General features: G+C 37.8%; 48 protein-coding genes, 1 tRNA gene and 8 pseudogenes (1 of these 57 only partly in view). 13 read left to right on the forward strand and 44 right to left on the reverse strand.

Translation table 11 applies throughout. The features are described from left to right. The 8 genes and pseudogenes from OWR28_RS18780 to tssD all read right to left on the reverse strand — a co-directional run. Positions 1–826: the 5' end (the start) of a hypothetical protein gene (locus OWR28_RS18780; protein WP_332387999.1), read on the reverse strand. The gene continues 1,793 nt to the left of window position 1, outside the view; only the first 826 of its 2,619 coding nucleotides appear in the window; it begins with the start codon at positions 824–826; its stop codon lies beyond the left edge, outside the window. Between the two features lie 23 nt (positions 827–849). Continuing rightward, entirely contained in the window at positions 850–1,638 is a 789-nt protein-coding gene (locus OWR28_RS18785; protein ID WP_332388000.1) for a hypothetical protein, read from the reverse strand. Positions 1,639–1,660: 22 nt separating this feature from the next. Beyond that, positions 1,661–1,900, reverse strand: coding sequence for a hypothetical protein (locus OWR28_RS18790; protein WP_332388001.1), 240 nt, complete (start codon positions 1,898–1,900; stop codon positions 1,661–1,663). Between the two features lie 49 nt (positions 1,901–1,949). Then, a complete protein-coding gene (locus OWR28_RS18795; protein ID WP_332388002.1) occupies positions 1,950–2,492 on the reverse strand; it encodes a hypothetical protein in 543 nt (180 codons plus the stop codon). A 4-nt stretch (positions 2,493–2,496) separates the two neighbouring features. Then, positions 2,497–2,817, reverse strand: coding sequence for a hypothetical protein (locus tag OWR28_RS18800; RefSeq protein ID WP_332388003.1), 321 nt, complete (start codon positions 2,815–2,817; stop codon positions 2,497–2,499). 22 nt (positions 2,818–2,839) lie between these two features. Then, complete coding sequence (locus OWR28_RS18805) at positions 2,840–3,856, reverse strand: hypothetical protein (RefSeq protein ID WP_332388004.1); 1,017 nt, start codon at positions 3,854–3,856, stop codon at positions 2,840–2,842. Position 3,857: 1 nt separating this feature from the next. After that, positions 3,858–5,737: pseudogene (locus tag OWR28_RS27130) on the reverse strand (type VI secretion system Vgr family protein). Between the two features lie 124 nt (positions 5,738–5,861). After that, positions 5,862–6,266, reverse strand: a complete 405-nt coding sequence (gene tssD / locus OWR28_RS18820; RefSeq protein ID WP_047421063.1) for a type VI secretion system tube protein TssD — start codon at positions 6,264–6,266, stop codon at positions 5,862–5,864. 432 nt (positions 6,267–6,698) lie between these two features. Here tssD and OWR28_RS18825 point away from each other — a divergent pair. Further along, a tRNA-Phe gene (locus OWR28_RS18825) sits at positions 6,699–6,771 on the forward strand. A 114-nt stretch (positions 6,772–6,885) separates the two neighbouring features. Here OWR28_RS18825 and OWR28_RS18830 read toward each other — a convergent pair. The 6 genes and pseudogenes from OWR28_RS18830 to OWR28_RS18855 all read right to left on the reverse strand — a co-directional run bounded on the left by OWR28_RS18830 (position 6,886) and on the right by OWR28_RS18855 (position 16,677). Next, positions 6,886–7,647 (reverse strand): LytTR family DNA-binding domain-containing protein, encoded by a 762-nt coding sequence (locus OWR28_RS18830; RefSeq protein ID WP_332388008.1) that lies wholly within the window; start codon positions 7,645–7,647, stop codon positions 6,886–6,888. Positions 7,648–7,826: 179 nt separating this feature from the next. Further along, positions 7,827–9,044 (reverse strand): RagB/SusD family nutrient uptake outer membrane protein, encoded by a 1,218-nt coding sequence (locus OWR28_RS18835; RefSeq protein ID WP_332388010.1) that lies wholly within the window; start codon positions 9,042–9,044, stop codon positions 7,827–7,829. A gap of 12 nt (positions 9,045–9,056) precedes the next feature. Beyond that, positions 9,057–12,387 (reverse strand): annotated as a pseudogene (locus OWR28_RS18840) (SusC/RagA family TonB-linked outer membrane protein). Positions 12,388–12,393: 6 nt separating this feature from the next. Then, positions 12,394–14,965: pseudogene (locus tag OWR28_RS18845) on the reverse strand (zinc-dependent metalloprotease). Between the two features lie 129 nt (positions 14,966–15,094). Continuing rightward, a complete protein-coding gene (locus OWR28_RS18850) occupies positions 15,095–16,207 on the reverse strand; it encodes a histidine kinase (protein WP_332388011.1) in 1,113 nt (370 codons plus the stop codon). 80 nt (positions 16,208–16,287) lie between these two features. After that, positions 16,288–16,677, reverse strand: a complete 390-nt coding sequence (locus OWR28_RS18855; RefSeq protein ID WP_332388012.1) for a hypothetical protein — start codon at positions 16,675–16,677, stop codon at positions 16,288–16,290. 241 nt (positions 16,678–16,918) lie between these two features. Here OWR28_RS18855 and OWR28_RS18860 point away from each other — a divergent pair, with 241 nt between their 5' ends. The 5 genes from OWR28_RS18860 (at position 16,919) to OWR28_RS18880 (ending at position 18,942) form a co-directional block, all read left to right on the forward strand. Beyond that, positions 16,919–17,089, forward strand: coding sequence for a hypothetical protein (locus tag OWR28_RS18860; RefSeq protein ID WP_332388071.1), 171 nt, complete (start codon positions 16,919–16,921; stop codon positions 17,087–17,089). Beyond that, positions 17,050–17,802 (forward strand): thioredoxin fold domain-containing protein, encoded by a 753-nt coding sequence (locus OWR28_RS18865; protein WP_332388068.1) that lies wholly within the window; start codon positions 17,050–17,052, stop codon positions 17,800–17,802. The genes OWR28_RS18860 and OWR28_RS18865 overlap by 40 nt, the downstream gene beginning before the upstream one ends. 89 nt (positions 17,803–17,891) lie before the next feature. Next, complete coding sequence (locus OWR28_RS18870) at positions 17,892–18,092, forward strand: hypothetical protein (RefSeq protein WP_332388014.1); 201 nt, start codon at positions 17,892–17,894, stop codon at positions 18,090–18,092. 6 nt (positions 18,093–18,098) lie between these two features. Beyond that, positions 18,099–18,731, forward strand: coding sequence for a DUF3575 domain-containing protein (locus tag OWR28_RS18875; RefSeq protein WP_332388015.1), 633 nt, complete (start codon positions 18,099–18,101; stop codon positions 18,729–18,731). Between the two features lie 4 nt (positions 18,732–18,735). Beyond that, a complete protein-coding gene (locus OWR28_RS18880; protein WP_332388016.1) occupies positions 18,736–18,942 on the forward strand; it encodes a hypothetical protein in 207 nt (68 codons plus the stop codon). A gap of 59 nt (positions 18,943–19,001) precedes the next feature. On the opposite strand, the gene OWR28_RS27135 is transcribed toward OWR28_RS18880, so the two are convergent. Together OWR28_RS27135 and OWR28_RS27140 are read right to left on the reverse strand one after the other, a co-directional pair. After that, complete coding sequence (locus OWR28_RS27135) at positions 19,002–19,451, reverse strand: DUF1343 domain-containing protein (RefSeq protein ID WP_494168488.1); 450 nt, start codon at positions 19,449–19,451, stop codon at positions 19,002–19,004. Continuing rightward, positions 19,443–20,254 (reverse strand): annotated as a pseudogene (locus tag OWR28_RS27140) (exo-beta-N-acetylmuramidase NamZ family protein); the annotation flags it as partial. The pseudogene OWR28_RS27140 and the gene OWR28_RS27135, both read right to left, overlap by 9 nt. Here OWR28_RS27140 and OWR28_RS18890 point away from each other — a divergent pair. Both OWR28_RS18890 and OWR28_RS18895 read left to right on the forward strand, forming a co-directional pair. After that, positions 20,142–21,371, forward strand: coding sequence for an ABC transporter permease (locus OWR28_RS18890; RefSeq protein ID WP_002977515.1), 1,230 nt, complete (start codon positions 20,142–20,144; stop codon positions 21,369–21,371). The pseudogene OWR28_RS27140 and the gene OWR28_RS18890 overlap by 113 nt on opposite strands. 159 nt (positions 21,372–21,530) lie before the next feature. Next, positions 21,531–22,523 carry a PLP-dependent cysteine synthase family protein gene (locus OWR28_RS18895; protein WP_332388017.1) on the forward strand — a complete coding sequence of 331 codons (993 nt, stop codon included), beginning with the start codon at positions 21,531–21,533 and terminating at the stop codon, positions 22,521–22,523. 72 nt (positions 22,524–22,595) lie between these two features. On the opposite strand, the gene OWR28_RS18900 is transcribed toward OWR28_RS18895, so the two are convergent. From OWR28_RS18900 to OWR28_RS18910, 3 genes and pseudogenes are all read right to left on the reverse strand, one after another. Beyond that, the gene (locus tag OWR28_RS18900; RefSeq protein ID WP_332388018.1) at positions 22,596–23,126 is read right to left on the reverse strand and encodes a hypothetical protein; all 531 of its coding nucleotides are present in this window, start codon (positions 23,124–23,126) and stop codon (positions 22,596–22,598) included. Positions 23,127–23,163: 37 nt separating this feature from the next. Continuing rightward, positions 23,164–23,466, reverse strand: coding sequence for a chaperone modulator CbpM (locus tag OWR28_RS18905; RefSeq protein ID WP_332388019.1), 303 nt, complete (start codon positions 23,464–23,466; stop codon positions 23,164–23,166). Between the two features lie 3 nt (positions 23,467–23,469). Then, a pseudogene (locus OWR28_RS18910) lies at positions 23,470–24,383 on the reverse strand (DnaJ C-terminal domain-containing protein). A gap of 93 nt (positions 24,384–24,476) precedes the next feature. Here OWR28_RS18910 and OWR28_RS18915 point away from each other — a divergent pair. Together OWR28_RS18915 and OWR28_RS18920 are read left to right on the forward strand one after the other, a co-directional pair. Further along, positions 24,477–25,675: pseudogene (locus OWR28_RS18915) on the forward strand (dicarboxylate/amino acid:cation symporter). Positions 25,676–25,702: 27 nt separating this feature from the next. Then, entirely contained in the window at positions 25,703–26,215 is a 513-nt protein-coding gene (locus OWR28_RS18920) for a hypothetical protein (protein WP_332388020.1), read from the forward strand. Positions 26,216–26,224: 9 nt separating this feature from the next. Here the strand turns inward: OWR28_RS18920 and OWR28_RS18925 are convergent, their stop codons facing one another. The 3 genes and pseudogenes from OWR28_RS18925 to OWR28_RS18935 all read right to left on the reverse strand — a co-directional run bounded on the left by OWR28_RS18925 (position 26,225) and on the right by OWR28_RS18935 (position 29,513). After that, on the reverse strand, positions 26,225–26,608 hold the full coding sequence (locus OWR28_RS18925; protein WP_332388021.1) for a DUF779 domain-containing protein: 384 nt from the start codon (positions 26,606–26,608) through the stop codon (positions 26,225–26,227). Between the two features lie 90 nt (positions 26,609–26,698). Continuing rightward, positions 26,699–27,733 (reverse strand): alcohol dehydrogenase AdhP, encoded by a 1,035-nt coding sequence (gene adhP, locus OWR28_RS18930; protein ID WP_332388022.1) that lies wholly within the window; start codon positions 27,731–27,733, stop codon positions 26,699–26,701. A 251-nt stretch (positions 27,734–27,984) separates the two neighbouring features. Further along, positions 27,985–29,513 (reverse strand): annotated as a pseudogene (locus OWR28_RS18935) (aldehyde dehydrogenase family protein). 182 nt (positions 29,514–29,695) lie between these two features. On the opposite strand from OWR28_RS18935, the gene OWR28_RS18940 reads away from it, so the two are divergent. Beyond that, the gene (locus tag OWR28_RS18940) at positions 29,696–30,025 is read left to right on the forward strand and encodes a hypothetical protein (protein WP_332388023.1); all 330 of its coding nucleotides are present in this window, start codon (positions 29,696–29,698) and stop codon (positions 30,023–30,025) included. After that, positions 29,971–30,618, forward strand: coding sequence for a helix-turn-helix domain-containing protein (locus tag OWR28_RS18945; RefSeq protein ID WP_332388024.1), 648 nt, complete (start codon positions 29,971–29,973; stop codon positions 30,616–30,618). Before OWR28_RS18940 ends, OWR28_RS18945 begins: the two co-directional genes overlap by 55 nt. A gap of 138 nt (positions 30,619–30,756) precedes the next feature. On the opposite strand, the gene OWR28_RS18950 is transcribed toward OWR28_RS18945, so the two are convergent. The 6 genes from OWR28_RS18950 to OWR28_RS18975 all read right to left on the reverse strand — a co-directional run bounded on the left by OWR28_RS18950 (position 30,757) and on the right by OWR28_RS18975 (position 36,686). Then, entirely contained in the window at positions 30,757–31,992 is a 1,236-nt protein-coding gene (locus OWR28_RS18950; protein WP_332388025.1) for a M20/M25/M40 family metallo-hydrolase, read from the reverse strand. 466 nt (positions 31,993–32,458) lie between these two features. Further along, positions 32,459–32,932 (reverse strand): RagB/SusD family nutrient uptake outer membrane protein, encoded by a 474-nt coding sequence (locus OWR28_RS18955; RefSeq protein WP_332388026.1) that lies wholly within the window; start codon positions 32,930–32,932, stop codon positions 32,459–32,461. Next, positions 32,905–33,792 (reverse strand): RagB/SusD family nutrient uptake outer membrane protein, encoded by an 888-nt coding sequence (locus OWR28_RS18960; RefSeq protein ID WP_332388027.1) that lies wholly within the window; start codon positions 33,790–33,792, stop codon positions 32,905–32,907. Before OWR28_RS18960 ends, OWR28_RS18955 begins: the two co-directional genes overlap by 28 nt. Positions 33,793–33,799: 7 nt before the next feature. Continuing rightward, positions 33,800–33,970 (reverse strand): hypothetical protein, encoded by a 171-nt coding sequence (locus OWR28_RS18965; protein WP_332388028.1) that lies wholly within the window; start codon positions 33,968–33,970, stop codon positions 33,800–33,802. Between the two features lie 5 nt (positions 33,971–33,975). Continuing rightward, on the reverse strand, positions 33,976–35,109 hold the full coding sequence (locus OWR28_RS18970; RefSeq protein ID WP_332388029.1) for a hypothetical protein: 1,134 nt from the start codon (positions 35,107–35,109) through the stop codon (positions 33,976–33,978). Positions 35,110–35,129: 20 nt separating this feature from the next. Then, complete coding sequence (locus tag OWR28_RS18975; RefSeq protein WP_332388030.1) at positions 35,130–36,686, reverse strand: TonB-dependent receptor plug domain-containing protein; 1,557 nt, start codon at positions 36,684–36,686, stop codon at positions 35,130–35,132. Between the two features lie 393 nt (positions 36,687–37,079). Here OWR28_RS18975 and OWR28_RS18980 point away from each other — a divergent pair, with 393 nt between their 5' ends. Then, positions 37,080–37,283 carry an AraC family transcriptional regulator gene (locus tag OWR28_RS18980; protein ID WP_332388031.1) on the forward strand — a complete coding sequence of 68 codons (204 nt, stop codon included), beginning with the start codon at positions 37,080–37,082 and terminating at the stop codon, positions 37,281–37,283. Here OWR28_RS18980 and OWR28_RS18985 read toward each other — a convergent pair. The 16 genes and pseudogenes from OWR28_RS18985 to thyA form a co-directional block, all read right to left on the reverse strand. After that, on the reverse strand, positions 37,280–38,545 hold the full coding sequence (locus OWR28_RS18985) for a RagB/SusD family nutrient uptake outer membrane protein (protein ID WP_494168480.1): 1,266 nt from the start codon (positions 38,543–38,545) through the stop codon (positions 37,280–37,282). The two genes, OWR28_RS18980 and OWR28_RS18985, sit on opposite strands and share 4 nt — an antisense overlap. A 41-nt stretch (positions 38,546–38,586) precedes the next feature. Beyond that, positions 38,587–38,889 carry a hypothetical protein gene (locus OWR28_RS18990; protein WP_332388032.1) on the reverse strand — a complete coding sequence of 101 codons (303 nt, stop codon included), beginning with the start codon at positions 38,887–38,889 and terminating at the stop codon, positions 38,587–38,589. 12 nt (positions 38,890–38,901) lie between these two features. Beyond that, entirely contained in the window at positions 38,902–41,754 is a 2,853-nt protein-coding gene (locus OWR28_RS18995; protein ID WP_332388033.1) for a SusC/RagA family TonB-linked outer membrane protein, read from the reverse strand. Between the two features lie 549 nt (positions 41,755–42,303). Beyond that, positions 42,304–43,800, reverse strand: a complete 1,497-nt coding sequence (locus tag OWR28_RS19000) for a RagB/SusD family nutrient uptake outer membrane protein (protein WP_332388034.1) — start codon at positions 43,798–43,800, stop codon at positions 42,304–42,306. Between the two features lie 101 nt (positions 43,801–43,901). After that, a complete protein-coding gene (locus OWR28_RS19005; RefSeq protein WP_332388035.1) occupies positions 43,902–44,564 on the reverse strand; it encodes a hypothetical protein in 663 nt (220 codons plus the stop codon). Further along, positions 44,561–45,298 carry a TonB-dependent receptor domain-containing protein gene (locus OWR28_RS19010; protein ID WP_332388036.1) on the reverse strand — a complete coding sequence of 246 codons (738 nt, stop codon included), beginning with the start codon at positions 45,296–45,298 and terminating at the stop codon, positions 44,561–44,563. The genes OWR28_RS19005 and OWR28_RS19010 overlap by 4 nt, the downstream gene beginning before the upstream one ends. Positions 45,299–45,315: 17 nt before the next feature. Beyond that, a complete protein-coding gene (locus tag OWR28_RS19015; protein WP_332388037.1) occupies positions 45,316–46,383 on the reverse strand; it encodes a TonB-dependent receptor plug domain-containing protein in 1,068 nt (355 codons plus the stop codon). Further along, entirely contained in the window at positions 46,338–46,610 is a 273-nt protein-coding gene (locus OWR28_RS19020) for a TonB-dependent receptor plug domain-containing protein (protein ID WP_332388038.1), read from the reverse strand. Before OWR28_RS19020 ends, OWR28_RS19015 begins: the two co-directional genes overlap by 46 nt. Further along, positions 46,607–46,783 (reverse strand): hypothetical protein, encoded by a 177-nt coding sequence (locus OWR28_RS19025; protein ID WP_332388039.1) that lies wholly within the window; start codon positions 46,781–46,783, stop codon positions 46,607–46,609. The genes OWR28_RS19020 and OWR28_RS19025 overlap by 4 nt, the downstream gene beginning before the upstream one ends. Before the next feature lie 406 nt (positions 46,784–47,189). Continuing rightward, a complete protein-coding gene (locus OWR28_RS19030) occupies positions 47,190–48,935 on the reverse strand; it encodes a M43 family zinc metalloprotease (RefSeq protein ID WP_332388040.1) in 1,746 nt (581 codons plus the stop codon). Further along, positions 48,899–49,606, reverse strand: a complete 708-nt coding sequence (locus tag OWR28_RS19035) for a hypothetical protein (RefSeq protein ID WP_332388041.1) — start codon at positions 49,604–49,606, stop codon at positions 48,899–48,901. The genes OWR28_RS19030 and OWR28_RS19035 overlap by 37 nt, the downstream gene beginning before the upstream one ends. A 47-nt stretch (positions 49,607–49,653) precedes the next feature. Then, positions 49,654–50,409, reverse strand: coding sequence for a hypothetical protein (locus tag OWR28_RS19040; protein ID WP_332388042.1), 756 nt, complete (start codon positions 50,407–50,409; stop codon positions 49,654–49,656). Between the two features lie 744 nt (positions 50,410–51,153). Beyond that, positions 51,154–52,479: pseudogene (locus tag OWR28_RS19045) on the reverse strand (hydroxymethylglutaryl-CoA synthase family protein). A 164-nt stretch (positions 52,480–52,643) separates the two neighbouring features. Then, positions 52,644–55,154 carry a M1 family metallopeptidase gene (locus tag OWR28_RS19050; protein WP_332388043.1) on the reverse strand — a complete coding sequence of 837 codons (2,511 nt, stop codon included), beginning with the start codon at positions 55,152–55,154 and terminating at the stop codon, positions 52,644–52,646. Between the two features lie 58 nt (positions 55,155–55,212). Beyond that, positions 55,213–55,395 carry a hypothetical protein gene (locus OWR28_RS19055; protein ID WP_332388044.1) on the reverse strand — a complete coding sequence of 61 codons (183 nt, stop codon included), beginning with the start codon at positions 55,393–55,395 and terminating at the stop codon, positions 55,213–55,215. Between the two features lie 214 nt (positions 55,396–55,609). Continuing rightward, positions 55,610–55,926: thymidylate synthase (thyA, locus tag OWR28_RS19060; protein ID WP_332388045.1), on the reverse strand; the 317-nt coding region annotated here is incomplete at its 5' end.

Below are 55,926 nucleotides of genomic sequence, written 5' to 3' on the forward strand. Positions count from 1 at the left end.
TTGAGCATTTGGCGTCACCAGCCTTTTTACCATAAGCTTCCAGTCTGTACTTCCCTTCTGTGAGACCATCAAATATCTTACTCATAGATTGGCTGAAATTGCTGCCCAGCCCGATAAACGTTTTTATTTTATCTTTTGTTCCTTCTCCTTTGAACAGCGCCCAGATAATCTTCTTTTCATCTCCTTTGAACTGAGCTTTCAATTCCAGGTTATCATTATGATCAAAAGGGTTTGTAACAGGAAACAAAGGACCATTCATTCCTTTGATATAGTAATAATTTCCGGCAGGTTTGTCTGCCAATACAGGTTTTGCCATCGAAATGGAAGATACAGCAATACTTGTCTCCGCGGCAGAGGATGTTGGCCATTGCGGTGAAGCATTAGCTACAGAAAATTCGTCAGCTTCTTTCACTTCAATTTGTGAAACATTATTGGCCTGCCCGGTGGTTGCAAAAGCGATGGTTCCGGGAACTCCATATCCTGGACAATTTCCTGTGGAAGCATCCAACAGTATTTTCATACTCTTGTTGAATTCTACATTTTCGTAATAGTCTTTATATTTGATATTGCACTTGCCTTTACATGGGTAAGTTTTCCCATCTGAGCCTTTACAGTTTCCAAATCCGTTTCCCCCTCCGAAGCTGTCTGCTTTATCATCAAGGTAAGTGGCTACAGGCTTGTTTTGCGCAAAATATTTGTTTTTGCCCAGCTTCTTTTTCTGGCTTTTCACTTCCATCGGAACGGCTGTCCCACTGGAGTTATTGGTTACAGAACTGCTGCAGTATGCAGTGGCTCCTTCTATAATGATGTATCCTTTATCCGCCATGTCATTTGTTCATAAAGTTTAAGTCATTGTGATCGTTTCCCGGTATACTGTTTTTTCTCCATCTGACAATATAAAGTCAGCCTTCTTTTGGAATACTGTTTTTTTGAGGAACTGTATTCCATTTCTATATATAATTTCGCCTGATATTGTCCCACCAGATAAGGGTATTTTTTAGCTAATTCTTCTTTTACATGATCTTGAACATGGGACTCTGAAGTAAAAAAAGCTTCAAAACCATATTCTCTCTGCTCTGCATGAATAATTCCTATACATTCTACATTACCGATTCCTTTGATATTCCATATGATGGATTCATTATTTTTCCCTCCGTTATCTACATAGTAGGGTGCAAACAACAACAGGTTCCAGAATGGTTCTTTCAATTTATTTTTATAAAAAGCGGCTTCGTCTTCAAACGCAGCCAGATACTGATTTCTGAAAACATCAGCATTCTGATATTTTTCCTGAAGACCAGCTGTTTTCAATTTCCAGTTCTCTATATTTTTCTGATGATCTGCGGCCCCAAGAAAATTCCCTCTTTCATCTACTTTTATTTCTAAAGGATAAGAGCTTTGTTCCAGAATATGGAGAATTTCCATGAATTTATTTTCAGAAGGAAAAGAAGGATCATCAATCTTTCGTATCAGCCAGTTTTTTGTATGGTCTTCGTTTATTTTTTCCTCCAGCATGATTTTATAGGATGAATAAAAACCTTTTGCTTCTCCAAAATGTATTTCAAGGGCATTCTCTACCTGGTAATTGTGAATGCCTGATATATATTTCTGGAAAGGTTTTACTCTCGTTTCTACCATACTGTTTTGTTATTACCATTGTTTAAAAGTCATTCCATTCACGGTACAGCTCATTTATTTTATGAATCATTAAACTTATTATCCATCCTGAGACCCCACCAATCAACAGATATACGAATGTTTTCATACTAAAAACCGAATGGAAAATAAATCCGGCTAAATGATCCTCTGATAAAGCGGAATCTGCTTTATCAATCACTGAATCCCATATTGAGAATAATATTCCTATAAATCCTCCTGCAGTTACTATTCTTTTCTTCATATTTCCGGAATAAAAATTGTATTAATTGTATTACTACTGATCCAAAGCTTTATTTCTTTTCAGCTATTTCATCCGGGATATTAGTAATTTCATATGATGTTTGTAAATCATTGTATATCCTTTTTGAGTCAGACAAAAGCTTAACATCTGCTTCATTATATTGTTTTTTAAAAATCGGATAGTGAAGATCTGAAGTAAACTTGTTAATGGTCTTATTTTTATCATTTATGATATAAAACCTTAAACTTGCGTAATAAGGCTGATCATAGCCAACATTGACTGCTATATCCTGATGATAATCTCCAAAATAAATATTTTCATTTTCCAAAGTAATTAATATCCTGTTTCCTTTCAGGTCAATACCGTCTGAATGGTTTATTTTAAAGGTTATTTTTTTGCTCAGCTGATGTACATTTTTATTAAATGATCGGGGAATCTCTCCTACAAAATTTTTAAATGCGGTTGTATCAATAATGGCAGAACCACTTTCTAAACTATAATTTTCCCTGTATCCGCCCAAATCCTTACTTTTATTACAGCTTATTAAGATTAGGGCTGTAAAAATTAATGTGAGAAGAGTTTTTATTTTCATAATATTATTTTGGTAAAAATTTTTCATAAGTTGCCGGTACACCAACGGGCCAGGTACCTGCTTTTACATCCAAATATGCCCCATCCGGATTCCAGATTGCTTTATCTAATTTTATTTCTTTTTTTCTGTATTTATTATAAGTATCCATATCTTTTGGATCCGACTGATACGTGTCTTTTAAATCTGTTTTAAAGTTTTCCCAGGCTGATCCTCCTTCATCATGATCTGATGCATAAGTATCCCTATGGTTCTGTGTTCCCCATGCATCTTCATACAGTGATCTCCTCATATATCCATAGACTGTTAATTTACCATGATTAGCCATTTTTTGTGCCAAGCTTTTATCTTTAAAAGCATTTGTAGTGGTCTCCGAACTTGTTCCGATACCTGTTCTGCACGCATAAGAATAAAATACAGATGCATTTCCATCTAAAAACAGCCGGATTAACTTTTGAAAAGCTTTTGGCATCAAGTTCTTGTTTATCCGCATTTTTACCCTCATACCCAAATGCTATTACTCCCTCATTGGTTGCGTTTCTTACATAACCATGAGAGTATGCAAAAATTTCCTTTACTCTTCTTTTATTATCAAAAGCTGCACTATCCCTGTTTCCAGAATTAATAATATTAATAACATCATCTATCGTAGTAACTCTTATTACTGTTAAGCCATTATTATGCTTAATTAAATCATTGGTTATTGTTGATAACTGATTTTCAGAATATCCGTCGGTAAACAGGGCTACTTTTACAAAGGGGTAATTAGGATATTGGGTACGGACTTTTCTGACTGCTTCTCCTGGAAACATCAGTTTATTTGCAATATTTGTTGAGTGCTGCTCAGTACCTATAATGATTACTATCTCTTCTTTTATTAAATATACTTCTGCTTTTACATTCGGGCTATATTCTTTAAAAAAGGCATATACTCTCAGTTTGGTTATATTTCTTTCTTTCGGTACTGCATAAGAAATCTTTTCTTCACCGGTTACCTGTGGTGCATTGGCTATATTTGTATCATCATACTGTATAGCCCATTTAAGTCTTTTCAATTCTGATTTTGTTGGCGTTCTGTTGTATTGAATGGCTTTAAAAAAATAGCTTTTCCCTTTTTCTATAATTTTAATCTCTTTTGTACATGCAAAATCTTCATAGCATTTTACCGCTTTTACCTGTAGCGGTTTTGTTTGCTCTTTCGCCTGGTATTCATCAAATTTCTTCCCTCCTTTTTTTCCATAAAAGGTATTTTCCTGAGGGGATTTAAAATCCAGAGTTCCTTTGGAAGCATCTTTCATGATATGTTCTGCTTCTTTATAGGATTTCCCAAAAACATTCCTAACAATATTTCCGCCTTCGCCTGCCATATTACTGCATTTTTACCTGTTTACCACTATTGATAAGCACTTCCCTGGCACTTTCTACATTAATCGCATCTTTTGTACTGATGTAAGAGCCGGATTCCATATTTTCCGTAATATTTTTGGCTGTAGATTTTCTTCCCGCTTCTGCCGTTTCGATGATATTACTTGCCGTTAGACTGTAGTCATCATTGGCTGTTTCTGTGATATCTTCTCCGGCCATAATATTGACATTTCTCTGAGCAGAAGCAATGATATTTTTACCTGCATTGATCTGTACATTTTCTCCGGCAGTGAAGGTGATGTTTTTGGGAGCATTGACAACAATATTTCCTTTTCCGTCCATGAGATAAGTATTTCCGCTAGGGTCTTCAATGAAAATACTTCCTTCCTGATCGTTAAAGATCACCTTATTTCCACTTCTTGTCTGGATAGATTTAAGATGGTTGTTGATACTTCCTCCCAGTGCCACCTGCCCATGGAACATACCTCCCATGGCAAACGGAAAATCAGGATGATGATATTCAAACCCAACCATTACCTGGTCCCCCACTTCAGGAACCGCCACAAAACCTCTGTTCTGTGTAATAACATCTGTTCCTCCTGCATCGGGGCTCATCATTCTGATAAAATGAGTGGTATCAGGATGTTGCTGCCAGTCAAATCTTACCTGTATTCTCCCCTGATTAAGGGGATCAGTATTGGAAATAACGGTAGCAACCTGTGGTTCGGCTTTAGGCTGTATAAAATCCGGTTTGGGCATAAAACCTGTTCCGTCAGCAATAGCTTCAAAGCTTCCGCTGTAGTACCCTCTTGCATTAACTTCATGCAAGACTTCGGTAACCGTAAGTTTTGTAAAGTAAGACGTCTGGCTGGTATCGGGCTTACGCATTTCCATATCGGCAAGACATCCCGGGTACAAAAATGGAACAGTTGTATTTCCTGAAACCGTAAATACTTCTACGGCAGCACTTCCTGCAGCACTTTTCTGGGAATCACTTACATCCACAAACATATTGGCATTGATAGGTGCCGGAGAAAGTGAACGGGTTTTAAAGATCGTACTGCTCAGTTCATAAGCCTTGGACGGAATTTCCCCTAAGTGTCTGATATTATTTTCAGAACCCAGCATTTTTGTATGGCTGCTGCTGTTATATCCAAAAACTCAGGATGGGTATGTACAGCATTCAGTTCTACCTGAACATCCGTTGCATTGCTCCCATATACAAGCCTGATCGGTTTCTCAGAAGGCGGAAGCTTTCCGAAATGAAGAACTTCACCATCGTAATAAAATTGTTCTCCATATGCTTCTGCTGTTCTTGCAAGATAATTGTAATGGGTTTCATTATATTGTGAGCTGTAATTGATATAGCTTTTATTCTGGGTATCTACTCTGAAATCGAATTTCTCCGATCCCAGTGCTTCTTTAAGTATTTTGTTGGCAATAATTCCTGTATTAACAGCCTGATCTCCTCCAAAACTCTGAGTATGGGGAGCAGCGTCCATGAGAATGGTTGGGCTTTGCCCTCTCAGTACAATATTTCCCAGACTCATTTTTTCCTGGCTGAAAGCGGCTTTAGTAATAACTCCTACAAAAGTTCTTTCCGGGCTTTCACTTTCATAATCTTTGTATTTGAAAACAATGGTAATTCTTTTTCCAAGAAACTGGCGTGCCTGTTCCAGTGTATGGTTCTGGGCTTCTCCAAGAGAATCGTGAGCCAGGATGAGTTCAAAATTGTGATGCCGCCTTGCACTTTGCTGCAGACGGAAATGTTTGAAGTGTTTGATAATTTTCCCTTCAATCACAATATCCAGCTTCACCACACGGTTGATTCCGGGAATATGATTCTCAGAAATCTTATCGGAATTCGAGATATTTTTATTCATAGTGATTAGGTGTTTTTCAGAACTTTATCTAATAACCAAGAGTTCTATAAGGTTAGAAAAGGCAGAACAGTATCCCCTGAAACGGGTGTACTATTCTGCCCTGATATTTAAATTCTGAATATTTTTAGGAAGGCCACGCTCCGAAATAAGAAGAATTTCCAAGATCTATCTGTTCTGCACTTACCACAAAGCTGATATACATACTGTTGTCATCTACCGCATCAAAGTCTACTTCGTGCTGGATAACATAACCGTTGTTCCACTTTAATGTTGTTAAAGTTCCCTCTTCATGAGATTTGTTGAAAGTGATTTCTCCTACGGTAGGTTTGTATTTACCGTTCAGTAAGCTTTCAAGGATGTCTGATTTTTCAGTAGCTTCTACCGTGATTTTGATAAGTGCATTGGAAGGATCTGATGCTACACGCCCTGATACGTCTGTAGATCTTGATACGCTATAGTTAAGTTTTAACAGCTTTTGTCCTTCACCGTTGTTGAATTTTAAAATTCCTCTTGAATTTCTTTCTGCCATGATAGTAAATTTTAATGGTTAATATATTGTGATTGTTCGTTTTATATATCACCAAATATAGACGTATTTACAAAAAGCAAGTGATATTTATTATTAAATTTCAAAAACTGTAGTAATAGTACGACTAACACTTGTTAGGATTATTAGGTATTATAAATCAGTTGTTTGCCAGTTCTCTCTATTGAAAATCAACTTATTTTGTTCCCTGTTTAAAATACAGCGGGAAATTATTCCCATCTGAAAAAGTAAAGTGTAGGAAAAAACGAAAAAATAAGAATCTATCAAAACACTGATGAACAGCACATTGAAATCAAAAACAAGTTGCATCAGGATATTTCTTCAAAAAAATAAACAAAATATTTGCGCGGTATCATAAAATGTTATACTTTTGCATCACTTTAAAACAACGAAGTAATAAACAAAAACATAAATGGTTTCTTAGCTCAGTTGGTAGAGCAATGGATTGAAAATCCATGTGTCCCTAGTTCGATTCCTGGAGAAACCACTTCAAAACCTCTAATTTATTTTAGAGGTTTTTTTGTATATACTTTTCAACTGAATATTGATTAAAAGTAATAATTAATCCAAAAAGTTAATATTTTAAGTTAAATGACTACAATCAGCTGTTCAGCCAGCCAAGACATTCAGCAATCTGGGGTTTACTGATAAAAACGTCTGTGCTCACTTCAGGTTCGGGAGAAAGTTTCAATTCTACCTTCTGGCTTGAATGCTTGATGATTTCCGTAACTGCATTTTTATTAACAATAAATTTCCGGTTAATTTTAAAGAAAATTTCCGGATTCAGCTTCTGGATAATATCTTTAATGGTATCATCATAAATATAAGTCTGATGATCTTTTGTAGTCAGGAAAAGGTATTTCCCTGAGGCAAAAAAATAAGCTGTGTTATGTTCGTCTATTGATTTAAGCTTGTTCCCTTCTCTCACCATAAAACGTTTCATCACCCCACCTTCTGTCTGGCGTAATGAGGACATAGATTTAAGGACCGGTTCAGGATCAAAATTGTTTCTTATGGATATAAATTTCTGTAAAGCTTTATGCAGGTCTTCTTCTTCAAAAGGCTTGAGAAGGTAGTCAATCGTAAAATGCCTGAAGACCCTCATGGCATATTCATCAAATGCGGTAATGAAAACAACCGGGGTAAAAAGTTCCACCTGTTCGAAAATTTCAAGGCTCATTCCGTCACCAAGATGGATATCCATAAAGATAAGATCTGCTGAATCTTTCTCAAAAAAATCAATTGCCTGCTTTTTGGAACGAAGAATAACAGTCTCTGTAACAGGGACTATGCTCTGTATATCCAAAAGGTTTTTCAGATAATTAACAGCCAGCAGTTCATCTTCTATAATGGCAATTTTCATAACGGTGCAAAAGTACAAAAAACCGCTGAAACAATTAAGTTCAAGCGGTTTCCTCTGTATTGAATTTGATATGAAGTTCTATAGATTAGGATTATTCTTCTTCGCGCTCATTGGATATTCGATGGTATATCGCGGATCATTCTGCTGAAGAATATATTCTTTGCCACTGATGGTGTGGCTTATTTTTTCTGATTGGCTCTTCTTAAATCAAACCATCTTTGCCCTTCAAGAGCAAATTCTCTGAATCTCTCATCCAGGATAAACTTCATAAATGCTGTAGAATCCATTGAGTTCACCGCATTCTGTACTGAAGTAAATCCTTCCGGAGTGTATCTGTTTTTTACTACTTTAAGAACTGTTTCTTTTGCCTCATTAAGTTTATTCAATTTTAATAATGCTTCAGATTTTATAAAGTACTGTTCTGCTGTTCTGAAAGACACTTTGAATTCTAAGCTCCCTCCTTTAATTACCTTATACTTATTCCCATTTTTTTCAAAGTATATGCCAAACCTTTTATCTGCAGCATTATTGTATGAAGAAATCAGTTCTGGAGATGCAAAAGACAAATTCTTTATAGAATTGTCCCATGTATTGTCCAAAGCCATAATAGATTCCGGGGAAGCATAATGGTTGGGCGGAGTATTTACGGTATTTAAGTTCACTAAGTCTCCTTTTACCGCCAGCACCTGATCGGCGTAATTCAATGCTTTGTTCCAATCTCCTTCGTAAAGAGCTGTTCTGGCTTCAAAAGCCAGCAATGCTGTTTTTGAGAACCTGTAATTGACTCCCAGCACCTGTTTCTGCTCTACCATCAGATCTTCTGCTTTTTTCATATCTGCATGAATCTGATTGTACACTTCCTGTACTGACGATGGTTTCAATACCGCCTCAAGGTCAATTTCAAGGTTGATGGGAACTCCTTTGTCTGTAGAAGCCGTAGCACTGTTGTATGGTTTTCCGTATAAATTCACCATATCAAAATACAGGTAAGCACGAAGGGCATAAGCTTCTGCTAAAATCTGATTCTTCTCCGGAGAATCCTGCATGGTTTTGCTTCCTTCATTGATAATCTGGTTCAGGTAGAAGTTTACAGAATAAAACCTCAGCCATGGAAATTCCGTAGATGTAGGATCATTATTCGAATCCTTCCACATTGCCATTTCACGATAAGAAACAAAATCTACTCCATTGTCATCAATATTTACCTCATCGGTACGAAGTGCTACCAGAGACTTGTGAACGGGGTATTTTGAATAGGCTGATGTAAGTACCTGTCGATAATCTTCGGCAGTAACAGGAATTACTTTTCCTTCTGGCTGAATATCTAAAAACCTGTCACATCCTATATTGACAAAGCTAATTGCAGCAAATGCTATGATTGTTGTAATTTTTCTCATTTTTCTCAAGTTTTAAAAAGAAACATTAAATCCTACGGTTACCGACTTGGTGATAGGTTGTGCATAAATATTACCATATGTTTCCGGATCAAAATATCCTTTGTATCCGTTACTGAATACAAACAGGTTACGTCCTTCAACACTCAGTCTCAGGCTGGAAATTCCCATAGGATTTGTAAATTCTTTAGGCAGTGTATATCCTAAACGGATACTGCTGATTCTGATATAACTGATCTCTTTTGCCCACACATCCAATAAACTGTATGCATTGGAACTGTTTCCGGCAAACCATTTATTCGCCATCCATCCGTACGGATTAGCCTCCATATCAGGGCTTGTAATTCCCGGAAGTGCGCCTCCTGCCTCGTAAATATCCCTTGTATAGTTTCTTCCTCTATCCAGATCCATACCTCTGTAAGAAGGTGATCTCATTACGGTCTGCTTCAGGTTGAATGTCGCAGAAATTGTAAGATCAAAGTTATTTACTTTAAAGGTGTTGATAATCCCTCCGGTAAATTTCGGATCTCTGTCTCCCACATAGGTAAACAGGCTTCTCAACTCAGCATTTGAAAGTTTCGTATCTACGAGCTGCCCCGGAAGGAAATCTGCATACACATCATATAATTTAAAGAACTCAGCAGCTGAAATCTTTTGGTCTCCTTTCCAGAATAGCGGATTTCCGTACTGATCCATTCCTGCGGTTTTCAAAGCAAAAACAGCATTTACCGGAAGCCCCTCTCTTGAAGGAAGGAAAGCGTTGTCACGAGGCTGCTCGCTTAACACCCTGCTTTTATTGTGAGCAAAGTTGATGGTAGTAGTCCATTTGAAGTTATCATGGTTGATGTTTCTGGTTGATAATGCCAGTTCAAAACCTTTGTTGGTCAAACTTCCCCAGTTCATCATGGTATATTCGAACCCTGTTTCCAGAGGGGTTTCTTTCATGCTGATCATATCTGTCCCTTTTCTGCTGTAAACATCGGCAGTAAGACTAATACGGTTATTGAACAATCCTAAATCAAAACCAACGTTGGTATTGGTTGTTTTTTCCCATCTCAGTTTATCATTCGGTGGGCTTATTACAGTAATAATATCTTCTTTTACACCTGGAAGAATTGTTGCATCATTATATTCTCCGATAAAAAACGGTGATGTGTTTCTGTCTATATTTCCCTGAAGACCATAAGATGCTCTCAGCCTAAGGTTAGATATGGCAGAGATATTTTTCATGAAATCTTCCTTCGTTACCAGCCATGATCCTGAAACTGCCCAGATCGGAAGATATTTATACTTTTTATTCACACCAAAAAGATTGGTTCCGTCATATCTTACACTTCCGAAGAATGTATACTTCTGATCATAAGTATAAGATGCCGTAGCAAACATGGAAGCATAAGCATTCTCTATTGGTGGGTTTTCACGATAAGTTTCATATTTTTTATCTGATGCAAAATCTGAATTCGGGAAAACAATTGGTGTACCTCTTCTGGTCTTCGGATCATATCCGAAAGCCCTGGTGACCGTTGTATTATCTTCTGTTTTACGGATTTCTGTACCGGCCATCAAATCAATTTCATGTTTTGAACTGATCTTTGTGCTGTACGCAGCCTGCAATTTCCAGTTGTACTGGAAGAAATCATTATCCCAGTTTTGTTTTACAGCACCTGCGGGTAGAAAATAATTATACTTACCGTCTTTGTAGTAACGGGTACCCTGTCTCATTTTCCTTGTGGAATAGGTATTTTCTGCTGCAAATTTCTCTGCTTTGTTGGCGTCATACTGGATTCCTAACTGAGAGGTAAATCTTAAACTTTTTGAAGCTTTATATTCTAAATCTAAAATGGCTTTCAAAGAATTATTTTTAAGCGTATAGCTTGTATTTTCTCTCTCTCCAGAAAGTTAAAAGGCACATACAAGTCCTCAAAACCGTCTATATCTTTATCATAATTGTAGCTTCCGTCTGCGTTGAATGGCTTAAGATAAGGATTGGCATTTCTTGAATAGTTAACCGGGTTTATTGAAGCATCAGCATCCGTTACAAAAGATGTACGTTCACTTTGTGTTCCGAAAATAGAGATTCCTGCATTTAACTTATCACTTAATCTGTAATTGTTTTTTAAGGTCAGGTTATATCGTTTAAAACCTGTACCGATAGTTGTTCCTTCTTCATCATAATATCCAAGAGAGAAATAATAATCTGCACGGTCACTTCCTCCGGAAACACTTAATCCGTATTGTTTGTTGATGGCATTTCTATACAACAGTTTACCCCAATCTGTATTGTTGTTTCTTAAACCGTTAATTTGCTGGCGTGTGAATGAATTCAACGCGTCAAAACCTCCGTTCCTGAATGCATCAAGCTGGTTATTCTGAGTCAGAATTCTCATGACTTCTCCTTTATCTGCACGGTAAGTAAGATCTGCTCGTTTGGCAAGCATCAGTTCCAGATCTACTTTTTCAGAAGCATTTAAAAGATTCAGTTTATCAAAATCAGGACGTGCTGTAACGAAGGTATCTGCAGAGAAATTCAGTTTTAAACTTCCTTTTTTCCTTTTTTTGTTGTGATGGAAATTACTCCGTTTGCAGCTCTTGCTCCGTAAATTGCCGTTGCAGCCGCATCTTTAAGGATGGTAATATCTTCAATATCATTAGGGTTCAAACCTGCGATAGAGAAATTCTGAAGCTGGTCAATATTATCTTTATCCGTAAAATTAGGCACATCATTTCCTTCCAACGGAAGACCGTCGATTACCCATAGCGGATCCTGGGGACCGGAAAGAGAAGCTGTTCCCCTGATTCTGATCTTTGCAGGGCTACCAGGAGCACCGGTTTCGGGAGTTACTGCCACACCAGCAATCTGCCCTGCCAGCATCTGGTCTACACTGGCAACACCAGCCTGGCTGATGTTGTCCATTTTCACAGTAGAAACCGCTGAAGTCTGCTTACGCTTTTCAATTTTCTGGTAACCGGTGATGATTACTTCCTGGATTTTATTTTTATCTGAAACCTCAGAAGTCAGTCTGATAGTATAATTCGTTTGTCCTTCATTAAGCTGAATGACTCTGGATTCATAGCCTGGAAAACTTACCAGTACGGATTTTGTATCGGCAGGGATTTCCAGTATGAATTTTCCGTCCTTATCGGTTACAGTACCCACTGACACACTTTCGATAATTCCTTCCAGTTCTGTTTTTGTAGACACCGACTGGGTCTCGATTTTTATAGATGCACCGCTGATAGTCTGGGAAGTATTTCCATCTTCTATTTTTCCGGTGATGGTTTTCTTTTGCTGGGCCATTGCTATATTAGCAGCCAAAAGAGGTAAAAGTATTAGAGTTTTTTTCATTGCCGTTTATTTGTTTAAAGCCTCTTGTATACGAATGATTAAATCTGTGTAATGTGCTCTGGAAGCATCATCACCTCTGTATCTTGTCCTGTTCAGTAATTCCAGAACCTTCTGAAGTTCCGCTCGCTTATACGTAGTGACCTCAGATACTCTTTTCATGGATGAATAATTGATATTCCTCAAACCGTGATCATCTTCATGGAAGTTACAAATGGTCGGAATTTTCAGGGTATCCTCTGTTTTCAATCCTTTCACTGCCGTTTTCTCAAATAATTTGTTCACCGAGACAATTAAGGCATCCACATAATTTTTCTGAGTCATCTTTTCAAGCATTGTAAGGCTTCCTTTTTTACTGAAAATGGCTGTTCTCACCTGATCAAATAAATTCTCAACCGTATAGATCTCTTCTTTTGAGCCGGACATCTGATGTTTCAACTCATTTTCAAGCAGCCTAAGCAACCGGTCATCCATAAATAAAGAATAGATATTCGCATACTGCATTCCTCTTGCAAGGGTATACGGTGTCTGCTCGAATGGTCCCATTGGCGAATCTTTTACCGGATACGTTTTTTCTGTAATCGGATTAAAGAATAACCATTCCGGAAGATTGATGGCATTTTTAACAAGATAATCAACCGCTCTTCTCTGAATTTCTGCAGGAACCGCTTCGTAAGCTTTCTTTTTGTTTCCAAAAACTGTATTGTTCAGGTAAATCCCGCCTACATTGGCCATTACGTGACCTGTGTACAGATCCCACTGCCCGATTACTCCCAGATACAGTTTTCCGGCATCTGTATAATCCTTACCATCTTCATAAGTCCATTGTAAAAGATTATTGATAACCACTTTCAGGTTTTTCATCCCGTATTCGCTGGCTTTCATGGCATCATCTCCCAAATCTTCAGATTGTGAGCGAGGATCAATGGTTTCAAGGTAGCTTTGCTGCTCACCGTAGAAATACATAGGATCATCTTCATGTTTTTCAATCAGGTTTTTCAGCGCTTTTTTCTGTGAATTCATCCGGATACCAACGGTAGCCCCACTCAATGGCATATTTATCGTAAATCCCAATTTTCGGAGTGATGGCTGTAACGCCATCTTCCGGCTGAGCTACGTAATTGTAACGGGCATAATCCATAATGGAAGGTGCTGTACCACCCATTTTGTCTGTAAACGCTTTGGAACGAAGCGATTCTACAGGAAATGCAAAGGATGCTCCCATATTATGCTTCAATCCGAAAGTGTGACCCACCTCATGCGATGAAACAAAACGAATGGCTTCTCCCATATGTTCATCACTGAATTTATTTCCTCTTGCTTTAGGATCAATAGGTCCTGTCTGAATTCTCATCCAGTCATGAAGGGAAGTCATCACATTATGCCACCAGATAATATCTGCTTCAATAATTTCACCACTTCTCGGGTCTACTACTGATGGCCCCATGGCATTTGACTTTGGCGATGCGGCGTAAGTAATTACAGAATATCTTACATCATCAATATCAAAATCTTCATCTTTTTCATCCGGCATTTTCGCAATCACTGCATTTTTAAATCCTGCCTGCTCAAACGCCGCCTGCCAGTCATGTACTCCGGCAATGATCTTTTCACGCCATTGTTTTGGTGTCGCCGGATCGATATAATAAACAATCGGTTTCTTAGGCTCTACCAGCTCACCTCTTAAATATTTTTCTTTATCTTCATCTTTGGGTTCAAGATTCCATTTGGTAATGAAAAACTTTTCATCCATTTTCTGCTGGTTATCATTAAACGACCAGTGTTTTTCGGAGAAAAATCCTACTCTTGAATCGGCTACTCTTGGCTTCATCGGTATTTTAGAAAGCAGTACCAGATTGGTAGTAACGCCCAATGTTACCGGAAGATCTACCCCGCCTTCATTGACAGAAGTAGACAATTGAGACTTCACTACCAAGTTCTTTGGAAATGTCTTCACTCCTTCTATATAAGAAAGGCTTGATTTCACAGAACCTCCCAATCCTACATTGGCCAAAACGTCGTTAAAGCTTTTCTGATTTCCATCAAAAACTTTATTGACTTTAATCGCTACAGCAGTAGAGTCATTATTCTGTGCTTCAATGTCAAATACTTCAATAACAGATTCTGAAAAATTATCTTTTACAGATTTTGTAATGGCATCATTTTTTGGGGATGACACCTTAGGCACAACAGTTTTCACCCATACTTTTTTAGCTACAGGATCGCGGTAAAAGGAAATGACCTTATTTTCATAATTCATCCCTTTGTTCAAACCGGCTTCATTCACCTGCATGGGTACCTGAGAAAGTTTGTTGACCACCAAAAACTGGCGCCCCATTAAGCTGTCCGGAATTTCAAAATAAATATCCGTTTTTACCTGAATGGTATTAAAAAGCCCCTTTTTATAGGTTCCTTTTTTGATCAGGTCCTCAATTTTCTTGGTTTTCTTTGAGGAAGAGGTCTCTGTCTTATCCGTTTTTTCTTTGTTGACCTTTACCGTATCCTTATCTTTCTTCTGCGCTACAGCCATTGGTGAGGCCATAGCAAGACCGAGATACAGTGCGAGCCTGTAATTCTTCATTAAAATAGTCCGATTCATTCCAAATAGTAAATATCTTAGTTTCAGCCGCAAAGCTATAGGTATCATGAATCATATAAATAATATTAGGGAGTGAATGGTGATTTTTCGGGAGTGAATGGATTTTTATTTTCACTTCAATAAAGGCAAAAAACATATGAAATATTCACCATCTACAGAAATATGAAGAAGATTATTCTTAAAATACCCGTAAATCTGATTCAAATAATCAATTCCAAACTTCTCACCCTGTACCGGATCTGCTTTAGGCTGCCAGGTGTTCTTTACCGTAATCCCGTCTTCATCGACAATAATGATAATTTCCAGAGGCTGGTCTATCGTTGCTATATTATGTTTGGTTGCATTTTCTGTGGCGATCTGAAGGGATAAATACGGAATTCTTTTTTCCATACTTTCAGGAGCATTAATAATCAGTTCAAACTTCATCTCTTCATCAAACCTGCTTTTCAGAAGCTCCATATACTGCTGTATAAATTTGATTTCCTGCGAAACCGGAACAATATTTTCTTTAGGAGGCACTATCAGATACCGGTAAATCCTGGAAAGATTCATGGTAAATTTCTGTGCATTTTCCTTATTGATCCCAATCAGCATATAAAGGGAATTCAGTGAATTGAAAAGAAAATGTGGGTTGATATTATTTTTAAGCTGCTGAAGCTGATTGATCACTTCGGCTTTGTGCATTTTCTCATTCTCTATCAACAGTAAATTCTTCTCTGACTGTATTTTCTCTTTTTCCTGATAAGCCAGACCGGTTGCCCTCTGAAATAAAATAAAAACAGTTACAATAAGGAATAACGCTGCCAGGAAAATATAAACAGTATAGGTTTTTATCTTACTGATATTTTCATCAATGATAAAATTCACATGATTCACGACTGTGTATCCGTCAAAATTATCGGTCTTCAACGGTTTTATGAATCTTGTCACCTCCACACCAAGGTATTCAGAGACAGCTGTTCCTTTGGTGTACCCTGTTTCCGTTTTACTCACCAGTGTATCGTCAGGCTTAATATCTGTAAAATCAAAAATATTCTTCCCGATATATTTCTTCTCAGGATGGGTGATACAGATTCCTTCTTTGGTAAAAACGTAGGCATATGTATTGGAACTTTTGTCAACATTGATAAAATATTGATGAAGATCGTCAAGACTTACAGTAGAACCATAATATAATCTGCTTTTATCGGGTAGCACCAAAGAATCATAGCTTACCCAATACATACTGTCTTTTTGAGTCGTCAGAAGATCTTTGAAGTGTCCTGAACCATTATTTTTAAGAACAATGGGTTGTTCCTTATCCTTTATACCCTTAAAAATACCGGATAAAGGATTATTACTCTCTGTTTTTCCGGAAGCGGTATTTTCATAATAATACCAGCTGTAAGGGAGCAGATTTCTTTTTTGTTCAGGTCATTTAAAACCGAAGAGTACTCTTTATAATTCTTCAATCCGTCTTTCCGGATCAATGCACGAAGGAGATACTGATAATCTTCAATATTTCTGAATTCATGTTCTATAGATTCATACTTTCGGAAGAATGTTTTCTTGGCAAAATCATCGGTATTCTTACGGCTGTCTTCGGTAATCAGAAGACTCAAAACGGCAAATGCTGCCACTGCAATGAAGCAGGCAGATAAAGCGGTAATATAAATGGATTTTTTGGATAAAGCGTGCTTAAAATTAATAATCAAATTCTATAAATTACGGATTCCTCTACATATAAATTATTCGTTTGCAAAGATATAACAAAGATTCCAGGACTGTAAAGTGAATTATTTATATATCATACGTATCGTTTACTTTATAAGAAGGCATGAAATATCAGAAAATATCTGTAAGTCTTAAAATTAGTTAATATCATGGTTTAACCCGCAGATTCGGCCCGCTATATTTTGAAAATTAATTATCTTCGCCTACAAATCTTATTTGAAAATGAAGAAGATCATCTCCGGGATATCTATTTTTTGTGCCATCGCTGTCTCTGCTCAGGAATCTATCCAGTTTCAGGAACTGCCGTTCAAAGATATCATTGCAAAAGCCAAGAAAGAAAAAAACTGGTTTTTATTGATGCCTATGCTTCCTGGTGCGGACCGTGCAAAATGATGGAAAAAAATGTCTTCACCCAAAAGTCCGTGAGTGATTACTACAATACCAACTTCATTAATGCAAGATTTGACATGGAAAAAGGAGAAGGCAGGGATATTGCTTCTAAATTCGGAGTACGGTCCTATCCTACTTATCTTTTCCTGAACGGTGAAGGTGAGCTGGTTTCCAGAAATACAGGGTATATGGAAGAGAGCCTGTTTGTAGCAATGGCTCAGGATATCAATTCGCCAGGAAATAAAAAAGGATCTCTTAAAGACCGCTTTGCCGGTGGTGAAAAAGACCCTGAATTTCTTATCAATATCATGAAGCTTAATGCCAACTCAGATTATGAATTCGCCAAAAAAGCTTCGGAAAGATATTTCCAGAATAAAAAGAAAACAGAAGAACTCACAAAGGACGAGATTGGTTTTCTTCTTTATTTCGTAAAATCATCTGAAGATGTCAATTATCCTGTTTTTACATCCAGGAAAGCAGAGATTATTAAATTCCTTCCTGAAGAAACTTACAATGAATTTGATGCCCAGCTAAAATTGGGAAAAATAGTAGAGCAGTCCATTGATGATAAAAATAAAAAAATCAATGATGACTATTTCATGAAAGCTGCCGAACCATTGGTCGGAAAAGAAGCTGCTGTTAAAAAACTTAATCAGACCAAGCTGAGCTATTATGAGCAAAACAGCAATTTCCTGAGTACGAAAAAGCAGCTTTAGAGTATTATAAAAACTCAGATACTTTTGATCCGAATGAACTTCTGAGAGCAGCCTGGATATTTGCAGATCATGTGAAAACACCATCTTCATTGAAAAAAGCAACTGAATGGGCAGAAAAATCTGTTATGAGGGGAGAAACTTCCGAAAACACTTATATTCTTGCCAAACTCTATTACCTTACCGGAAATAAAGAAACAGCAAAAAACTATGCTGAGATGTCTAAAAATATGGCCGTTCAGGGGAATAAGGATTCTCAGCTGGCAGACGAATTATTAAAGCAAATAAAATAATACCGGATGAAATATAAATTATTAGCAGCAGGCATTTTAGCTTTCCTGTCAGTAAGTACATTCAGTGCTCAGGAACAGGAACAAGGAGGACAGGATAAAAGTTTATACATAAAAGGAAATGCTTTATTTGCTCCGATAGGTATTTTAAACCTTGGGCTGGAAAAACAGATTAGTCCCAGATATACCCTTCAGGGAGATGTTTTCATTTCGCCATGGAAATCTTTTGCGGGACATGAATTACAGATCTACTCTCTTTCTGTGGAAGGAAGGTATTATTTTAAAGAAGCTTTTAAAAACTGGTATTTAGGAGTAAATATTGGTGCCGCAGCTTATAATCTCCAAAAATGGAGTTATTGGAATGATAAAAGTTTTGAGAACTGGAACGGAGAAACCCTTATCAATTCTAATCTGTACCAAAGAGGTTTATCAATCATGCTGGGGGTAACAGCAGGGTATCAGTTCCAGTTATCCGAACGATGGAATCTTGATATTTATGGAACTGTTGGAACTTCACAGGGATTTTACAAAGGATATGACCGTACTACCGGGAAGCGCTATGATGCTGCAAAAGACTTTAATAAAAGTGGTGAAATTATTCCGTACAGAGGAGGCGTAATGATCTCTTATAAATTAAAATAAGACAATGAAGCTATTCGGAAAAAATCATATGATTATTTTAGTGATCACTTTTGTGATCCTTTTTTTAATGAATTATATCGGGAATGATCTGCCCGATAAATTAGAAAGGGCATTAATGACTGCTTTTGCAGGTGTTATCGGCTTGACTATTGGCTTGTTTATATTAAATAAGGGCAGAAATGATAAAAATCCGCCCCAGAATTTTGATTAATTAATCTTCATAGACCACATATCTGGTTCTGATCTTTTCGAAATTTTCCAGATCTTTTTTCATGAATTTCTGATTTCCGGAATTGATTTTCCAGCGATGATCTGTTTTCTCAATTCATCAGTTCCGGATAAGGTATCAAACCATAGGTTTTTCAGAAAGAAATCCTGCTGGGGATTTTTGTAATTCTTATATGCTTTGATCACCCATTCAAGATTAAGTTCCCTTAAATCTTTAGGATAATTAGACAGGTTTTCACCATAGCATAATTTCCCGTTCAGGAATGGATCTTTAGCACCATAGCTTGGTTTTGGTGTAAACTGATAAGGAAGATTCTCCGTCCATGGAGAACCATAAATCTGAAACGGAAGATCTGTCCCCCTTCCTACAGAAACTTGTGTTCCTTCAAAAAAGCAAAGGCTTGGGTATAAATTGATGGCTTTATCATTGGGTAAATTAGGAGAAGGCTTATCAAGCATCGGATAGCGCTGTTTTTTATGATAATTCTTCATCGGGATAAGCGTATATTTAGCCTGAACACCATTTTTCAGCCACTTTTCACCGTTGACCATTTTCCCATACTCTCCTATGGTAAGTCCGTATACTACAGGAACTTCATGCAGCCCAACAAAACTTGACCATTTTTCCTTAATACCGGCCCGTCAGTATATCCGTCATGGGGATTGGGACGATCCAGCACCATAATCTCAACATTATTTTCTGCACCGGCTTCCATCAGGTATGACAAGGTGGAAATATAAGTATAGAACCTCACTCCTACATCCTGTATATCAAAAACGACGATATCAATTCCGGCAAGTTGCTCCGGCTTTGGTTTTTTATTATTGCCATACAGAGAAACAATAGGAATGCCTGTTTTTACATCAACTCCGTTTTTCACTTTTGCCCCCGCATCAGCATCACCTCTGAACCCGTGTTCAGGAGCAAAAATAGACTTTATTTTAATTCCTTTTTTTACCAGAAAATCCACCAGATGAGTTCTGTCATTCATTAAGCCGGTCTGATTGGTTACGATCCCTATTGTTTTGTTTTTCAGCAATGGCAAATAAATTTCAGGCTGATCCGCACCGGTTTTAAAATCCGGTTGAACTTGAGTCTGAGAATAATATTGGTTGAATACTCCTAAAAAAATTAGGCAAATCAGAAGTAAATTTTTAATTTTGAAATCTAAATTCATAAGCTTGAAATTTCCTTTATATTTCTCTAGAAAAATAGCATTTTCCAAAGATAACAAAAATAACCTTTCAAGGGTTATCATCTTCATTGGCAGGCTTTCCGTAGCATTAGGAATCATCGTTTCCTTAATTACCGTGGCCACCGGTTTTGGGTCCAAAAAAGCTATCAAAGAGAGGCTGGCAGATTTCAGCGGACACATTACGGTAAGATCTACCCGGTCAAACTCTTCCTACAATACTTCTGTTCTCGATAATCAGGGACTGAACATTGCAAAAATAAAAGAGCTGCCGGATGTAGAAAGTATCCAGAAGTATGTAACAGTAACCGGAATTATGCGTAATGAGCACAATTTTGCCGGAATCATATTTAAAGGGATCGGAAAAGATTTTGACAGTTTAAGGTTCAAAAAATTCCTTATTGCCGGTACTACTCCAAAAGTGACGGAGAAAGGATTCAACAATGATGTTGCGATTTCACAGAAAGTAGCCAATGATCTTCATCTAAAAGTAAATGACAGTATTGTTACCGTATTTTTAAAAGCCGATCAAAAACCGCTTTACCGTAAATTCAGAGTGATCGGAATTTACAGAACTGATATCAAGCTCATTGACGAACAGTTTGTTATCGGCGGTATCAATCACGCAAGAAAAATTCAGGATATGAAGCCTGATGAAATCGGTGGTATAGATATCTTCCTGAAGAATGTTAATGATATCGACAAAGATTTTCCCGACATTGAGAAGCTGATCGGTTACAAAAATTATGCTGAAAAAGCGACTGAGAAATTCCCGCAGATTACAGACTGGATCAGTATTTTTGATACCAATATTGCTTTAATCATCATCATTATGCTGATTGTAGTGGTTATCAATATCATTATGGTTCTTCTGATCCTTATTATCGAAAGAACAAATTCTATTGGTCTTCTGAAAACATTAGGCGCAAGCAATTCACAGATAAGAGCAACTTTCATCAATTATACCCTGATTATTATGATTCCTGGGCTTTTGTATGGAAATGCTATCGGATTGGGACTGATTTTAATCCAGAAATTCTTTGGAATCATTAAGCTTAATCCGGAAAACTATTATGTAAGCACCGTTCCGGTAGACCTTAATCCAATTGCCATTATTTCTATTTCAGTCGGAATTCTTATTATCTCAGGACTGGCTTTGATTATTCCGAGCTACCTGATCAGTAAGATTTCTCCGGTGAAGGCGATTAAGTACAACTAACATTATAATTGATAATTGATAATTGATAATTGATAATTGATAATTGAAAGTTATTCATTGTCTTTCAGGTGATTTCAGCATTATCCACAACTTATCCACATGTTATCCACAGCGCAGATAATTTTAAAAGCCTTATCTTTGCGCCGCATATAAAACATTATGAAATACGCAAACAATATCCTTGAAACGATAGGTAATACGCCGCTGGTAAAGCTTAACAAAGTGTTAGGTGAAGATTTCCCGGCATTAGTATTGGCGAAAGTAGAGACCTTCAATCCCGGAAACTCCGTAAAGGACAGAATGGCTCTTAAAATGATAGAAGATGCCGAAAAAGACGGCAGATTAAAACCTGGAGGAACCATTATTGAAGGGACTTCAGGAAATACAGGAATGGGACTGGCTCTGGCAGCAATCATCAAAGGCTACAAATGTATTTTTGTAACCAATTCAAAACAGTCAAAAGAAAAATGTGATATTCTTCGTGCCGTAGGTGCTGAAGTAATCGTTTGTCCTACCGATGTAAAACCTACTGATCCGCGTTCCTATTATTCAGTTTCAAAAAGACTGGCTAAAGAAACGGAAAACGGATGGTATGTCAACCAATATGACAACCTTTCCAACAGAGCAGCTCATTATGAATCTACAGCACCGGAAATCTGGGAACAGACTGAAGGGAAACTTACACATTTTGTAGTGGGAGCCGGAACAGGAGGTACTATTACAGGATGCGGAACTTTCTTCAAAGAAAAAAATCCGGAGATTAAAGTAATCGGGGTTGACACTTACGGTTCTATTCTGAAAGAATTCCATGAAACGGGTGAACTGCATTACGATCATGCCTACACTTATATTACAGAAGGAATCGGAGAGGATATTATTCCTGAAAACTATGATATGTCTGTTATTGATCACTTTGAAAAAGTAACAGACAAAGACGGCGCTATCTATGCAAGAAAACTGGCTAAAGAAGAAGGTATTTTCTGTGGATATTCTGCCGGAAGTGCCATTGCTTCACTGGTCCAGATGAAAGATCAGTTCACTAAAGATGATGTAATTGTAGTTTTACTTCATGACCACGGTTCAAGATATGTAGGAAAAATCTACAATGATGAGTGGATGAAGGAAATGGGATGGCTGGAAGAAAATAAATAAGCAAGATTGCTAAAAGGCTAAAAGCTATTTATAAATAATAAACGGAGCAAAATTATTTGCTCCGTTTTTATTTTATGGATTCATATTTACTTTCTCGTTCAATGTATTTTTGAGAAGGCTGTATTCTCTTTCGCTCATTGCTTTTCTGGGAAACATATAACTGTATTTTCCTTCAAGGGAAATAAATTCATGAGTGCTGTCAAAGTACTCAAAATCTTTCCATTCACTTGTTTCTTTTTCTCCATCGATATTTACCGTAAAAAAGTTCTTATCAAACCGGATTTCATACACCTGGCATTTTTCCAGGTTATTCAAATAATGATTCACCTGTTTTTTCCATCTTGATACTTTATTAACACTTACCGACAGAAAAACAGCACAAAGCAATAATATAAAGCTTAAAAAGTATAAAATACCCGTACTTTCTTTAGTCAGATGATCTTTTAAAAGAAATACAATAAATACGATCACAGCTGCTGCAATAGTGGTAATGGTTTTTCCTTTCGTTGTCGGTGAAAAAAGCAAGCTTCCCTGATTACCGTTAAAATAAATAGCTTCAAAAATCTTTCTGTCCGGTTTTAGGGTAATGACCTTTTCATTCATAATGGTAGGATTTGCTTTAAAAAGCTACAAAACTACACTAAATATCTTCATATTGGTCACTTATTGCAGAAAGTTTATTCATCAGTTCCCTGTTTTTGCGGTTCAGAGCATCAAGTTTTTTCAGCATATGATGAATCACTTCAAGACCAGGAAGATTTATTTCAAGATCATAATGCCAGTTGGCGAATTTTTCCAGATCAGGAAGGTCTTCATACATCAGATAATGAATATTATTTTCAATCTGAATGTTCAACAGTCCATAATCTACAAGTTCATCAAAAAAAGTGACTTCTATATTATATATTTTTACGAGTTCTTCCCGTGATATTCTTTCACTCATAGCTTATGAATTTTTTAATTGTTCAAAAAGTTCTTTCTGCTTTTCAGTAAGGTTCGTTGGCAGTTTCACTTCATAGGTTACAAAAAGATCTCCGTGTTCACCTTCTTTTTTATAGACAGGAAAACCTTTTCCTTTCAATCTTACGGTAATTCCGTTTTGGGTTTCCGGCTTCACTTTAAGATTTACACTTCCTGTAAGGGTATGTACTTTTACATCACCACCTAAAACAGCGGTGTATAAATCAATCACAACTTTTGTTTTCAGATCATCTCCGATTCTTTCAAAATCCGGATCTGCCGGGATATTGAAGGTGATATACAGATCTCCGTCAGGGCCTCCGTTTACGCCGGGGCTTCCATGTCCTTTCAGTTTGATCTGCTGTCCGTCATACACTCCGGCCGGAATGGTGATTCTGACTTTTTTGCCATTGATATCAAAAGTCTGCTGATGGGTGACTGCAGCATCTCTTAAGCTTAAGTTCAGTTCAGCCTGTATATCCTGTCCTTTGAATTTTCCGGAGGCCCTTCCTCTTGAACTTCTGCCAAATCCTCCACCTGCTCCACCAAACATACTCTGGAAGAAATCTGAGAAATCTTCTCCTTCGCCAAAATCAGCACCGGAAAATCCTCCATTATAGTTTTGCTGCTGATACTGTCTTTGCTGTTGCTGCTGGGCTTTTTCATATTCCTCGCCATGTTTCCAGTGTTCCCCGTATTTATCATATTTAGCACGGTTTTCGGGATTACTGAGGACTTCATTGGCTTCGTTCAGCTCTTTGAATTTTTTTCCGCTTCTTTATCGCCGGGATTTAAATCAGGATGATGTTTTCTGGCCAGTTTCCGGTAGGCCTTTTTGATATCATCCTGTGTTGCGTTTTTATCTACGCCTAAAATTTTATAATAATCTATATAAGCCATAGAAATGAGGTTTACTCAAATTTATGAAATTTAGGTTTGAAAATTGTATAACAAAATGTTAAAAATAAACCTATCTTTGATAAAATGCTCTACATGAAAGATGTATTGAAAAACTACTCCGGAATCATATTTTTACTTTTAGGAATCATTGTTGGAAGCATCATTGGAATTGTTGCTCCCGGCTTTGTGCAATACATAAAGCCTTTAGGTGATATCTTTCTTAATCTTCTTTTTGTAAGTGTAGTTCCCTTGGTATTTTTTGCAGTATCCAATTCCATTGCTTCCTGGAGCAGCAATCCAAATTCGGAAAGATCATCCTTGTGATGGCGCTTACTTTCTTATTCTTTATTCTAACAGCAGCTATTTTCACAATATGTGCGGTCTATCTTTTCCCGGTTTCAGGGGTCTCCGGAAGTTCTGAGATTATTTCTGAAGCAGCTAATGAGGATACATGGGGCAACAGAATCGTAAGTTTCTTTACAGTAGGGGAATTCACAGAGCTTTTTTCAAGAAGAAATATGCTGGCTCTTTTGGTATTTGCTTTTCTGACAGGATTTGCAGCCAGGAAAACAGGAGAAAAGGGACAGCCTTTCAGGGTTTTTATCGCATCGGGATATGAAGTGATGAAAGAGCTTCTTCTTCTCGTTATGAAGCTTGCACCAGTAGGTTTGGGAGCTTACTTTGCTTATCAGGTAGCCACTTTGGGGCCGCAGCTTTTTGGATTTTATGGTAAACCTTTGGGACTATATTATATTGCGGGGGTTATTTATTTTCTTGTATTCTTCTCTATTTATGCTTTTATGGCAAATGGACAAAAAGGAGTGAAAAGCTTCTGGACGAATGCGATCTATCCTACCCTTACCGCTATCAGTACCTGCAGCAGCTTTGCAACGATGCCGGCCAATTTACAGGCCGCTTCAAAAATCGGGATTCCGAATTCTATTGCCAATCTGGTAATTCCCATTGGGACCACCCTGCATAAAAACGGTTCTTCCATGTCATCTATCATTAAGATCTATGTGGCTTTCCTGATCATCGGAAGAGATTTCTTTGACCCTGCCAACCTGCTTTTAGCTTTGGGAATAACTGTTTTTGTGAGTATTGTAGCGGGCGGAATTCCTAATGGTGGATATATCGGGGAAATGCTGATGATATCTGTGTATAAGCTGCCTCAGGAAGCCATTCCTGCTGTGATGATCATTGGAACTCTCGTAGATCCTTTGGCAACAGTACTGAATGCTGTGGGAGATATAGTCGCGGCTATGTTTGTCAGCAGGTTTGTAAAAGTCTGATTGCATTTAACTATTTTCTATTAACCCATGAATTCATTTTTCAAAAGCATCGGCTTATATAGCAGTCTCACTGTTGATCTCAATATCAACAGCACTGAACTCATACAGAGATTAATGAAAGTCACTTATAAAACCGATACTACTTTCATATCACTGGAAAAAGATACTACAATTCCCACACGGTTTGAATACCGGGGAATGATTGATGGCAACAGCTTTACAATCAAAAGAAGAGCAAGACTATTTGACATGAACAGGAGTAATCCTGTATTTCACGGAACTATTTCTGACAAGAACGGTAAATCATCCGTAGTTATAGAATTTTTCCCATCAGGATTTCAGATCTTTAACTGGATCGTTATCCTGTGTTTCTGCTTTGGACTGCTTTTTTCCAATATACAAGGAAGCAGGCAGGACCATATGTTTACATTAGTCGCTTTGATAATAGGAATTACCCAATATTTCATTTTAAAAAGAGGAATTTCAAGAGGCAAATATGAATTTGAAAGAGAGCTTATCTATATTGCTCAAAAGTCTTAAATCTTTATCTTATTCACTACGCTTTACGGGCTCCAGGTTTTCATATTCGTCCGGAGTGAAAAGTCTGTAATGAACCTTAAAGGTTTTTCCTAACGGAGTTTCCAGAGAGAATCCCCCGGGCCCGAAGCCATCTGTCACATCCAGGGTAAAATGTGAGTATTTCCAGTATTCAAAAAGATCACGGTCTATCCAGAACTCATGTCCATTGACAGTTCCAATCATTGCATCGTTCATTCTGGGAAAGAACCCTCCTTTTTCAAAACATTGCGGCTGAGTACCTTCACAGCATCCTCCTGCCTGATAAAACATAAGAGGTCCGTATTGATCTTCAAGTGTACGAATTACTTCAAGCGCCTGCTCGGTTGCTGAAAGTCTTGATATTTTTGTTTTCATTTTTATTTAATTTGATAAAGGCAAAAAAGCCTTGAAACTGTATAAAAAATCCCGGTAAAATATTTACCGGGATCCACAACACCTCATCATTTAATTTGAGCCGGCAATATCCAGAACGATTCTGCCATCTATCTGCCCTTTTTTCATTTTATCGAATACATCATTGATATCTTCCAGTTTTGCAGGAGTAACGGTAGCTTTTACCAATCCTTCATTGGCAAAATCCAAAGCTTCCTGTAAATCTTTCCTGGTTCCTACAATAGAACCTCTCACTGTGATCCTTTTTAAGACCGTTTCGAAAATCGGAAGTTCAAAAGAGCCGGGAGGCAGCCCATTCAGAGCAATGGTTCCTTTTCTTCTCAGCACATCTATTCCCTGCTTGAAAGCAATAGGTGAAACCGCTGTAATTAATGCGCCGTGCATTCCGCCGACTTCTTTATGCAAATATTCTCCGGGATCTGTGTTTTTTGCATTAACTACGAGGTCTGCGCCTAATTTTTTTGCCAGTTCCAGCTTATCATCTGCTACATCAATGGCAGCAACATGCATTCCCATTGCCTTTGCATACTGAACCGCCACATGCCCCAGTCCACCGATTCCTGAAATGGCTACCCATTCGCCGGGTTTCGTTTCTGTTTCTTTTAATCCTTTATAAACTGTTACTCCAGCGCATAAAATAGGAGCAATTTCCAGAAAGTTGGCATCCGGTTTCAGATGTCCCACATATCTTGAATCTGCAATAACGTATTCTGCAAACCCGCCATCTACACTGTATCCTCCGTTTTTCTGCGCTTCACAAAGGGTTTCCCATCCGGTGATACAGTAATCACAGCATCCGCATGCACTGTACAGCCACGGAACTCCTACCGCATCTCCTTCTTTTACAAAAGCTTCGGGTCCGCATGCCACTACAATACCTACTCCTTCATGTCCCGGGATAAGAGGCATCTTCGGTTTTGCAGGCCAGTCGCCATCTACAGCATGTAAGTCTGTATGGCAGACACCACAGGCAATCACTTTAACCAAAACTTCATATCTGCCGGGTTCTCTTACGGGTACTTCTTCTATTTTCAGGGGTTGACCGTAGCCTTGCACTACCGCCGCTTTCATTGTTTTTGGGATCATATTTTATTTTTTGGATTGAGTTTATTTTTTTAGTATTAGCTTTTATCTCTATAGCTGACGGTTTCAGTTGGTTTCTTATGAGAGTCAATATCATATCAAAGGCTAATGTTCCCTGCGTGAGGGATAGTAAGGGCGGCGAGGAACGAGCCGGTGCGGAATGAAACGGAGCACCGAAACGGAGTGCAGCCCTGCATAGCCCGACCGTTTCGCCCCGGGAAAAGCCAGGGCAATCGGGCACGTCCTAAATAATATTAAAAGAAACCTAACTTATTCTTGTTATAAGAAATCAGCATGTTTTTGGTTTGGCGGTAATGGTCGAGCATCATTTTATGATTTTCTCTTCCGATTCCTGACTGTTTATAGCCTCCGAAAGGCGCTCCTGCAGGGTAAGAATGATACTGGTTCACCCATACTCTTCCTGCTTCAATCTGACGCGGAATATTATACAGCTGATGAGCGTCTCTTGTCCAGACTCCTGCGCCCAGTCCGTAGATGGTATCATTGGCAATTTTCACAGCTTCTTCCTCATCTTTGAAAGTGGTAAATGCCAGTACCGGACCGAAAATTTCTTCCTGGAAGATTCTCATTCTGTTGTTTCCTTTGAAGATGGTAGGCTGAATATAGTATCCGTCTTCCAGATCTTCTCCGAGGTGATTAACATCTCCACCTACAAGCACTTCTGCCCCTTCTTCTTTTCCCAGCTGGATATAGGAAAGGATTTTATCTTTCTGAATCTGTGAAGCCTGTGCACCCATCATCACGGTTTTGTCCAATGGATTTCCTACTTTGATTGCTTTTACCCTTTCAATCACTCTTTCAATAAAGGCATCTGCAATACCTTCCTGGACCAGTAACCTTGAAGGACACGTACAGATTTCTCCCTGATTAAGGGCGAAAAGAACAGCTCCCTCTATAGCTTTATCTAAAAACTCATCATCTGCATCCATTACTGAATTGAAGAAAACATTAGGGGATTTTCCTCCCAATTCCAGGGTTACAGGAATGATGTTTTCTGTTGCGTACTGCATTACCAGACGTCCTGTCGCAGTAGATCCGGTAAACGCTGCTTTGGCTACTTTCGGATTGGTCACCAGGGCCCTTCCAAGTTCTGCTCCAAATCCGTTGACAATATTAACAACTCCTGACGGTAAAAGATCTCCGATGAGTTCCATTAAAACCATAATGGAAACAGGGGTACTTTCTGCCGGTTTTAAAACTACGCAGTTTCCTGCTGCCAATGCGGGAGCCAGCTTCCACACAGCCATTAGTATCGGGAAATTCCATGGGATGATCTGTGCGATTACTCCAAGAGGTTCATGAACAATCAAAGATACTGTATCTTTGTCCAGCTCGTTATGGGATCCCTCTTCGGCGCGGATCACAGAAGCGAAATATCTGAAATGGTCTATTGCCAGAGGTAAGTCTGCCGCCAGCGTTTCTCTTACAGCTTTACCGTTATCAATGGTTTCTACTGTTGCAAGGTATTCCAGGTTCTGTTCCATCCTGTCTGCAATTTTATTCAGGATGATACTTCTTTCTGTAGATGAAGTATTCTTCCATGTCTGAAATGCTTTTGAAGCCGCATCTACTGCCAATTCCAAATCTTCTCTGGAAGAATGGGCCACCTGAGTAAAATTTTTCCCGTCCACCGGAGAGACTACATCAAAGTACTGTCCTTTAACGGGGGCGTAAACTTTCCATCGATGTAGTTATCGTATCTGTTTTTAAACTGAGGACGCTGTAAAAGTGTCGTAGATCTTGGTTCTGTAATAGTGCTCATATTAGTTTGTTTTTATTTTTTCGTTAATGCCAAATTACACTGAGAAGCCTGAAAGAGTATAGCACAATCGTATAAAAAAAGTGTAAAATAGTGCAGAGGGTTTAATTTTAGTATTTTATTAACAGCAACGTACTGTCAAATTTTCTATATTTGAGTTACCTCCTTCAGAAAAAAATTTAGAAATGAATAACAATAGTAAGATTTTATTAAATACTCCTGAATTACGTAAGGAAAGCCAGCTATTGAGTCTTGTTGAACACCAGACAAAATTCAATCTAAACAATTGTGAATTCAGCATTTATGAGACCCATAAGGCTGCTTTTGATGTAAAACTGCATTTTGAAAATATTGCATTCACAGCAATGCTGAGAGGGAAAAAACATATGAAACTGGATAATAAGACCAGTTATTTTGATTATTATCCGGGAGAAAGCATTCTGGTAGCACCGGGGAAACCATGGTCATTGATTTTCCGGAGGCTGATGAGATACCTACACAATGTATTTCTTTAAGCCTTAATCCCGATTTTATTGAAGATTCTCTCAACTATCTGAATTATCATCTCCCCAAAGTGGATGAAGCCTCACAATGGAATATTCAGCTGGATGAATATTTTCTGTTTAATAATAAAGCTCTTGCTTCTGCTACCCACAATATTATGAGAATTGCAATGGATGATAATTCTCAAAAGGATATCATGGCCGATTTTGCACTGAAGGAGCTCCTGATCAGACTGATGCAGACCCAGGCAAGAAGCATGGTAGAAAAAAATATTGTTAAGAATAAATCCAGAATAGGTTTTGTAGTGGATTATATTAAAAGGAATCTGCACCAGAAATTGTCGATCGACAGTATCGCCAAGCTGGCTTATGTAAGCAAATCCAATTTCTTTAAAATGTTCAAAGATGAGTTGGGAACTTCTCCGAATGATTTTATTTTACAGGAAAGAATCAATAGGGCAAAAGAGCTGCTGGCCAGCCAGACCAGCATCAAGGAGACCGCATTTCAGACCGGATTTTCAGATACAAATTATTTTACAAGGGTATTTAAGCAGCTGGAAGGTGTAACTCCGAAAAGTTATCAAGACAGGATACTTGTGAGGTAACATCGAATGAAGAATGGAGGCCTGTCTCTTCAGGCAGATAAATTCTGATCTTATTTTATGATATATCGAGAAGATTCTTATCCTTAAAAACGAATCTTTCTTACCTTCATGAGCAGACCTCCAATCCAACAGCATCCATTACAAGGTGTCATAGTTTTTCATCACATACTCAAAGTAGTGTATCATTTTCAGATAATTTTCAATACTAAGGTATTCGTTGGTACTGTGGATACTTTGCTGCTCTGCGCTATTGGTTTTCACGGGTAAAAACCGGTAGATATTTTTACTTAGCCTTTCATATTTCACGGCATCTGTGCCAGCCATGGTAAGATAGGGTGTTATAACCACATCGGGGTATATTTCTTTTACCCCTGCTTCTATTATTCTGAAAGCCTTTGTGTCAACAGGAGATACTGCGGATGCCTCTCTTGCCGTATCAATATCCTCTATTTCTACATCAAAACCCCTTACCGCCTTTGTAATATGGTCTCTGACATCATGAATATTGTTTCCGGGAAGAAGTCTGAAATTAACTACAAATTCAACTTCCGGTGAAAGAATGTTGGACCGGCTGCTACCTTTCATCATGGTTAAAGCAGTGGTGGTTCTTACCAATGAATTGGTTATATTATTTTGAGAGAGCTTTGACATCAACATCGACTTTAGGAGCCACTGATTGGCGATAATGAATCTCTCAGCCCAAGGCATCTGACCTCCGGTATTTTTGAGAAACCCCTGTATCAAAGGGGTGATCACCGGCTTCATCTGTTGGTCTTCCAGACGCTTCATAATGACTGCAGCTTTTCCCATTGCACTTTCCGCAGGAGGCATAGAAGAATGTCCTCCAAGTCCTTTCACCTTTATTCTGACTGAAAGAAAACCCTTTTCAGCACATCCTACAACAGCAAGATCTGTATTGACCCCTGGAATGTTGCCTTTTCTCATTATCAGGCCTCCTTCATCATAAACAGCATCAAATTTCAGCTTTTGTTTCCCGAAGTACTCTGCAATCTGTGCGGCTCCATTTTTACCGCCCAATTCTTCATCAAACCCGAAAGCCAAATAAATATCCCGTTGAGGAATTTGCCTGTTTTTAATCAGATTGTTCACTGATTCCATTAAAGAAAAAAGCATCCCTTTCATATCTATTGCTCCCCTCCCATAGATTCTACCGTTGGCAACGGCTCCTGAAAAAGGAGCATAATCCCAATTTTCAGCAACCTTGGAAACGGGATTTAGTGGTTGATCATCCACTCTGAATATATTTTTTTCATTATTCTTTATACCTGCATCTCCGGGAGGTACTACATCCATATGAGAAAGGAATAAAATGGGTTGTAATCCCGGATTCGTTCCTTTAAGTATGAATACCAAACCGTACTGATTTACCTCTACATATTCGGTATTATGATAAACAAGAGGATACCTTACTTTTAAATACTGTTTAAACTGTTCAAATGCATTTTCCTGACCTCCCCGGAAATTGTTGGGATCTTTAAACCTCCTGAAAAACGCATGACTGCCGAATCATTTTTTAGGGGTTTCCACCCTTGTGCTACAGTTTGAATCTCATGACCCCTGAAATTGTAGGTATAGGTTTTGAATAACATGACGCTACCAAGCGCCACTACAAGAACTGGAATAATTAAAATATTTTTTTCATAATAGGGAATTTGTATCGTATAATGTGCTAAAAACATTCTGAAAGTGAAAATTTCTTAAACTGCATCGTGTTTTCTGTGATTATTTCCGGCCTATAACTTTTGCCGCAGGTCTTGACATCTAAACACCAAGCATTGTAAATAACATATCATAATTAAAGGTGAATAATGATTTTGTTTTAATATCCGGGGTTTTGTTTTACCTTTGGGTTATTGATTAACTGCCAGGCCGGAATTGGCCATAAATCCATTCTCTGACTAAAATAAGGACGTCCCTTGCTTTCAATCACCTGTTTTGCTTTTCCTGATCTTTTCACAGAGAACCATCTGTCTGCCTCACCATACAACTCTTTTCTGCGTTCCAGTAAAATATCTTCCAGTGTTACCGTTGTTAATGGTGCAATTCCAGCTCTTGCTCTAACCATATTAACCGGAGCTAAGGCATCACCGGAGGTTTTCAATCTGCATTCTGCCAAAGAAAGCAATACATCAGCATATCTTATAACCGGAACATTATCAGCTCCGCTTCCGGGATTACTATATTTTGTAAAATAGTTTCTTCCCTGGGCAGCTGCAAACATTCTTCGCTTGTCATCTGCGCTGAAAATAGTAATGAAAGTATCCCTCAAAGAGACTTCTCCAATTCCTCCCACAGCAGCGGGATAGAAAAAGAAGCCTGTTTTCCGCCGTCCGTATTGGTAAAATTAATTTTGAAAATATCTTCTTCCGGTGAACCTGAGACGGAAAATAATGTTGGATAGCTGGGAGCGAGTGAGTAGCCTTTAATGGATTCGAGTAATAATTTTGCTTCATCAAATAATTTCATTTCCATATACACTTTAGCCAGTAAGACCTGGGCGGCATCCAGATTTAAAAAAGTTTTAGACTTATGATCATTTTGTTTGAAAAATTCAACTGATTTTTTCAGATCTTTCACAATAGACTCATACACCAGATGCTGGGAATCTCTTGCAGGAGTTATCACTTCATCAGCTTTATAAACCGGAGTTGTAACATAAGCCACATCTCCAAACAAGCGTGTTAAATTAAAATGCATTAATGCTCTTCCTGCATACGCTTCTCCTAAAACCTGTTTTTTCACAGGTTCTGTAATTGCAGTTTCCGGAACAGGTCTGGTTTCTACCTGATCAATAATAATATTACATGTTCTTATTACTGCATAATGACCGCCAAATATGCGTCTCAGAGACAAATTGATATCCAGAAAATTACTGGCTCCTGCTTCAGCAAATTCGGGATAGGTACCTGTATGTATAAAATCATCAGCAAAAAGACCTTCAAAGAAGTGCATTTCGCCTCCATACACATACCGGCTTTGCATGGCATTATAGATTCCTACTGCAGCAGCTCTGGCGACTGCATCATTATGTATGAATGTTTCCCCTTCGAGCCTTCCGTTATCCAATGTTTCAACACCCACCATATCTCTTCCACAGCTTACCGTTGTAAACAAAACCGAAGACAGCCACATATATTTTACTATTTTTTTCATTTGTACGTTAAAAGTTTAAATTAATACCGAACTTGACAGTCCTGTTCATTCCTTGTGTAAAAAAGTCGGTTCCTGTTGCTACATTCGACTGTCCAAAAGCATTCACTTCGGGTTCCGGTCCGCTATAATTCGTCCAGGTCCATAGATTATCTGCTGAAATGAAGAATCTCAGGGTCATGTCACCTATATCCAGCGTTTTTTGGGTATTGTATATCCTAGCTGAATTTCCCGTAATCTGATATAAGAGGATCTTTCTACAAAGCGTGACGAAGGCTGATTATTCCAGGACTGCACAAATCCTCTAACGGGGCGAGGCAGCTCTGCATCAGGATTATCCGGAGTCCAATATCCTGCCTGGTCCGATAATTTTCCATAGAGAGGATTTCCGGAAATCCCGGCAAATCTTTTGGAAGCATTAAACATATCTTGTCCAAATACGAATATCACATTGGCGGAAAAGTCCAGGTTTCTGTATCTGAAAGAATTACGGAAATTACCAAAGAAGTCAGGTTGTGCTTTTCCTAAAAACACCCTGTCATTGGAATCAATCTTTCCATCCCCGTTTACGTCTTCATACGCTACGTCCCCGGCTCTGATTCCCTGATCGTATAAATACTGAGGAATCTCCTGATCCAATCTGTATATGCCTGTAGCTTTAAGCCCGAAAAAAGCACCTACCGGTTGTCCCACGTCAATTCTGGTAGAGAAGCCAAAATCAATGGGAACCGGTTGATTTCCCAAAAGTCTGGTCACCTCATTTTTATTGAAAGTAATATTGAACTGGGAATTCCAGTCAAGATCTGAAGTTTTAAGTACCACTGCATTAATACCAATTTCATGTCCTCTGTTGTACATCTCGGCAGCATTTGAGTTATAGAACTCAACCCCATTGTCTAGGGAGGTTGTAGCACCTACAAGGAGTTTCTTTGATCTTTTATCATAAAAATCATAGGTGATACTGATTCTATTGTTTAAAAAACCTATTTCAAGACCAGTATCTGTTTGTGAAGTTCTTTCCCAGACCAGGTTAGGGTTGGCAAGAAAGCCTGAATCGTAGAGGGGATTTACGTTGTAAGCAGGAAGCAGACCATACGCATACACTTGTGCTGACGGAGAGAAGTCAAAATCTCCCAATCCTGACTGATTTCCCAATTCTCCCCAGCCAGCCTTTACCTTAAGAAAATTAACTATTTTATTTTTAAACCATTTATTATCGGAAACAATATATCCTGCAGAAACTGAAGGAAAAAATTCAGTCCTGTTAGCGTAGGAAAGCTTTGAGGAAGAGTCTGCCCTGAAGGTACCATCTATAAACAATTTGTTGAATAATTCCAGACTCAGTCTTGAGAAATAGGAAAATGTCCTGTTTCCCAACGAGGGATAATAGGAAGCGATTGTCTTGACAGCACCGGCATCCGCTGAAGTCCCCCTAAAGGCAGACTTTGGGTTTGGATATCAGTAAAAGTTGTTTTTCTGTTAAAGTATTCCAGCCCTCCCATAAGGGTATATCTGAACTGAGCACTTACCTTTCCTTTATAGGTCAGCGTATTAAATACGGTAAAAGTATTGTATAAACGTGCATTGTAATCGGCCTTTCCATTTGCTCCTCTTCCCTGATAAGTATCCAATGGGAACAGGCGTGATTCGTCATAATTTATCCTTTCAAGGTTGAACCTTGTCTCCATACTAAATTTGGAAGAAAATCTTGATTCCAGGCCGAGTGAGGTATTTACTCCAAAAGTTTTGGTTAAACTTTTAATATCTGTTGCACTTTGTAAAGGATTGGAGAAGAGCCATGTTTTGGTATTATAACTTCCATCAGGGTTCCACAGGTTCTGTCCCGGTGCTTCAGCCGCAGCTGCAGTTAAAGGGGCATATCTGTCATTATCACCATTTATTCTTCTATTGGTTTCATTGGAGATTCTCACCGAAGAAACCACTTTAAAGATCTCGTGTAATTTTTGGCTGAGATTTAATGTAAACGTCTGCCTGTTATATTCCTGACCTATAATTGCTCCGGACTGATCAAAATTGGAAAAACCAAGATAAAAATTTCCGCGCTCATTTCCGCCGGAAGCACTGGCGCTTAATTCATAGACAGGCTGATTATTTCTATAAATTTTCTTCAGATAGTCATCTCCGAAATCTGATGTATAAAAATCTTCAATACGCTGTCCGGAACCGGGTTTCCATACTCCATTGGCAAGAGACCAGTAGTTTTTGCCATGAGAAGGATTTGTATTAAATTCTGCAATATCAAGCATTCGATAATATTCTCCTGCTTTCATTTTTTCAAATTTCTTAATGGGGTTTTGAAAACCTATTACCGAATTAAGATTAAAGTTTACTCTTCCTTTTTTCCCTTTTTTAGTGGTGATAAGGACTACTCCGTTTGCCGCTCTGGAACCATATATAGCAGCTGCAGCCGCATCCTTCAGGACCTCTATACTTTCTACATCGGCTAAATTCAGCTGAGACAACAGGTTGACTGTTTGTCCTCCATAGCCTGTAGTACCGGTGGGGGAATTTGAAGAAACAGGAATTCCATCTACTACATACAGAGGATCATTGCTTGAGCTGATACTTGAAACACCTCTTAGTCTTACATTGAAACCTGCACCGGGAGCTCCTGAGGTAGGAGAAACCTGCAAGCCTGTAGCAGCACCTTGTAGTAAGGCATCTGCCCCGGCAGCAGAAACCTTGGTTAGTTCTTCTGCCTTTATCCGGGACACGGAAGTGGTCACTTTTTTTACTGATTTTGTACCGTATCCTACGACGACAATTCCTTCAATATCTTTGGTGGAAGCTGTATCTTTTTTTAGTGTTTGTGCCGATACAGCCTGGCCGATAAAAAACACAGCCCCAATACTTAGCACGTTTAATTTCAGATTCATATTGTATGTTCTGCAAACAAAAATGCCAATAAAAAACACTTAAACAAAAGAATCAAAACCACTAATCAACAACCACTTAGAGTATAATTTCCGTTTATAATGGCTAATAATGATCTAAAAATAATGACATTTCAAAATAAATTAAAAAAATAAAACTCAATATCTTAATAAGAAGAATTCTATCTTACTAAAAAAACATCCGGCATGTCATTGTAATTACAGAAAAACAAAAAAAATAATAATAAAGAAAATTATTCTTGATTAAAAAAATCAAGAATAACAACACCGTAAAATTGCATTATTGTATTGAAATCCTAAGCTTTTTATCATAAAATATCAGTTCCAATCATGGATAAATACTTGTATTTCAGGAGAGCATAAACGAAAAAAAGGATGAGCCAGACCGGCATCAAAGAAATTGCTTTTCAGACCGGGGTTTCAGATACGAATTATTTCACTAGAATATTTAAGCAGCTGGAAGGAGTAACTCCGAAAAGTTATCAGGACAGAATGGTGATGAGATCGTTCAGTAATAATATAAAAAAGAGCCCCATTTTTGGGACTCTTCTTAAAAAATATATTAAAATTAAATCTTAATAATTGGCATTCTGCTTAATATTTGGGTTTGCAGAAATTTCTCTGATTGGAATAGGTAATGTATATCTGTAATCACCATTTGGAAGGTTTTTCACATCGATAATATCATCCGTAGGGTTTCTGTCCATACTTACATTAGCTAACACAGCAAGTCTCTTCAAGTCGATGAAACGGTGACCTTCAAGCGCCAATTCAATTCTACGCTCTTTCAAAATATCAGCATAAGCAAACTGTGCAGATGTGTAAGCAGGTGTTGTTGCTGTTCCAAGATAATTTCTTGCTGCTCTTACCTGTTGAATCAAATCATGAGCTACTGTAAGATTTCCTGCTGCTACCTCGGCTTCTGCCAAGATGAAATACATTTCCGATAACCTGAAGACTTTTACGTCGTTTCTTGTAGCTGTACTTGTTTTGCCAGGGTATTTGTCAATAACTAATGCATCATTTCTGGTATTTCCTGCCGTAGCACTTGCATAGTTAGGATTTTCTTTAGATGTAGGATCTACATAAGCATACCTTCTGATATCTCCTGGAGTACTCTTGAATAAATTATATAAGTTTCTTCCCCAGAACCACATTGGAGAACCTGTGATGTTTGACTGGTTGGTATTCCATCTTGAGCCAATTGCCCCTCCGGCACCTAGAGGAAGTCTGTTTAGAGAGAAGATTATTTCTCCTCTTGAAGAGTCATTCCAAAGGTTTCTATATGGATTGAAAGAACCTGCAACACCATAAAATGCGGCATTCCAATCATCAGATCCAACAGCAAAATCATTAACAGTAGATGGAGTCGCCTGAGTTAATGATAGAGTTGAATTTGTTATTACTTCCTGTGCGTATTGTTTCGCTAAAGTAGTATTTCCTCTATACAAATTGAAACGTGCAGAAACAGCGTTTACAAAAATTTTATCTGTCAAATATCTTCCTTCGGCAGGATAACCTGTTTGACCTGGATATAATAAAATATTTCTTGCGTAATCCAAATCAGCGTTGATGAAATCATACACCTCCTGATTCTTAGCTCTTGGTAACTGAGCATCTGTAGCAGGAACATCTTTTAGAAGAATCACTCCTAATGCATTAGGATCCTTCATATCAGAAGAAAAATAAGCTTCTAACTGTACATAACAATACGCTCTGATTGCTCTTGCCTGGGCAAGAATCGCATTGTATTGCGCTTGTTCCTTTGCATTAGAAGGCGTAATATTTTTTGCTCCTTCAAGAAGTCTGTTAACTCTGTTAATTACTTTATAATTATTCATCCAGATTCCGTCACTTGAAGCTGTACTTACAGTTCCTCCTGTTACAACAGCACTGGATGGATCAAGAAAAATCTGTGTAGAGAATATTCCTGTCCTCCACTACCAGATCCAGGTTTTACCTCATCTGTAAAAACAGCTGTGAAGTAAACCTCATCAATCGGATCTAACTGAGCATAAACGGATCCATTTAAAACTTCACCTAAATTAGCAACACTTGTATACAGATCCTGTTCCTGTAATTCTCCCGGCTGCTTTATATCTAATGCGTCCTGACAGCTGTTCAGCGTAAATGCAGCAGATGATAAGGTTGCTACAACTAATATTGTATTTATAATTCTTTTCATAATTCTTCTCTATTAAAAATCAACATTTAAACCTACAGATACGGTTTTTGGGTTAGGGTAAACATTTAGTGAATACGAAGTAATTGGCTCCGGATCAAATCCTTTCCAATCTGTCCAAGTATACAAGTTTTCTGCCTGAATAAATATCTTGATTCCTTTTACCGGCAGTTTACCTAACTGACTTTTGCTGAAATTATATCCTACAGAAATATTCTTAAGTCTGATAAAGTCTGATCGGTGTAAGAATCTGTCTGAAGAACCTAAGCTTAGGTTACTTGCTTTCAATCCAGGTACATCAGTATCTCTATTGTCAGGAGTCCAGGCGTTTAATAAGTCAGCTGAAAGGTTTCTGGTTGCCGCAGCACTTGGGTCCATAATCCATGATTGTAGGTTATCATAGATCCATCCTCCTTGTTGGAAAGAGAACAAAGTATCAAGGAACCAGCCTTTGTGTTGTAAATTGAATCCAAAACCTCCTGTAAACTTAGCATATCTTGATTTTCCAGTCAATACTCTGTCTGCAGACGTTGGAGCTTCAGTGATGTTTCCGTTTTTATCAAGGAACTGTAAGTTTCCGTTATCGCGGTTTACTCCTACATATGAATATAGCTGATACTGACCAGCTGGCCCACCAATAGCGTTTACTACGTCCCCTGCAAGATTTTCGCTATTCATAGAAACAATCTTGTTAGAGTTGTATGCTGCGTTTGCGAAAACGGATAATTTTGTATTTTCGTTTCTGATCACATTATATCTGATCGTTCCTTCAATACCTTTATTATCTAGAACACCGTCATTACCTCTGATTGAGTAGTAACCGGTAACAGATGATCTTTGAAGGTCATTGAACATTCTCGATGTTCTTTTCTGGTAGTAATCAACACTACCTTCGATCAATCCTTTAAAGTTAAAGTCTAATCCAATGTTACTTTGTTTTACCTGCTCCCATTCTAGGTAAGGGTTTGATAAATTAACAAAGTTATATCCTAATAAGTTCTGATATCCTGAGAAGCCATTATAAAGATCAAGGAAGTTATTCGGAAGAAGAGCCAACGGATTGGCATTATCAGTTGCAATTCCTAAGTTCTGGTTACCAGTAGTACCGATTGAAGCTCTTAATTTAAGCAATCTGAATCCTGCATCAGCCATGAATTCTTCTTTGTCGATATTCCATCTTGCTGCAACTGACCAAAAAGTCTCCCATCTGTTGGTAGGAAGGAAACGGTAAGAGCCATCTCTTCTCACAACTCCACTTACTCCATATTTATCTTTGTAATCGTAGTCAGCTGTTGCAAAATAAGCTAAAGTACCTGCAGTTACTTTTGTAGCACTGTTAGAAGGTCTGTAGATGTTTGGAGTATCCGGGTTAAAAGGAATATAACCGGTTCCGGCACCGAATTCCCATTGTAATGGGTTCAGACCATTCTGTCTTTGAGTGGTTGAGCTCACATGAGCTTTGATATAATCTAAGTAGGCGCCGGCACTAATCGTGTGATCTCCAAAAGATTTATTGAATGTAATATTCGTAATACTATTGAAAGTCAGATCTCTTGTGGTTGAGAAGTCTTCGAATCCACCATATTTTGATCCATCTCCTTTTGCTACACTGATTGAAAGATATCCCAGTGGTGATCTTGCAAAGTTTCTTTCGTACTGTTTGTACTCAATCCCAGTCCTGTTTCCAACGCTTAAATAATCTGTAATTTTATAATTTACGTTAGCATTAGCAGAGATGCTTAGTTCTGTAAATCTGTTTCTGATTCCTCCATTGATATTATCCTGAAGGATCCATTGTCTGTTATTTGATGCATCTGCTCCGATAGCATTATATAACTCTTGCCCGTTTGCATATGGAGAAGGTCCGATATACGGTCTTGAAAGAACACCTCCGAATAATGGATTCTGAAGAGTATTGTTTGCAATACCTGTATTTGTTTCATCATCAAGCTGGTTTCTTCTGGAATATCCTAACCCCATGATAGCCCCAAAAGATAATTTCCCGTCCTTGGATTTACCATTAAGATTGTTTCTCATTGTAAATCTCTTAAAATCTGTAGATTTTACAGTACCTTCGCTATCAAGGTATCCTAAAGATAAGAAATTATTGATATTTTCTCCACCACCTGTGATTGACAGGTTGTGCTGCTGGGAAATTCCAATACGGGTAAATTGCTTATTCCAGTCTGTATTAGTAGCCCAGTTGTCAATCTCTTGTTGTGATAAACTACCACCTTTACCAGTTTGTAAATTCTTTTGAATCTGTAAAAGTTGTCTACCATCTGACATGTTATAGTCAGAAGTAGGTAATTTACTGAACGAAGTCAATGCATCGTAAGAAACCTTCAAACCAGAGTTGAATTTTCCTCCTTTAGTAGTAATTACAACAACTCCATTAGCAGCTCTGTTACCATAGATCGCAGTTGCCTGAGCATCTTTCAGAATACTGAAGGTATCAATATCATAAGAGTTCAGGTTTCTGAACTGAGAACCGGAAGTAATTACTCCATCCACAACGTATAGAGGATCTGTAGAACCATTAAGGGAGCTAGCACCTCTGATCAAAATATTGAATTTTCCGGAACCTGGAGATCCTGATGCCGAATTTACTACAATCCCGGGAGCGGTACCCTGAATCGAGTTTAGTACCGAGATATTAGGTCTGTTTTCTAAGGTTTCAGAACCAACAGTTACTGATGATGTAGTAGTTTTAGCTTTAGTAGCAGTTTTACTATACCCTAAAACAACAACTTCCTCAAGTTTTGTCTCTTTGTCCTTACTGTTCTTAGAGTCCTTTTCCTGAGCTAGTACAGTCTGTCCTGTAAAAAACAGAACTCCGACTGTCAAAACGCTTAATTTCACATTCATATTAACAGATTTTAATATATTCAAGCGACAAATATGTCAATAAATATTTGTAACATCAATTCATTAAACTCTGAAAACAGGCTTCCACAAAGGAGAGATTCACATTGATACTTAAAAAATGATGGAGAATCATTTTAATTGTATTTAAAAAATTAACAAAAAATAAGTCAATTTATGTATTAACAGAATTTTAATAAATTTTAAAATTAAAATCAACTTTCATTCATTTGAAATAAATAATTAAAAAAATTAATACTAAAACTAATTTTAGTGAAAAATATAAATAAAAACAATTCTTAATTTTAGCGAAAACAGAGAAAAAATCAGCCTTTTTTCTTAAATTTATATTAAAAACACAATCTAAAAAGCAGAAAACCCTCTTGAAAGAGGGTCCTCCTTATATTAAAATTAAAAAAAACGTTAACGTACTATATCTCCTAATCTGTTTATACCTTTTAATTTTTTCATAAATATTATTAAATTTTTTCTACTGTTTCATTATTATTCATACAATAATATATCTGCTTTATCGGGTAGTTATATTGACTGCTACCAGCCTGGATTTTGTTGGGCTGCAAGCGTTGGGTTATTGATTACTTCTTCATTAGGAATCGGCCATAAAATCCTGAAATCTGTTTTGGGAATCAAAGGAACGCCCAATGGTCCTGTATAGGGGGATCCCAAGGTAAAAGCTGATCCTGCAGGGGTAGCATTGGCCATTTTTGCAGGAATCCCGGGAGTAGGTACCCAATCATCATACAGTAATCGGTGAATATCTCCCCATCTCATTCCTTCTCCCAGAAACTCAATCCGTCTTTCTGTTATAATAGCATCTAACAAAGATGCCACATTATTAAATGAAGCAGCAGTATATTGTTGTGAGGCAACATTGCTTAAAGATCTGTTTCTGACCTTGTTTAAATCATTAATCGAATTTGCAGTATGACCAAGCCTCGCATTAGCTTCTGCCATTGATAAAAGAATTTCTGCATATCTTATAATGGGCGTACCATCGGCCAGGTTTGTGACATCTTTATATTTATTGACATATTTAACCCCAGAACTGGAAGTTCTCACCATAGCCGGATTTCTTCTCTTATCATCCGGCAACCACTTAGGGTTTCTCCAGATAACAGGACTAATACATACTAATAATCTGTTATTGTACATAGCTGCTAATCCTGCATTGGTTCCGGGATTTGTATTCTTCGAATTTTCAATGGAAAAAATTGATTCAGGATTATTATAATTACTGGCTAATTCAAACGGTGTATCCGGAGATGAAGTAAGTGAATAAGCTGATTTGAGTTTTATGCCTTCGTCAAGTACTTTGGTCCAGTTTCTCATATTCAGATATGCTCTAACCTTCAAAGCTACGGCTGCTTCCTTAGATGCTCGTGTAATTTTGCTATTACCGCTTCTGACGGCCGCACTTTCACATAATTGCTCCGCCTTATCTAAATCCAAAAGAATTTTGGTATATGTTTCTGCTACTGTTCCTCTTCCTACTTTGAGCGCTTCCTCAATCTTGCCTGGACTATTAATAGCTGTTATACGGTAAGGAAGTCCCGCATGATTGGCATTGGCCGTAAAATTATAGGGTTGTGAAAAATGCTTTAGCAGCTCCAGATGTGCCAATCCACGTAAGAAAAACATTTCTCCTAAATATTGATCCCGCACAGCTGTACTAATTACGCCATTATTTCCTGCCTGGTTTAGTCCTTCAATAGCAATATTGGCTTTATTAATCAACCCGTATGCATTCATCCAGTAATAAACATTATTTGCTGTTCCCCCGTCATATGTTGCTGTATAGGTAAGCTGATAAAAAGTAGCTGTATTCACCATATCCTCACCCCTCAAGTCATTTTGTTCTACATAAGCTGCTCCAAACACATATCCTCTAGGAGTATTACCTGCAGAAGGTGAAGTATTGTAAAACCCATTTTGTGCTGCATTGTAAACCCCCATTATAGAGAGGTCAATATTCATAGCAGTAGAAAAAGCTAAATTTTCATCTATGCTGTTAAAAGGCCGTAAATCCAAGACCTCAGCTTCTGAACAGGAATAAACTATTGTCAATAATGACAGGGAGAGAATTGAAACTCCTCTTTGTATTATTTTATTTTTTTCATTGTTATATTATTTTATAATGAAACGTTAATGCCCATACTGAATACCCTCTGGCGTGGTGTGCCATTCAAGTCTACTCCGGAAGATTCCATCTCAGGGTCCAGTCCTCTATATCTGGTAATAATAAAAGCATTCTGAGCCTGACAATAAATTCTTGCACTTTTCACTCCAATTGAATTAAGAATATTCTTTGGAAAATTATACCCTAAACTTATGATATCGAACTTAATAAAACTTGCGTCTTCAAGGAATCTGGATGAAGCATTACTGGTTAAATTGCTAAGAGTATTATCTGCAAAAAACAGTTTAGGAGTATTCCCATCCCCTGGGTTAGAAGGACTTTGCCATCTTCCTAAAATTTCTGTTGAATTATTATTAAAGTTCAAAGTCATTAAATCTCTTCTCGTGGCATTAAATATTTTATTACCCCCGCTGAATCTTATAGTGGTGCCAAAATCAAAATCATAAAATCTAAATTTTACATTAAATGCTCCAAAATACTTTGGTAAAGAGTTTCCTAATATCTTTCGGTCTTTAAGGTTGTCTAAAACAGCTGCCTTTGATACATTTTCGGGATCAGAAGGATTAAACACCGCATACTTTCCGACTCCTACAAGCCCCTGGACCAGGCTGCCGTCTGCTTTATAATATACAGGATTACCATTGGCTCTATTCACCCCCAGTATTCGAATCCATAAATTGATCTTAAAGATTCGCCAACCCGTATTATCGTATTCGTTGAAAGCATATCTGCATTATTATTTGCCAGGGCAAGAACTTTATTTTTCATCAGCGTGAGATTGGCATTTATCTCTAAACCGAAATTTTTGGCATTAAAAAGTTCATAGTCAACAGAAAACTCCAGTCCCGTATTGTTCATATCTCCAATATTCCGGGAAATACTATTACCGGGAACTCCGAGTGAAGAGGCTAAAGGGGCGTCCAGAATCATATCTGAAATCTTATTTTCAAAATAATCAAAAGTAATTTTCAACTTATTTTTGAACAGGGCCATATCTGCTCCATAATCAGTCTTTGCACTTGTTTCCCAGATTAATTCATCATTCCCTATCTGTGAAAAGGTAATACCATTATAATCGGCATATTTTGAATTGCTATACAGTCCCATATAAGGATAATTTCCAATATTCGTATTTCCTACTTTTGCATAAGAGACTCTTAATTTAAGATCCGGTATAACATCACGAAATGCATGCATGAAGTTTTCTTTACTTAGTGTCCAGCCTGCAGATATTCCCGGAAAATTACCCCATTTATTTTTTAATGGGAGTGCAGATAGCCCGTCCCTTCTTAAGGACGCTTGTAAAAAGTACTTGCCTTGATAGTTATAATTCAATCGACCACCATATGATAATATTGCCTGCTCTGATATACTGCCTCCCGCCTGCATGGTCCCTATAGATCCTGCTATGATTCCATTGTTAAAAAAGGATGTGATAAATCTCTTCCTCCACCGTAGAAACTTTGTATTTTTTGCTTTTGATACTCATTAACCAATACAAAGGTGACATTGTGTTTTTCAGCAAATGTTCTGTTAAATGTCAGGATATTTTGAAGATTGTTTCGTAAAAGATCTGAAAAATCATTTCTTATCTCTCCATTCCCTCTTTCTCCGTCACCATGCACCGGATTATAATAATAAAACCCTTTGGTCTGGGCCTGATCCATACTGAACTGCACTCTGTAACTAAGAAAAGGAAACAGCCTGACATCAGAAAATACAGCTCCGATAAACCTATTGACATTGGATTGTAATTTATTATGGTCAAGTACATATTTGATATTCGTAATATTATCTCCCGCCTGTAATGCGTTCTGCCATCTTCCTACAATTCTGGGATCAATCAGATCAATATTGTATCCTGTGGGATGATTGGTATTATAAATGGGGGTATTAGGCAATTGCCGGGCTGCATTGAAAATATTCCCGGAAAGTGAGTTTGTTCCGGTATTCAACCCGGCGTAATCTGTTTTTGTAAAGCTTAAATTCGTTCCAATCTTCAGCCAATCAAAAGCCTGATGATCTACGTTGGCCCTGATAGACAATCTCTTCATCTCGTTGGGAATAGCAACTCCTTCCTGACTTGTATATCCTACTGAAGTATAATAATTAGATTTTCCAAATGCACCTGAGGCGGACAGCACATTATCGGTCTGAAAAGCAGCAGATCTTAGAACAGCTTTTTGCCAATTGGTATTATATTCTGTCCCAAATGCTATAGGAGATTGGTTGGCATTCGCTCTCTTTTCATTGGAAATCATTATAAATTCCGGAGTCTGCAGCAAGTTATATAATCCTACGGGCAATGCGTATCCTCCGTAATGATTAAAATTAACACTTAATCTCCCTCCTTTTCCTTTTTTCGTTGTAATCAGGATGACTCCATTTGCAGCCCTTGATCCATAAATTGCTGTAGCAGCACCATCTTTTAAAACTTCAAAAGATTCAATATCATTCGGATTAATATCAGCCAATCCATTTGTAGAGGTTTGCCTCCTATATCTCCTGAAAAAATTGGAATACCATCCACAATATAAAGCGGAGCAGTTCCTGAATTTATAGAGGCTATTCCTCTGATCCTGACCCTTGGAGCTTCACCCAAAATACCTGTATTACTGGTAATCTGAACACCCGCAGCCCTTCCTGCTAATTGTTGCTCAAAACTTGGTGCTGCAATATTAGATATTTCTGAAGCCTTCACAGATGACAAAGAACCTGTAACTTCTTTTTCTTTTGGGTACCATATCCTATCAATACAACTTCATCAATCTTAGTCTCTTTAACCAATGTATCGTTATTCACCTTCTGTGCCGAGATTGCCTGTCCTAAAAAAAACAGGGCTCCGACCCCTAATGCACTTCGTTTCATATCCATTTTAAGAGTTTTTTAATTATCAGAAGTAAATCTGTTAATAAAAACTAAAAAACAAATCTTTAAAAACCTGTAAAACAACCAATTAAACAGCAATTATTTCACTTAAAGAACAAATTATCAACTGCATCTCCAAGCAATATGATTTAAAAAATTAAAATATTCAACAAATAAGTGGCATCACAGGAATATTAACAAGCATTGAAAAATATCAGCAACACAAATAAAAGTCTTATAATCATAGAACAATATTTATTCATATTGCATTTTATATAAATAACATGAATAGCACAAAAGGATTGTTCTGCCAAAAAAGGGTAAAACAAATAAAAAAATCCTCTGCAGATCTCAAAAATAAAGCATCCCGGGTTGAGATGCTTTTATTTTGCCAGTGAATGTATAAAGGATCTTACGGATGTAGCGGGAGTATCCGAATCTGTTGACTGGCAGAAGTACTGGTATAAAATAGCGTATATAAACCTATCCTATCAAACAGATTTGATTCTATCACGAAATCATTTGAACCTTTTTCGACCCTGATCTCCTTTTCATAAACTTTAATCCGGTTATCATTGAAGATTACAATTTTTCCTTTTTCTGCCTTATCAGAAACCACTTTTACAATATAATCTCCGTTTTTAGAAGAAGGGTATATCATTCTGACAGAAAGACCGGGAATTTCCGGGGCTGCTTTTCTTCTCATTTCACCATGCCTCAGATCTGTTATAGAAAAGTTGATTACATCCGGATTCACACGGGGATCAGTATCATAGACATTCAGAGTGCTGAACAGGCTGGATTTTGTATTGATCCGGTCAGTGATCCTGTCAGCCTGGCCTTTGGTAAAAAGCCATCTGCAGGGTCCGTAGTCCATAATATTTTCTACCTGCCTTCTGGTTCCGCTGCATGAGGGAAAGTTCTGGCAGGGATTATCAATTCCCCTTTCATTGGGGGTGCCAGCATCCAACATGTACCACATTCCATCTTCAGCAGGAGGGGTATCTGCCACCTGATCTCCACCATTCCTTTGGGAGCAGCCACCTCCGAACGTATGATACAGACTGAAATAATGTCCGAATTCATGAGCCACAGTAAGCCCAAAGGATCCATACACCTGACTGTTATCACTCCATCTGCTGTAGGAACAAACAGTATAATCTGAATTCTGAATCAGGGTTTCCAAATTTGTTGAATATCCACGTATCACCCGGGTATTGGTAGTACCGGGCGGATAAAATATTGAAAAAGAATGGATAAACAGAAGCTGCATTGTCTCACCATCATTATTGTTTACCCCGGCATCTGACTCCAAAAGATTATTTTCTGCCGGTACCTCACGATTGTAGTTTTCCCTGCTTGCCTTCTTAATAATCAAATCAACATTTTTAAAAAGAATTCTTGGATTACCCACTTCCGCATTCATCAGAGGATGTTTAACATTTCCTGTTTTTGCTGAGTAATACCGGTTGGTTTCTTTGAGCTGGTCTTCCACCATCTCTTTATAAAAAGCTACTGATTTACTGTCATTAGGTGATTCTAAAATGGTAACCTTAAGCTTTTTGATTATTTTGTATTCCTCCAGCCTTTTTAAATTAAATGCAACATTATTTGCTATTCCAGGGATTTTATAATCATATAAAGTAGCATCTTTAATGGTAATTTTTAAAATGACAGGCTGCTTTCCCGTTCGGAACTTTGTGACCACCTCATTGCAGGCGTCCGGCACCTCCCAGAACAGAGACTTTATATTCCATGCCATCCATGAAAAATACCTTACAGGCAGCCAGCTACAGGCAGTTGAGCTCCACCAGCTGTTTTGAGAAGTTCCTCCCAATAGTTTTATATTATTAGAGGTCGTATTTTTGAGTACCTTGAATCTTCTGTCGTTATTCGCATCAAAGCCATACGGTACATTAATCGTTTTTTCGATGTATTTATTAACATTGCTTTCATCACTATACGCACTGTATACTATTTTTTTACGATTCAAAATTTGATCCAGAGACACCAGTTTCTGGAATCCATCTGCCTCATTACCATCATAAGGATAGACTTCCACTGTAATTTTTCCGCCGGGTTTATCAATGGTTCCTTTAATTCCCCCTGACAAATCCGCACCTAAAGCAAGCAGGCTGCTGTAGTTAAGGTGTACCATATCATCCTCAGAAGTTCCGGAATCGGTTTTGGCATTAACAGAATAGAATACTTTTCCCCGGTTACCTTCATCTTTTTACTGGTATATACCCGGGGAACATCCGCAAAGCCCCGGATCTCATTAAAAGGAGCTTCCAGAATATATTTCGGACTATAATAAAACCCAATTTTCTGCAATTCGTTTTCTAATCTCTGAACATCCGGATCAGTAGCATTAAATCCATATATAATAATTTTTCCAAGCCCGTCTTTCCGGATCATTCTGCCCATTTCCTCTGCAGTGTTTTGCCGAATACCCACGCCCATCAAAGTAATAGCACTTACTTTATCATCTGCAATATACTTTGAAAGATTTAAATAATTGTAGTCCTTAACAGGTATCCTGTTGGGTATTTTGCGGTTTTTATCAGGCCCGTCACTGTTTACCAGTCGATATTGATGATTAATGTTATAAGCATTTTTGAAGCCTGTAGTCACAGACCCATGTACGATTCGTCCTTCCCCGTAAAAATCAATAAGGTCAATGAATGAAGACTGAACAGGTATTTGGATTACAGCTCCCTCTGAATATTCTTGATTGGAACAGGCATAGGCCAGATTAATATTATCAGTATAATTCGGACCGCTGGCCGCCAGCCACTGCGCTCTTTGCTGTGAAAAAAAGCGTTGCACTTACCAGCATGAGCATTAAAAATAAACACTTTTTCATTATGCCTTATTTATTTTTTGTTTTCTATCCTCTCCAGCTTCTCTTCGAGCTTTTTTATTTTCTCATGCAAAGAAATAGTATGTAAAGTGAGCTCTTCTATTTTCTCCATAAAGATCATATTCATCTGATGCGCTGTATACCCTTTCTCTTTTATGACTTTCTCTGAAGGAACACCAGGTAAGTGTTTATGATGTTTAATATGCTCCCTGAGGTCCTCCAGATTCATCAGAGGATATTCCGGATCCAATACTTCATCCTTCCAGGCAGCGACATTGGCAAAGGCAAAATCCTCAGAAACGACCCCTTTTTCTACCCACAGGCTGTACCTGTCGAGATATTCGGATTTAAATTTAGAGAGCGCACCTGCAGCAGCAAGATCTGCCTTCGGGCCGATATAGGTAGCTCCTGCTACAGTAAGTACCGCATGATCGACTTGTTTATCCGTATTCATTGAAATCTGTGCAAGATCAGTATCTCTACCATTATCCAGGACTACTTTCTGGATATCCGTTTTAAAAACTGTGTTTGTCAGGGTTAGTTCATGCTTTGAATCACCGTTGGCATCGAAGCGCAGATGCTGATACCCTTTCAGTTCATCGATATTCACAATATCCGATTCTGTAATAGTCCCACCTTTTTGACCCAGAGTAATCGTTCCATTTTCTGAGATGTGCAATGCGGACTGCCCGACAGAGTTAGTTGTAGAATTTACAAATATTTGAAATGATCCACCCCCCATTGCCAGTAATCCTTGCTGAGGAGTCAAAATGTCCGGTATACCAGGTTGGCTGGGTGCTGAATACGCTCCAAACAGATGTATCCAACTATAGCTGTTTCTAGGATTGCTGTTATAAAAAATCCCAAAACCTTTGGGTATTAAAGCATTAAAAACAAGATTGCCTGTAACATTCTGGTTTACAAGCCGTATCTGAGCAATGGTAAGTGAAAATGATAACAGGAAAAAAACATTAATAAAAACTGTAATTTTGTTTTGCTATTTTTCATATGATTTGTTTTTATGTTAGTATTGTCAATCATCTGCGTCAGCTCTTCCCCGAAGGCCTGATATATAAAAACAGAAGGACATCAATGGGGATAATTATCAGACTATCATGGCCTCCACATGAATATCACCATAAAGATGTAAATAAAAACCAACAAATAAAACACCCAAAACACTATAAAACAGCATTTTAAAACTTAATGATTTTATTAAAAAATAAAAAAACGATACATCTCAGTAAGTGATATATTATTAAAAATTAAACTATTTAATGAAAAAATAGTCCGGTCGGAATTTCCGCAGGTATTAAAAATATTGTAACATCACATAAAAGTTTTAAAATCAAAGTACAATATTTTACTGATACATTATTTCAGATTAAAAATATGAACAGCTGCAGGAGATCATGTCCTACAAAAACGATAAAATCCACAACAAAATCAACAGAAAAATACAAAAAAAGCATCCCGGATGAGATGCTTTACAATGATGATGCTTTCAATCATTTTATTTCTGATAGCTATAATATCTTGCTCCGGTTAAAACAGGATTTTCCGCTTCTACAGAGACAAGCCCGAAGCCTTTGTAATCTTTGTTTACAGACGCGTTCAACTGCTTTCTGTGGAGTTTTTCATAAGTTTCAAAATCAACAGCTGTTCTTTGTTTCAAACTTTCGAATAAATCCCATTTTTCCACTACCTTTTTCCAGTTCGCCGAGACTTTCCCTGCAAAAACCTTTGATTTCGAACCACTTCCGTACCCTACAAAACCAATTTCTTTCCCTGAAAGGTCATCATTTTCATTAAAAGCAATCTCCAACGCAGAAAGAAGTGCCATAAATATAGATGCCGTGTACATATTTCCTATTTCGGAAGAAGCTCTCTGAGTTTTTTCTATCTTCTCATTAATTAATTTCAGATAGTTTTCAGATTTGGCAACCGCTTTCTGCTCATCTGCTGTTTCATAGGAAAGATTGTTCTCAAGGCTGTAAATTTCAGTAAAGACCCTTTTCCCGTGGAAAGCATAGGGAAGATGGAAAATAATATATTCCCAGTTTTCATAAGGCTTTTCCTTTCCTGTTATCTCCTTATAATGATTATAAGCTTCTCTTATTCTGTCCTGATAGCATTGGTTGGAATATTGTCCGTCAAAAACCGGTTCATCTGTAAAAATTTCAATTTTTTCGGGATATGTTTCGGAGCTCCGTTCAGGTCCTCCTTTTTATATAATCTTCTGGGTTTGAAAAAGTCAAAGACACTTTCTGAAGCCACCCCAGTTATTTTCAATTTCAAGAAGATCTGGTTTTGATGAAACCAAAAGAGCTACTGCTCCGCCTCCCTGCGTATATTCGCCAGAAGAAGCCAGTTCATATTTTGCGTAATCACTGGCAATGACTACTGCTTTTTTATCAGGGTTTACTCTTATAAAATCCAGAGCATTATGCAATGCATCTACTCCTCCTACACAGGCAAAAGTCATATCAAGAACATCACAGTTTCTGAAACATCTGGATCCAAATTCTTCTTCCAGGACTTTTTCCACCATCTGTACAGCATAGGAAGCTGTAGGTTTTGCAGCATCCAAAGCACTTTCTGTTCCCAGATACACTCTTGCTATTTCTTTCGGATTGATATGATAATCTTGTATAAGCTTCAGTAATGCTTCTGCTGCAAAGGTTGCAGCATCCTCATGGACATCAGAAAGTCCCATTTTATGAAGACCTAAGCCTTTCTCCAATTTTGCCGGTTCTATTCCTCTTTTCTCTGCTAAATCCTTAATCTCCAAATATAAACCAGGCACATAATAGCCCGCTGCCTCAATTCCAAAACTCATAATTGTCTAAATTTTGAACGAATTTATGAAAGATAACGCAAAAAACAGCAGGAAAAAGTACTGATTTTTATAACATCGTTAAAAATCAATATATTTTAAATGATAATCCGCCAATTTAATGTCAAGCAATAAAAATAAAGCCGGTAATTTACCGGCTTCTTTATTTATTTATAGTTTTCAATAGCTTTATTGAGAACATCTATCTGCTTGTTGATGCTTGCTGCGTTCTGCGGATTCTGTTTCAGCAGTTCCATTTTTTTGCTTAAGCCATCTTTCAGCATCTGAACCATCATCATTTTAGCCTGTGGATTATCTGCCATCTGATTTTTGGCATATCCTGCTATTTTCGTGATGCTTTCCGTAGCTTTCAGATTATCGGAAGTCATGATCCAGTTGAAACCGTCTTCCGCTGCTTTTCCCAATTCCGGGTTCTGGAATTTAATAAACGGATAAAAAGTAGCAAGAGGCGCAATATTTTCTATCTGGGAAGTAATTCTGTTCTTCACAATCACAGGAAGCAATTGTGCCTGCAATTCTTCTGAAGCTCCTTTCATATCAATTTTATCAGCCAGGCTGTTTGCCCTTGATGGATCGATGGTAAGAATTGCACTCATTGAACTTCCTCTCACTGCATTGGAAACGGCATTTATTCCTTTTTCAAATAATGGAAGGTATTTTTTGTCTTTTGTCTTCCCTAAAGCTGTAATAGCGGCAGCCTGGGTTAAAGTTTTCGGATCATTGGAAGCCAGTTTTTCAACTTCAGCACCCAATACTTTCATCTGTTCAGGGTTGGTAAGGTCTATTAAGTTCAAAGCTTTTATTCTTACTCTGAAGAAAGGATCTTTCAGTGCAGCAGCCAATAATTTTGTCGCAGCAGGGCTTTTTCCAGCCTGATCTTTAATTCCGGTTAAAGCAAGGTACCTGCTTTTAAACTCCTTAGCATTGGTAAACTGCATCAGATTCTGTTCCGGAGTTTTAGTATCGGTAATATCAGCCAGTAAAACTCCATCTGCATTGATGTTAACGAGATCCGGTGTTTTAGAAACATCAAAACTGAATGTGTTTTTCGCTTCTGCATTTACCCAGACATTGTATCTTTTAGGTTTTCCATTGTCATATACATCTATAGCCAGAGGAAATTCAAATGGTTTTTCCTGAGTTTGATTAATGGTTACGGCAACCTGTTTTTTTACCGGCTCAAATGTAGATGAGTAATTAATCTTCGGGTTTCCGCTTCCAAAATACCATTGGTTAAAGAACCAGTTTAAGTCTTTACCCGATACTTTTTCAAAAGATAATCTTAATTGATGTGCTTCTGCATTCTGATATTCATTGGTTTTCAGATAATCATTCATTCCGGCAAAGAAGGCATCATCGCCAAGATAATTTCTCAGCATATTCAGAATTCCTCCTCCTTTCTGGTATGTTACGAGGTCAAAAACATCTTCACGGGATTCGTAATTGAATCTTACCAGGTTCTTATTAAAATCGGTTGGGTTATGAAGATAATTATTCACATCAGTCATCAGGTGATAATCTGCCTGGTCTTTTCCGTATTTGTATTCATTCCAAAGGTATTCGGAATAGTTGGCAAAGGACTCGTTCACTGTAAGATTACTCCAGCTTTCTGCCGTAACCAGGTCTCCAAACCAATGGTGGAACAATTCGTGAGCAATGGTATCTTCCCATGTATTCTCATCGATAAGCTGTCCCGGCTTTTGAAGAATATCGCTTCCGTGAAGTGTTGCAGTCGTATTTTCCATCGCTCCGCTTACATAATCTCTTCCGGAAATCTGAGCATATTTTGCCCACGGATAATCATAGTTCAGTTTTTTGGAGAAAAAGTCGATCATTTCCGGAGTATTTCCGTAGATCTGCTTAGCATACGGCTCATATTCTTTTTCAATATAATAATCAACCGGAATATTTTTCCATTTGTCTTTTACAACGGCATATTCTCCTACTCCCATAAAGAACAGATAGGTAGAATGCCTTTTATCCATCATCCAGTGATCGGTTCTAAGTCCGTTGGATTCTTTTTTGGATTCTTTCAGAATACCATTGGAAAGGGTAACGTATTTATCAGGAACTGTCATGTAAATTTCCTGTGTGGTCTTTTGATTAGGCTTATCGATAGTTGGAAACCATGCAGAAGAAGATTCTGTTTCTCCCTGTGTCCATATCTGTGTCGGCACATCCGGGTCTGTTCCCTGAGCATTAATGAAATACAGTCCTTTTGCATCATTGATCGCCATACTTCCCTGTTGTTTTACTTCATTGGGCCGGGCTGTGTATTTGATATAAACTGTATAATCCTGATTTCTCTGGTATGTCTTATCCAGAGTAATTTTCAGAATATCGTCTTTGTATTCGTATTTTAAAGGAGATTTTTTGCCGTTATTATCGAGAGACACTTCATGGATCAGCATTCCTTTTGCGTCAAGAGTAAGTTCGTTGGTTGCATAGAAGTAAGGTGAGGCGGTAAGCCATTCTTCTCCGTTCATCTGTTCTTTCTGGTAATCGAAATTTACTTTCAGTTTGGTATGCTTCAGTTCTGTTACTTTGGTATGGGTAGCTCTGTATACTTTTTCCCTTCCTGAAGTTTCAGTTTGTGCTGATACATTTGCGGAAAATAAAATTCCAAGTACAGCAATTGATAAAATGGCCTTTCTCATCGGTCTACTTTATTTTTTTAGAATTATTTTTTAATGATTATATCGAAAATATCATTGACTAAAGTTTCATAATCTCCTTTTTAAGCTGTTCCTTTGTTTTTGCGAAGGCTTTTTTGAGCTCGCTTTCAGGGTTTTCGTCATCCACTATTTCTGCTGAAGCAACTCCTTTCAACTGCTGTACAGCATTTTTCAGCGCTTCAATATCTGCATGTTCTTCTATATTGATTTTTAAATACCTCATGATTTATGTTTAAGCATTTGAATTGATGATCTCCTATCGGTCAATGGATTTATCGAATGAACCGGGTTTGTTTCTTTCAAATTTAAGAAACAATTGCGAAAAGAAGGTATGCTGAAGTATTTATATTCTGATTTCCCAGCTTATGGGCACAGATAATGCCTCTATTAATGTTAAAATAACAGAAGTAATAAAAAATTAAAGTGAGATAAGAATATTAAATGGCTACAGGAGCTTTAATCCCTGGATGGGGATCATAATTTTCTAAGGTAAAATCTTCGAAATCGAAATCAAAAATATTTTTAACATCAGGATTCAGTTTCATTGTCGGAAGAACTCTCGGTTCTCTGGCAAGTTGTCTGTTTACCTGCTCAAAGTGATTGTTATAGATATGGACATCTCCAAAGCTGTGAACATAATCTCCAACTTCCAGATCACAAACCTGTGCTACCATCATCAGCAGCAATGCATAGCTTGCAATATTGAACGGTACCCCAAGGAAAACATCAGCACTTCTCTGATACAGCTGTAAGG

It is taken from the genome of Chryseobacterium sp. 1B4 (assembly GCF_036631475.1).
Lineage (GTDB): Bacteria > Bacteroidota > Bacteroidia > Flavobacteriales > Weeksellaceae > Chryseobacterium.

Excerpts from the sequence above, each read along its gene's own strand:
- OWR28_RS18785 (WP_332388000.1), bottom strand. The coding sequence starts at position 1,638 with ATGGTAGAAACGAGAGTAAAACCTTTCCAGAAATATATATCAGGCATT.
- OWR28_RS18790 (WP_332388001.1), bottom strand. The coding sequence starts at position 1,900 with ATGAAGAAAAGAATAGTAACTGCAGGAGGATTTATAGGAATATTATTC.
- OWR28_RS18795 (WP_332388002.1), bottom strand. The coding sequence starts at position 2,492 with ATGAAAATAAAAACTCTTCTCACATTAATTTTTACAGCCCTAATCTTA.
- OWR28_RS18800 (WP_332388003.1), bottom strand. The coding sequence starts at position 2,817 with ATGGCTAATCATGGTAAATTAACAGTCTATGGATATATGAGGAGATCA.
- OWR28_RS18805 (WP_332388004.1), bottom strand. The coding sequence starts at position 3,856 with ATGGCAGGCGAAGGCGGAAATATTGTTAGGAATGTTTTTGGGAAATCC.
- tssD (WP_047421063.1), bottom strand. The coding sequence starts at position 6,266 with ATGGCAGAAAGAAATTCAAGAGGAATTTTAAAATTCAACAACGGTGAA.
- OWR28_RS18830 (WP_332388008.1), bottom strand. The coding sequence starts at position 7,647 with ATGAAAATTGCCATTATAGAAGATGAACTGCTGGCTGTTAATTATCTG.
- OWR28_RS18835 (WP_332388010.1), bottom strand. The coding sequence starts at position 9,044 with ATGAGAAAAATTACAACAATCATAGCATTTGCTGCAATTAGCTTTGTC.
- OWR28_RS18850 (WP_332388011.1), bottom strand. The coding sequence starts at position 16,207 with ATGTATTGGGTAAGCTATGATTCTTTGGTGCTACCCGATAAAAGCAGA.
- OWR28_RS18860 (WP_332388071.1), top strand. The coding sequence starts at position 16,919 with ATGAAGAAGATCATCTCCGGGATATCTATTTTTTGTGCCATCGCTGTC.
- OWR28_RS18875 (WP_332388015.1), top strand. The coding sequence starts at position 18,099 with ATGAAATATAAATTATTAGCAGCAGGCATTTTAGCTTTCCTGTCAGTA.
- OWR28_RS18880 (WP_332388016.1), top strand. The coding sequence starts at position 18,736 with ATGAAGCTATTCGGAAAAAATCATATGATTATTTTAGTGATCACTTTT.
- OWR28_RS27135 (WP_494168488.1), bottom strand. The coding sequence starts at position 19,451 with ATGAAGAATTATCATAAAAAACAGCGCTATCCGATGCTTGATAAGCCT.
- OWR28_RS18895 (WP_332388017.1), top strand. The coding sequence starts at position 21,531 with ATGAAATACGCAAACAATATCCTTGAAACGATAGGTAATACGCCGCTG.
- OWR28_RS18900 (WP_332388018.1), bottom strand. The coding sequence starts at position 23,126 with ATGAATGAAAAGGTCATTACCCTAAAACCGGACAGAAAGATTTTTGAA.
- OWR28_RS18905 (WP_332388019.1), bottom strand. The coding sequence starts at position 23,466 with ATGAGTGAAAGAATATCACGGGAAGAACTCGTAAAAATATATAATATA.
- OWR28_RS18920 (WP_332388020.1), top strand. The coding sequence starts at position 25,703 with ATGAATTCATTTTTCAAAAGCATCGGCTTATATAGCAGTCTCACTGTT.
- OWR28_RS18925 (WP_332388021.1), bottom strand. The coding sequence starts at position 26,608 with ATGAAAACAAAAATATCAAGACTTTCAGCAACCGAGCAGGCGCTTGAA.
- adhP (WP_332388022.1), bottom strand. The coding sequence starts at position 27,733 with ATGATCCCAAAAACAATGAAAGCGGCGGTAGTGCAAGGCTACGGTCAA.
- OWR28_RS18940 (WP_332388023.1), top strand. The coding sequence starts at position 29,696 with ATGAATAACAATAGTAAGATTTTATTAAATACTCCTGAATTACGTAAG.
- OWR28_RS18945 (WP_332388024.1), top strand. The coding sequence starts at position 29,971 with ATGGTCATTGATTTTCCGGAGGCTGATGAGATACCTACACAATGTATT.
- OWR28_RS18960 (WP_332388027.1), bottom strand. The coding sequence starts at position 33,792 with ATGAAAAAAATAGTAAAATATATGTGGCTGTCTTCGGTTTTGTTTACA.
- OWR28_RS18965 (WP_332388028.1), bottom strand. The coding sequence starts at position 33,970 with ATGACCCTGAGATTCTTCATTTCAGCAGATAATCTATGGACCTGGACG.
- OWR28_RS18975 (WP_332388030.1), bottom strand. The coding sequence starts at position 36,686 with ATGAATCTGAAATTAAACGTGCTAAGTATTGGGGCTGTGTTTTTTATC.
- OWR28_RS18980 (WP_332388031.1), top strand. The coding sequence starts at position 37,080 with ATGAGCCAGACCGGCATCAAAGAAATTGCTTTTCAGACCGGGGTTTCA.
- OWR28_RS18985 (WP_494168480.1), bottom strand. The coding sequence starts at position 38,545 with ATGAATAATTATAAAGTAATTAACAGAGTTAACAGACTTCTTGAAGGA.
- OWR28_RS18990 (WP_332388032.1), bottom strand. The coding sequence starts at position 38,889 with ATGAAAAGAATTATAAATACAATATTAGTTGTAGCAACCTTATCATCT.
- OWR28_RS18995 (WP_332388033.1), bottom strand. The coding sequence starts at position 41,754 with ATGAATGTGAAATTAAGCGTTTTGACAGTCGGAGTTCTGTTTTTTACA.
- OWR28_RS19010 (WP_332388036.1), bottom strand. The coding sequence starts at position 45,298 with ATGCAGGCGGGAGGCAGTATATCAGAGCAGGCAATATTATCATATGGT.
- OWR28_RS19025 (WP_332388039.1), bottom strand. The coding sequence starts at position 46,783 with ATGGATATGAAACGAAGTGCATTAGGGGTCGGAGCCCTGTTTTTTTTA.
- OWR28_RS19030 (WP_332388040.1), bottom strand. The coding sequence starts at position 48,935 with ATGGTACACCTTAACTACAGCAGCCTGCTTGCTTTAGGTGCGGATTTG.
- OWR28_RS19050 (WP_332388043.1), bottom strand. The coding sequence starts at position 55,154 with ATGAGAAAGGCCATTTTATCAATTGCTGTACTTGGAATTTTATTTTCC.
- OWR28_RS19055 (WP_332388044.1), bottom strand. The coding sequence starts at position 55,395 with ATGAGGTATTTAAAAATCAATATAGAAGAACATGCAGATATTGAAGCG.